The organism is Bacteroidota bacterium (genome assembly GCA_037133915.1).
Taxonomy (GTDB): Bacteria; Bacteroidota; Bacteroidia; order Bacteroidales; family CAIWKO01; genus JBAXND01.
In genome coordinates this window covers 1-57,671 of the sequence record JBAXND010000021.1, presented here as the reverse complement: position 1 = coordinate 57,671, position 57,671 = coordinate 1, and the positions used below count along the sequence as shown (strand labels likewise).

Genomic DNA, 57,671 nt, shown 5'->3' with positions numbered 1-57,671 from the left:
ATACGTTCTTTAACTTTTTCGAGCCCGTAATGATCTTCATCAAGAATATTTTGTGCACGTGACAGGTCAAAATTATCAACGGTGTATTCATTCCAGGGCAGCTCTACCAGGGTTTCCAGATAATTGCTCTGGACAGAGTATTCTGCAGCCGAAGGATTCATGCGCTGCAGTTTGGTAAGTTCTTTTTCAAAAAGGTCGGCAATTTCTTTCGACCATTTTTTATTGTTGCGTTTTTCTTTCAGCTCATTTATCTGCTGTTCCATCGGATTATCGCCGAGTTCCTGCTGAATCATTTTCATTTGCTGGTGAAGCAGATAATCGCGCTGTTGTTTGTCAAGGTCTGTTTTTACCTTATTCTGAATCTGATTTTTCAGTTCCAGCATCTGCAATTCTTTGGTAAGAAGGTTAAGCACCTGCCCTGCCCTTTCGTTCAGGTCGGCAATTTCAAGCAGTTTTTGTTTTTCGGCGATATCAACATTCAGATTGCTTGAAATAAAGTTCACCAGGAATGAATGGCTTTCTATATTCTTTATTGCAAACCCTGCATCAGAAGGTATGTTGGGCGATTGCTTCACTATTTGAAGCGATAAATCTTTTAATGAAGAGATGAGTGCCTGAAAACGGTTATCTGCCGGAGCTGCATCGTGGCTGCCGAACTGGCTCACACGCGCATAAAAATAGGGCTCTGTTGTGATAACTTCCTCAATTCTGATTCGTTTTTTACCCTGAATAATAACGGTCGTACTTCCGTCGGGCATGTGCAGCGTTTTCACGATTTTGGCAACGGTGCCTATTCTGTTCAGGTCATCGGGACCGGGATCTTCAACATTCACATCTTTCTGGGCCACGACCCCGATTATCTTTTTGTCTTTATACGATTCTTTAATAAGTTTTATGGATTTATCACGACCAACAGTAATGGGAATAACCATTCCCGGAAAAAGGACGGTGTTGCGTAAAGGAAGTATGGGAAGCGTTTCCGGAATTTCTTCCGCATTCATTGCTTCTTCGTCTTCAGAGGTAAAAAGTGGGATAAATTCCGTGTCGTTATCTATGATTTCCATAGATTTCATTTTATTCAAAAAGTCAAAAGTAAATTCCATATTCGGGTAATTGCGACAATTTGTCAGTTAGCATCAGTTTCTTGTATGCTCAGTTCGAATTATAAAGTGTTGAACGGCTGAAATTCAGCGATGCACGTTAAACCTTATACAAATATAAGAAAAAAGCGGGTTGGGAAGTCAATATTAGTGCCAAAAAAAACCGGCCATTACTGTGCCGGTTTTTAATCTTTCAGAATTTGACTTTCTTCCGATACGCAAATGTAAGGTTATAAACGCTCCTGTGGATTTCCGCATCAGCATCGGTAAATTCGAGGCCTCTGCGTTTATAGACAGATTTTGCCACATCAATTGCCTTTGTAATGTCATAAGTGCTGTAGCCGGTAACACTGCTTCCCCATGAGAATGAAGGAATAAAATTGCGCTGGAAACCGGAGCCGAAAATATTGGCGTTCGCACCAACTACGGTTCCTGTATTAAACATTGTGTTGATGCCGCATTTAGAATGGTCGCCCATGATGAGACCGCAGAACGTAAGCCCTGACGGAATGAACCGGTCTTGCGTATAATTCCACACCTTTATTTCGTCGTAAGTATTTTTAAGATTGGAATTATTGGTATCGGCGCCAAGATTGCACCATTCGGCAATCACCGAATTACCTAAGAATCCCTCGTGTGCTTTGTTGCTGAAACCAAAAATTACCGAATTATTTACTTCACCACCAATGCGGCATTCGGGGCCCACCGTGGTTGCGCCATAAATCTTCGTTCCCATTTTTAATACAGAATGCTCGCCTAATGAGAAGGGGCCGCGGATATTACAACCTTCCATAATTTCGGCATCTTTGCCAATATACACCGGACCTGCAGATGCATTTATTGTTGAGCATTCCACGATTGCACCTGCTTCAACAAAGATATTTTCGGCGCCTATGATGCGATTAGATTCGCTCATTGATTTTGATTTACGGCCATGTGTAATTAACTCAAAATCCTCTCTGATAGCCTGATCATTTTTTGAAAAAACATCCCACGGGAAATTAATCTTGATATGTGGTGCCTGGGTTGGAATTTCTTCGAGTCCTTCTACCTCATGCTTTTCCACTTCTTCGACTTTTGCAGAATCAACATTTTCGACGTCCTGCATATCCTTTTCAACAATGTGGAGAGCAATGATGTAATCTCCGCAAATAAGCGACTGGTCAGGTTTAAGAGCCATGACCTGCTTTGCAAGTTCTTTAGATGGGCAAACAGATCCGTTGATTAATATGTTATTTTCTTCCTTAATCATGGGGAATTTGGCGCTGAGATGCTTTTCCGTCAGTGTCGATGTTTTTACTTTAAGATATTTCTCCCATTTTTCGCGTATGGTTAAAATCCCTACCCGGATATCGGCAACAGGCCGCATAAATGTCAGCGGTAAAAGGTCAGTTCGGCTGGAGTCATCAAACAATATGAAATTCATAGTTTCTCCTTTTTTACTTAATGTTAGTAATGAAATACAATATTACGCTGACTGCAGCGATTTTTGAATTAATTGAATCTTTTTTTTTAACTAAAATTATTAACAATTATTTTGTAGGCAAAAAAAAAGTCCTGCGAGGCAGGACTTTTCAATGTTTTTTACCGGTAATTATTCAGCGGATTCTTGTTTTTCGCTGTCTAATCCGGCCCTGCTTACATGGTTTTTATACCTGTTGCGGAATTTATCAACACGACCTGCAGTATCGACAAACTTCATTTTACCGGTATAAAATGGGTGTGAAGTATGTGAAATTTCAAGTTTAATCAGTGGGTATTCTTTGCCGTCTTCCCAAACAATGGTCTCTTTGGTTTGTGCTGTAGAGCGGGTAATAAAAGTATAGTCGTTTGACGTATCTTTAAAAACCACGAGGCGGTAATCTTTCGGATGAATATCTTTTCTCATTTCAGTAAAAATTTAATTCGGGCTGCAAAAATAGATGTTTTTTGTAAAACTACAAAATGATTTATGATTATTTTTAAGATATTGAACAAATTCAGCTCCCCGAAGGTCCTGAAGGCGACTATTATCAGTCTTTTTATCGAGCAGCAGGTAATGAACGCTATTTTTTTTCTTCAAATTTATAACTCAGCAATTTATAAATAAGTTTTGCCGCTATATAATCGGATGTCCTGTCGCCCGGACGCGGACAGAGCTCTACCACATCGAATCCCACAACATTCGTGCTTGCTATAACTTTTTTAAGAAGCTTCATAACCTGATACCAGCCCATGCCGCCGGGTTCGGGCGTGCCCGTTGCCGGAAGCAGCGAGGGGTCGAATGCATCGAGATCGAAGGTGATGTATAAATTTTTAGTGAGCAACGAAATTACCTTGTCCATCCAATCGTCGTTTTCATGGATTTGGTGTGCGTAAAATACGCGGTCAGGCTCTGCATTTTCATATTCTACAATATCCACGCTGCGAATTCCGACATGTATAACCTTGCAATGCTCTTTTGCCCGCGCCATGATGCATGCATGGTTGTTGGCTGTGCCTTCGTATTCCGGCATTAAATCCAGATGTGCATCAAACTGTAGTACGGTAAGATCTTCGAATTTTTCGGCAAAGGCTTTGATGACACCAATGCTGATAGAATGCTCTCCTCCAAGTGTCACCAAAAATTTATTCTTTTCCAGAACATCATGGGTACGGCGGTATACTTCATCCACCATCAATTCAGGACTGCGGTTTTCAGTTACAGCATCTGCGGTATAAATACCTTTTTTATAAACTTCGGTTTCGGTTTCAATATCATAGTACCACATGGCCGATGATGCATCAATAATGGCTTCAGGCCCTTTGTCGGCGCCTTTAAGCCATGTGCTTGTTCCATCGTACGGGACGGGTAATATTACAATCTGCGCGTTTTCCTTTCCGGCATATTCATCGGGCACTTCTCCGAATCGTGGGTTCTCTTCTATCATAATTTACAGAATATTGGAGTACTTCAGTACCCCATAACGCCGCAAAAGTAGAAAAGATACCCGTAACAGCAAAACAATGTAAGATATTGGTTGATTTTTCTAAGAATCCTGATATCATGCATCAAATGGCATTTAAAAATATCTATCTTTGTATAACGAAACACAAGAAAACCGCCGTTATACAACGGCAATGAACATGACAAACGTTAATGAGATTGAAACCTGCTTTTCGCCTGCCCTTGTCCCCTATTATAAAACCGAAGGACGAATCATTGTTTTGGTGGATATTCTCCGGGCAACTTCGTCGATATGTGCAGCCTTCCATTATGGTGTGAAGGAAATCATCCCGGTGGCAAGCGTTGAAGAGGCACGCGATTATAAAAACAGAGGATTCATTGTTGCCGGAGAACGCGATGGTAAGGTGCTCGACTTTGCTGACTTTGGCAATTCGCCTTTCAATTTCATGAATGCAGAGATAAAAGGTAAGACGATTGCATATTGCACTACTAACGGAACAAAAGCAATCAGCTGGGCTGAAAACAGCGAATCACTGGTAATTGGGGCATACCTTAATTTTAGTGTCCTATCCGAATGGTTGGCGAAACAAAAAAAGGATGTATTAATATTGTGCTCGGGCTGGAAGAACAAATTCAATATTGAAGATACTCTTTTTGCAGGTGCACTGGCAGCTAAACTTCTTGAGGGTGGCGCCTTCGGCACCAACTGTGATTCTGTTACTGCCTCTGTTGACCTGTGGACATTAGCAAAAACCGATTTGATGAAATATATTGATAAAGCTGCTCATCGTACCCGCCTAAAAAATCTCGGACTTGATGACGTTATTGAATATTGTCATACCTTTGATGCCGCACCCGTTTTACCACTATTGAAAAATAACACTATTATTGCTTAAATAACGGACGCATGAACTGCTGTAGCAAATACGTACTAAGACTTACCCTGATTGTTGCAATGTTATGCTGCTTCAACAGTTCAGGCTATTCGTGGGGGTTTTGGGCGCATAAAAAAATCAACCACATGGCGGTGTTTGCACTTCCTGCCGAAATGATGGGATTCTTTAAAAAGCACATCGACTATATTACCGATCATGCTATTGACCCCGATAAACGCTCTCGCAGCGTGGAAGGCGAACAGATTAAACATTATATAGATATTGATCACTACGGGGATAAGCCATTCGATGTTATGCCGAAAACATGGAAAGATGCTTGTTCTAAATATACAAAAGACACCTTGGAATTGTATGGGATTAATCCCTGGTGGATGAGCAAAATGATTATGTCGCTTTCTCAGGCATTCCGCGATGAGGATCTCGATAAAATTCTCTGGACAGCAGCAAATTTGGGACATTATGTGGCCGATGCTACCGTTCCGCTGCATACATCGCAATATTACGATGGCCGTACCCTGGAGCAAAAAGGCATTCATGCATTTTGGGAATCCCGTGTACCGGAATTATTCGGAGACACCTACAATTATATGGTGGGTAAGGCAGAATATTTGGGCGATCCGCTTGAAACGGCCTGGTCGTTGGTGAAGGAAAGTCATTATGAAATTGATACGGTAATGAGTGTTCTGGAATATATGACCAAGAATTACCCTGACGACAAAAAGTATGTTTATGATGAAAGGGGGGCCGTAATTGCCAAGCAATTTTCGGCAGAATATACGGCAGAATTCTCCAAACGAATGAATAATATGGTTGAGCGTAAATTGCAGCGTGCCGTTAAAATGGTCGCCTCTGTTTGGTACACTGCATGGGTAAATGCCGGTCAGCCTGATCTTTCCCGACTGGATAACAAAGAAATCTCCAAGCAGCACAAAAAAGAGCTGCAGGAGACTGAAAAAATGTGGCGCACCGGAAAACCTGTTGGAAGGCAAAACCCCGAAGAAACCCAATAAGCGCACAAATCGTATTCCGTTTTCGTCGTTTTAACATCATTGTCCGCATGATAGTTGACCGTGTCGTTTTAATACGGCTTTAACTTTTCCATAATTTTAATATTATATGTTAGTGCATACGGAATTATTTATATTTTTGTATCATTACTAGTGATTATAAACCAAACCCTAAAACGTATGAAAAAAGTTCTATTATTGATGATTGCACTTTGCGTTAGCATGGCCGGATTCGCTCAGGTAAAAAGGGCACCGATTCCTGCACAGCTAAAGAACCTTAAGGCTACACGGTCGATGCACACTACAGACAATTCGATGAACTTGTCTAACAACGCAAGCCCCTATGTACAGCCACCGATGGCAAAAAGCGTTAACGAAACTCAGTTAGGTACTACACGTTATGATCTTCAGACAAATCAGTCAGTTCAAAACAGAATATATCTGCATCCTGATGGTACAATCGGTGCAATGTGGTCATTTGGTCAGGTTGATCCCAATTTCGCAGACAGAGGTGGTGCTCTCAACTATTTTGACGGCAGCAGCTGGGGCGCTTACCCAACAGCACGTATAGAAGGTACACGCGTTGGTTGGCCATCATACGCTCCTATGGGAACCGGCGAACTGGTTTGTGCTCATAACAGCAGCACCGGTCTTGTTATTTCACGCCGCGACCCCAAAGGTACAGGCGCATGGACAGACACCGTAATTCAGGGCCCGCTTACTTCCGACAACACAACAGCTCTGCTTTGGCCGAGAATGATAACTTCAGGTAACACTGTTCATATTATTGCGTGCACAGATCAGGCATTAACAGGTGATCCTGCAATTACATACCAAGGTCTTGAACTCGCATTGGTTTATATCCGCTCAACCGATGGCGGTCATACATGGGATGCCCCCATTATCCTTCCGGGAATGGATTCTGCATCTGTTGTAAGCCAAAATAATAAAGGATTTGGTGGCGACTCATATTCATGGGCAGCTCCCAAAGGCGATACCATTGCTTTTGTTGTTGGTGACAGCTGGAGCGATTTCTTTGTAATGAAATCATTTGACGGTGGCGATACCTGGACAAAAATCATGATTTATGATTTCCCCACACCCGCTACTGCTCCTACAACAATTATTCCTTCACTCGACGGTTCAAGTGCCATTGCAATTGATGATATGGGCAAAGTTCACGTAGTAGTTGGCAAAATGAGAGTTTCTGATGATACGTATACTGATGATCTTACCTCTTATTATCCTTACACCGATGGTTTAATTTACTGGAATGAAGATATTGGCCAGATTGACAGCAACGCTTTGTCATATACTTCAGACTCAATGCTCATCGCCGTTATGTATGATTTCAGCGGTAATGATACTATTGATTTCCCGACAGTAGGTAGCGGTCAGTGGCCATTTGGTAACTATTACCTCTCACTGACATCCATGCCTCAGATTATTATTGACGGATCGGATATCTATGTTACATTCTCATCAGTTAGAGAAGATAAATCTTCAACAGGTGCCAATCCTAACGAACAACTCTACAGACATGTGTTCGCCATGAAATCAAATGACCTCGGACAAACCTGGTCGAATTATAATGATGACCTTACACAGGACGTACTTCATGATTTCGACGAATGTGTATTTGCATCATTGTCATACACATCAGATAACATGCTTCACATAGTGTATCAGGCTGACGAAGAGCCCGGTCTTGCTGTTAGAGGCGACGAAGATCCTTATACTGATAACAGGATTTATTACATTGGCGTTGAAAAAGCACTGGTTGGTGTTAGCAACGTCGGCGAAGCAGCTTCTGCTATCAACAATGTTAAAATTTACCCGAATCCTGTTTCGGAAACTGCTAAAATTGACATCACACTTTCATCATCACAGAAAGTTGACATGACCATCAGCAATATCATGGGACAGCTTGTTACAAGCAAATCATTCGGTACAATTAACGCCGGTACAACTACCGTTTCTTTCGACGCTTCATCTCTGCAGTCAGGTATCTACTTCTGCACTGTGAATGCCGGCACCGGAAGAACCACAAGCAAAATCGTTGTAAAATAATTTTGTTTTCAGAATTAAGAAAAAGTCCCGGCAAACACCGGGACTTTTTTTGTTTATATTTGTCGTCAATACTAAGACTGCAAATAATGAAAATACAGATTCTGGGCGCTGCCCGCGAAGTTACCGGAAGTAAGCACCTTATCACAACCATTGAAGGAAAGAAAATCCTGCTTGATTGCGGGATGTATCAGGGCAAAGGACTTGAAACCGATGCGGCCAACCGTAAACTGGGATTCGAACCCAAAGAAATTGATACACTTGTGCTTTCTCATGCCCATATTGATCATTCAGGGCTTGTCCCCTATCTGGTAAAAGAGGGTTTTACAGGAAATATTATTTGTACACACGGCACCCGCGATCTTTGCGTAATTATGCTTGCCGACTGCGGTCGCATTCAGGAAAGCGACACCCGCACTCATAATAAAAGAAGAGTAAAAGAAGGTCTGCCCCCACTGGAGCCGCTGTATACCGCATCCGACGCGCAACAAAGTCTTCAGCAATTTGTAAGTATTTCATACAATCAGGATTTCAGACTCACAGACAGTGTAAAATTCCGTTTCACAAATACAGGTCACATATTAGGAAGCGCAGCCGTTAACCTGACTTTCAAAGAAAATGATAAAGAAATAAAACTGTGCTTTACCGCCGACATAGGTCGTCCGGGAAACAGTATTTTGCTTGAGCCCCAACCATTTCCCCAGGCCGATTACATTATTGCGGAATCAACCTATGGTGACCGCCTGCACGACAGCCGGCTGGATTCGGAAAAGAAATTGTTGGATGTTGTTGTTGAAACATGTACCAAGAAACGTGGTAAACTCATCATACCGTCTTTCAGTGTTGGACGCACACAGGAAATCGTTTACGCACTGCATAAGCTTTTTAACAAAGGCTGGCTTCCACGCATCAAAGTATATGTCGACAGTCCGCTGTCGTTCAATGCCACCAATATTATGCGTATCCATCCCGAAAGCTTTAATGCTGAAATTACCGAATTTATGCATACCGATGTAGATCCGTTCGGATTCGACAGCCTTACATACATTCAAACCGAAGAAGCGTCAAAGAAACTAAACAATTCTGAAGAACCTTGCATCATCATTTCAGCTTCCGGTATGGCTGAAGCTGGTCGTGTTAAGCACCACATTGCCAATAGCATCTCAAATCCCCGTAATACTATACTTTTTGTCGGTTATTGTGAGCCCAAAACCTTGGGTGCAAAAATCAAACGTGGCGAAAGCGAAGTATCTATTTTTGGTACGCCTTATAAGGTCAAGGCAGGCGTTGATTCAATTGAGGCGTTCAGCGCCCACGCTGACTATAGCGAAATGATTGTATGGCTCAGTTGTCAGGATAAATCCAAGATTAAGAAAATGTTGCTTGTGCACGGAGAATATGAAGCACAGCAGAAGTACAAACAAATACTTGAAGAGAACCGCTTCACCAATATCGAAATCCCTGAGTGGGGACAGGAATTTATTCTTGAATAAAATGTTTCGTTAGTGATTCTGCAGCAGACATACCGCTTGATACGAAAGGATTTTGCAATAGAGCTCAGGCAGCGCCATGCCCTTGGTGGAATTCTGTTATATGTTCTCAGCACGGTTTTCATCACTTATCTTGCCTTTGAAAAAATAATTGAGCCTGCAACGTGGAATGCCCTGTTTTGGGTAATTCTGCTGTTTGCATGTGTAAATGCCGTGTCCAAGAGTTTTGTACAGGAAAGCCATGCACGACTCATATATTATTATACCATTGCCGATCCGCGCGCCGTTATTCTTTCAAAAATGATCTATAACACAGCTCTTACATTTGCTATAGGTTTAATTTGCTCGGGCTGTTACATGCTGTTATACGGCAGTATGGTTATTCATATCGGCTTGTTTTTCGGAACGCTGTTTCTCGGATGTGTAGGATTATCGGGCATGCTCACGCTATCATCGGGTATTGCCTCTCGCTCGGGCGGAAATTTTACTATGACCGCGATTCTCAGTTTCCCGATATCGGTACCGCTGCTTATTACGTTAATCAGGCTTAGCAGTATATCATTAACTGCAGAACCGGCTTTTGAAGCATGGTCGTACCTGGCAATACTGGCTGTTCTGAATATTATTATTTTTATGCTTGCTTACGTGCTGTTCCCTTATATATGGAAAGAATAAAAAAGAATTTTTTTGCCCGAAACTGGTGGAAGATACTATGTGTGCTGCTTCTGGTTTATACGATAATTGGCGGTTTGCTTGTGAAAGTCCCCGATTTGCCTGTTATACATCAGAGTATCCGCGCAATTTTTTTTCATGTCGGAATGTGGTTTTCCATGATTGTACTGATGCTTATTTCGGCAACAGGAAGCGTGCTGTACCTGCGCAGCAATAATTTACGTTATGATACGCTTGCCAATGAAGCGGTAAATACCGGCATTTTTTTCGGGATACTGGGAATACTGACCGGATCTGTGTGGGCAAGGTATACCTGGGGTGTATGGTGGCTCAACGACCCTAAATTAAATGGCGCTGCCGTAAGTTTGCTTGCCTATTTTGCATACCGCGTGCTTCGCTCATCGCTTACCGATGCACAGAAAAAAGCCCGGCTTGCCGCGGTATATAACATCTTCGCATTTGTACTGATGATTGTATTTATGATGATACTTCCGCGCACGGCGGCAGATTCTATACATCCCGGCAAAAGCGGAAATCCGGCACTTACACCGGGCGAATTAGACAGCAACCTGAGGCTGGTATTTTATCCGGCAATGATAGGCTGGATTATGCTCGGCATCTGGATACTTAATTTCAGAATAAAGAGGAAGTCAATAATCAAACATTAGAAATCATTTATCCACCGAAAAGAAAATAAATCAAAAGCGTCCTTTTTTCACTAAAAATATTTTTCTTTGTTCCGGAATTCAACAGAATAATCAAACCAAACATAAACCATTTTTAAAAGATGAAAAAAATACATAATTTTAATGCAGGTCCTTCTATTCTTCCGCGGATAGCCATTGAGAACACTGCAAAAGCCATCCTTGACCTGAACGGAATTGGCTTGTCATTACTCGAAATTTCCCACCGTACTAAGGAATTCGAAGCCATCCTTAATGAAGCCATTGCACTGTTCAAAGAGCAATTAGGCATTCCTGAAAATTATAAAGTACTGTTTCTTGGCGGTGGCGCCAGCATGCAGTTCTGCATGATTCCTTTCAACCTGCTCAATAAAAAAGCCGCTTATCTTGAAACCGGCGTTTGGGCTAAGAAAGCCATCAAAGAAGCTAAAGGCTTTGGCGAAGTTAAAGTTGTTGCATCATCGGCTGACAAAAACTTTAACTACATTCCTAAAAACTACACCATTCCTGCTGATGCAGAATATTTCCACATCACTACCAACAATACCATCTACGGTTCAGAAATCCACACCGACATCGACTGCCCTATTCCTTTGGTTGCCGATATGTCGTCTGATATTTTCAGCCGCCCGGTTGATGTTTCTAAATACGCCATGATTTATGGCGGCGCGCAAAAGAACCTCGGACCTGCCGGTGTTACCTTTGTGATTATCCGCGAAGATATTCTCGGAAAAGTTGAACGTCACATCCCGTCAATGCTCGATTATCGCACACATATCGCCGAAGGCTCTATGTACAATACACCGCCATGTATGCCCATTTATACAGTGATGGAAACCCTCCGTTGGATCAAATCACTGGGTGGCGTAAAAGTGCTGCAACAAATGAATCAGGCAAAAGCAAAACTCCTGTATGATGCAATTGACAACAGCAAAATATTTGTCGGTACAGTTGAAAAAGAAGACCGCTCACTGATGAACATTTGCTTTGTTATGAAAGAAGAATATAAGAATCTGGAAGACGAATTCATGGCATTTGCAAAGGCTGCCGGAATGGTTGGCATTAAAGGACACCGTTCGGTTGGCGGATTCAGAGCTTCAACCTACAACGCACTTCCGATTGAAAGCGTTCAGGCTTTTGTTGATTGCATGAATGAATTTGAAAAATCAAAAGTGTAATAAATACTGAAAACGCACAAAAATAGGCCGTCTCGATTGTGAGCGGCCTTTTTTCTAAATAAATATTTTTTTTTCAAAATTTGCTTTGTGTTAATAATTTATTAAATTTGAACCATATTTAACCAACAAACCTAAAAACCGTACTCAACTATGACAAAAGTTTTAGTAGCAACTGAAAAACCGTTTGCACCTGTTGCAATGAATGGCATTAAAAAGATTTTTGATGAAGCCGGATACGAAACCGTATTACTCGAAAAATATACTGACAATGCCGATTTCCTGAAGGCTGTTGCCGACGTTGACGCACTTATTGTGCGCAGCGACAAAGCCACCAGAGAAGTAATTGATGCTGCAAAAAATCTGAAAATAATTGTCCGCGCAGGCGCAGGTTATGACAATGTCGACCTGGCTGCTGCCTCAGAGCGGAAAATGGTTGTTATGAATACTCCCGGACAAAATTCGAATGCCGTTGCCGAACTGGCACTGGGCATGATGGTTTTCATGGCACGCGGCTGTTTTAAAGGAATTTCAGGCAGCGAACTCAAAGGAAAAAAACTGGGTATTCACGCATACGGCGCTGTTGGAAAACACGTAGCTCGCATCGCCAAAGGCTTTGGAATGGATGTGTATGCTTTTGATCCGTTTATTGCAAAAGAAGCAATAGAAGCCGATGGAATCAAAGTAGTGGCAACTGTTGCCGACCTGTATACCACCTGCCAGTACATTTCACTGCATATTCCGGCGAATGCTGACACGAAAAAATCCATCAACTTCGACCTTCTATCAAAAATGCCAAAAGGCGGAACCGTTGTAAATACAGCACGCAAAGAAGTTATGGACGAAGAATCGCTGAAACGCATCCTTGAAGAAAGACCCGATTTTAAATATGTTTCGGATATCGCACCTGAGTGCCATGCCGACCTGTTAAAATATGAGCACAGATATTACAGCACGCCCAAAAAACAAGGCGCTGAAACATCAGAAGCGAATATCAATGCAGGACTCGCTGCGGCAAACCAAATTGTTGGCTATCTTGAAAAGAAAATTACAACGTTCCAGGTAAATAAATTCTAACCGTTTCACGAACCAAATTCAAAAGCAACTTAAATCAAATACTCATACTCATGGAACAGGATAAAAACAACGTATTCTTCTTTAGATTCGAAGATCTGAGAATTTACAACAAAGCGCTGGATTACGTTGGGCTGGTTCACGGATACACTAAATCGTTTCCCGAAAATGAGCGCCACGCCCTCTCTGCCAAGTTTATGCATGCTGCCGAATCCATTGCAATAAATATTGCTGAAGGTTCAGGCCGTAATAAAACGCAGTTTATTTATTACCTGAAAATGGCCAAAAGTTCAATACGCGAGTGCATCGTAATAACTACGATTGCTCAACGGCTGAAATTTATTTCAGAGAGCAGTATTGAAGAATCGCGGCAGCAGCTCATCGAGATGACAAAGATGGTCGGCGCGCTGATAGCATCGCTGCAGCGCACAGCCAAAGGTCCTGAGCTGGTTGAAGAAGATGATGATGATGAAATGTCTTTTAATAAATTTACAAGCTGATAAAAAAGACGTTTTGCGTATCCAATCCTGAGTAAAGCCTGCTAACGCGGGAAATCTGATAGCATCAGTATAAACCGCTTCCTTTTGGAAGCGGTTTTTTTAATATCCGCAAAGCCAAAATTATCACTTCTTCTTTCATGCTCTAATTGTTGGCTTTTATTATCTTTGCCGCACAATTCTATAAAAAATACCACTGATAAACATTCAACGATATGGCAATCTTAAAAGCATTTAAAGGACTCAGACCACCGGTAGAAATTGCCCGCAATCTGGCATCCAGACCGTATGATGTGCTGAACTCAGCCGAAGCACGCGAAGAAGCAAAAGGAAACGATTATTCACTGCTGCACATCATTAAACCGGAAATTGATTTTGAAGCTGGCATTGATGAACATGAACCCCGCGTTTATGAAAAAGCAAAAGAGAATTTTTTGAAATTCCAGAGCAATGGCTGGCTGGTTAAAGATACACAGGAATGTTTGTACATATATGCTCAAACCATGAACGGACGCACTCAGTATGGTCTTGTTGGCTGCGCCGCCGTTGATGACTATATGAATGGCATCATTAAAAAACATGAGCTGACTCGTAAAGATAAAGAAGAAGACCGCATGAAACATGTCCGCATTACCAATGCCAACATGGAACCGGTATTCTTTACCTACCCTGCCGTTAAAGAAATAGATGACATCATTGCACATATTGTAAAAACAGAAAAAGCGGCCTACGATTTCACCTCCGACGACGGATTTGGTCACCATTTCTGGGTAATCAGCGATGCTGCGGTTGTCAAAAAAATAATAGAATTGTTCGCAAAAGTTCCGGCAACTTATGTGGCCGACGGTCATCACCGCACTGCAGCTGCCGCACTGGTGGGCAACGAGAAAAAGAATAACAATCCCAATCACACCGGAAACGAAGAATATAATTTCTTTCTGGCCGTTCACTTTCCCGACAACCAGCTTACCATCATCGATTATAACCGTGTTGTAAAAGATTTAAATAACCTTACGGCAGAAGCTTTCATTGAAAAAGCCAAAGAAGTTTTCGACATTGCAGAAAAAGGTACAGAAATTTACAAACCCTGCTGCCTCCATAATTTCAGCATGTACCTCGAAGGTAAATGGTATTCCATGACTGCAAAACAAGGAACATTCAACGACAGCGATCCTATCGGAGTGCTTGATGTGACGGTTCTTTCAAAACTTGTGCTGGATAATATTCTGGGGATAAAAGACCTGCGCACCGACAAACGTATCGATTTTGTTGGCGGCATCCGTGGGCTCGGTGAACTTAAAAAACGCGTTGACAGCGGCGAAATGAAAGTGGCATTTGCCCTCTACCCTGTGTCAATGGAACAGCTTATCAACATTGCAGATACAGGCAATATTATGCCTCCGAAAACTACCTGGTTTGAACCAAAACTGAGAAGTGGTCTGGTGGTTCACTCACTTGATTAATATCACATCAATTCACTGATTCATAATTAACCGGTGAATTTTGTGAAAATAGGATGTTATAATAAGAGAGCCGCAGCTTAATAGCTGCGGCTCTCTTATTCTCTGCTGTTCTTGTAAAAGTCTACACCTCCCGATACTTCATGATTTCATCATAAGTGTAAATTTTATACGTATCAACCGGCACATCGCGTGCAGCAATCATCATGTTATAATCAAAATCATACAGGTCAAAAGTATAATCGATATTAATCCATTCGCCGGGAATATGAAGGTCTTCCACCATTTTAATTCCTTCCGTTGTAAAGAATGAACGCGTTTTTTCAAGACGGATAAGCGGGCAGCGATCGTCGAGAGTCACTTTCCAGCCATCGTTTTCCTTTTCAAAAATAATAGGATATATCAGGCACATAATGGGTTTGAACCCACGTGCACCGCACGAATTATCTGTTTCCAGAAAAGGGCAGCGAACCGAGCATTTAATAATGTCGATGACCTGACCTTCATAAATAAACCCGTCCAGATATTTATCACGAAATGCCTGCAATTCCATTCCGTGCTTCATTGCCATGAATTCAGCTTCGCCCGGAAGCAGCGAGCTTATCTTTTTATATTCACATATTCCGCCACATTCAAGACATACAGGAAAGGTATTTTCGGTGTCGCCTTTGAAGGTCTTTTGGAAATTCTCAAAAAAATCGAAATCGAATTTTTGCATGAGACTAATTTTTAAATGAGCGGGCAAAATTAAACAATCAGTTATTAAATCCGGGAAATATTCTTCAGGTTCATCAGAAAAGCCATGGTATCTACTCCGTCTGCATAGTCGGAAAGCGTCGGCTTTTGTGCATTACCGAAGGAAACCAGATCAGGGAATTTGATATTTTTTCCAACAACACACTGCAGCAATTCCTTCTGTAATTCCAATATAGCGACAATTTCTTCCGGCTTTTCATATTCTATGTAATGAAGCACTGATACCGGCGATGCCGGCGATTCATTCCTTCGAAGCAGCAGGAATCCATTATCCAGAAAGGGCTTGCTGTCCATCAGGTACAACGACATATTATAAGTGTAGTTGTTCATGTATTTATTGTGGTCCCTGACACGGGCAAACGGCAGCATTGCCTCATAAAAGGTGCTGATATCATAGCCTGTGGGTAACATCAGGAATGAAACCGAACGACAACCCATTCCGAAATACAGGAAAATATCCTCAGCAAGTCCGTTCAGTTCTTGCGGAGTTTCACTGCCGTTAATAATTGCAGCGCTGTTACGGTTATGTCGGATAATGTGCGGATAACCGCCAAAATACTGGTTAAAATACCGCGACGAATTGTTGCTGCCTGTCGCAATTACCGCGTCAAATCCTTTGAGCTGATTATCGGCAAAGGAAATAAAGCTGTTGAACCGCGGTTCAATCTCTGTCAGAATGGCTGCCAGAGCCGGCAATAGAAACTTATCGGATGAAGAGAGTTTCCCCAAAAAAATATTTCCGCTCATCAGCACGCACAGGAAATCGTGAAATCCGGCAAGCGGAATATTGCCCGCCATAATCACAGCAACGGTTACAGGGCTATTATGCCCGCCTGTCAATTGCGGATAACGGTCAACCCACGTCTTAAGCTGATCACGACGTATCATTACTCCCAGATTGTGAATTGCAGTCAACAAATTATCGCGTGTAAACCATCCGTTGTGAAATGAAGCCTCGCGCAGTGCTTTGTCGAGCGTACTGCTGTATGGGCGATTCTGAAGCTCTTCACCATTATAAGATACAAGCACTTCAGACAACTTCGCAAATGCTTCTAAACGTTCGTTAATATTCATTCAGCTAAAAATATTACTTTCGCAAAACTGCAAATCAAAAGCGTTTTGCGAAACAGAGCGCTAAAATAAACATTATTGCATCACCGTTATAACCCTAAGAGCATTTTACCGTATAAGCACTTATGATGCGCAAATTGATTTCAATTTTCCTCCTTTTTCAGCTGTTTTCACCGGCGTCTTTCGCCCAGAGCAAAGACGAACTGTTGAAATTGCAGGATTCATTGAAGGTGCTGGGGAATAAAATGCCCACGCTCAAGCCGGAATTTGCGCGCTATGAATGCAATGAGAAATTCAATAAAATGCTGGGTGGTTTACTCGAAAGTCAGGGCTCATTCGAACTGACCTGGGATTCCGTACGCTATATGTCTGTAATTACCCCTGCTGATGAGGCATTCCGGCTGTATACCTGGGCCGTACGAAAAGACAACGGGGATTATGAGTATTTCGGATATCTGCAACTGAACCCAAAAGCAGATGAAGGTGAGAAATTGTATGAGCTGAACGACAAATCGGATTATATAAGCTCCCCCGAAATGAAATTGCTTGCACCCGACAACTGGCTCGGAGCCGTGTATTATAAGGTTATACAAACAAAGTATAAAGGACATAAAAGCTATACATTACTGGGATGGAAAGGAAATTCATTGCTGACTACGAAGAAAGTAATTGAAGTAATTTCATTTAAAAGCTCCGGCAGTCCGGTTTTTGGTGCTGCGCTTTTCAGAAAATATAAGGAAAAAGAAAAACCTGTGCGCGTTGTATTTGAGTATTCGGCTAAGGCAAGCATGTCGCTTAAGTACGAAAAACAATTCATGCACGTTTTCAAGAAAAAGAAAAACAAAAAAAAGAAAGACGTGCTTAAACGCGAGAACATGATTGTGTTCGACCGCCTCGGTCCGCTCGATGCACGTGTTTCAGAATATTCAACCGACCTGGAAGGGCAATACCAGTTCTATGTCCCCGAAACAAATATTATTGATGCTTTTGTTTTCCGCAGCGGTCGTTGGGTGTACGTGAAAGATATTGATGCGCGCAACCCGCCGCCTCCAAAAAAGAAAAAAGCATTGCCTCCGCCTAAGCTGTAGAACACTAATTTTTCTTGTTTCTGTAGGAATTCATGAGTTGTTTTTCTATATTTGTAATAAATCAAATACAAGCCCGCCGTTGAAAAAAGGTATCAGGTATATTCTCATTTCACTTTTAGCAGCGCTGTTTTTCGGGCTGCTCTTTTACAGCGTACAATACACGTCAAACGAAGGTTTTAATCCAACCGACGAAGGTGTGATAATTGCGCAGTCATATCGTTTGCTGCAGGGCGAAATTCCGCATCGCGATTTTATTTCAATCCGTCCCGTATTCTCCGGTGTGTTGCATTCAATTCATTTTATTTCTCCCCTGCCTCTGGTCAACAGCGGACGATGGTTTGTAATCTTTGAATTTTTTCTGTTTTCGTTTCTTTGGGTTTTCATTCTGTTGAAAAACGGAGCCGGCAGCATAACACGAAAGCCGGACACACTGCTGTTCCTGTGTGCCGCCACCTGGTGCTTTCTGCTGAATATGAACACTTACAATCTCTACCCATGGACAACAATTGACGCCCTGTTCTTTTCAATCATTTCATTTGCATTTTTTTCGGCCTCGCTGAATTCAAAAGTTAAAGGACTGAATCTTGCTTTTCAGTTGACGGCATCCCTCTTTTTTATGGCGCTGGCCGCGCTTTGCCGTCAGAGTTTTATTTTGCCGTTTATATGGGTGGCGCTGCTTTCAGCTATTGTGCTGATGCGTCGCAGACGGTTTCTGCTGCTGTTTCCTGTACTCCTGGCAGGCACCTTGCCTCTCATTGCCTATGCTGTTTTTCTGGTTGATACCGGCGCCTGGGAAAGCTTCAAACATCAGATGACAGGACGCACCGAGCTTTTTGATACCGGCATTATTCGGTACATAAAATCTTTTCTGAAAGCCCGCATGCTGCCGCTGAATTTCATTCTTATCACCGTATATTTTATTCTCACCTTCATGAAACGCAGCAGTATCAGGGGGCTGCCATCGGCACTGCGACGCCAGTTAAATGGCAGGAACAAAGGAATGTGGCAGGTGTTCGTTATTACCTACAGTAGCACATTTCTGCTCTGCTCCTTCTTATTTTTTGCATTCAAAGAGTATAAAATAATTCCCTTTGAATTTTTCTGGATGTTTGTTTCATTGATGGTTCCCGCCATGTACCTGCGCCTGCTTGATGTCCCAACACGCATCACACTGTTGTTTGCATTATTGATTGCATGGACTTCCAGCATATCACTGGGCGACAATTTTCCTGTTTTCGCTGCAGGCATTCTTGCATCCGGTGTTGCTTACCTTTTATACGTCATCGTGAGCAAACTCGAACTGATCTCTTTTCCTTCGCTTGCCTGGAATAACAAACTTGAAACACTGGCACAATATGCCTGGCGCTTTCGTCTCAAGGAATTATTGCTGGTTATTGTTACACTGACCTTACTTGGTGTTTCAATCAACGGGCAGCGCAATTTCAATTATCGCGATCGTGCTTCCATCTACCTCACCAAAGATCTGGGCAGCCTTTTTCCCGCTTTCGGCGAAATAAAAACAAACCCAAATACCTTCGCTTATTTTGAAGATTTCCGGCACTTATACGACAGCCTTCCCGGAATAAAAGACCATTTCGCAATGCTTCCCAACAATGCGATGATTTATCCTGTTACGGGAAGCCGTAACCCGCTTCCGCTCGACTGGGTTCAGGGAAATGAATATGTGGGCGCGAAGCCGCAGTTCTACGGTTGTCTGAATGAAGCGCTCGCAAAAGACACCGTGTATTTCCTGCTTGACAAATACGAATCAAAAAATATGGCATGGGCACTCATCCCCATGAGCTGGCCCGATGACCTGTACGGTTATATTGACATCATTCGCAAGAAATGTGTAAAAATTTGTGAAAGCGCACACTTTGAAGTGTGGAAAACTAAAAACTGAGAGCATCAGGCATTGAATTGTTCTTTCTGCTCATCAGGCTCTGCAGGCTGCTCTTCAATCATCTCCGTGAAATCATCATCATCATCATCATCCCAGTGGTATTCCTCTTTCTGCATGCCTCTTTTTCGGTAGAAAACAGATAAGACAAAACCGGCGACTCCGCCCATCAGATGCGATTCCCAGGAGATATTCCTGTCGGGAAAAAAATTCGGAAATATTCCCCAGAGCAATCCACCATACAGAAAAATTACCAGCAGTGATACGGCCATCAGACGGGCGTTACGTCGAATAATTCCGCTGAAAAACAGGAAGGAAAGATATCCATAAACAATTCCGCTTGCGCCGATGTGAACGCCTCCGCGCGCAAACGACCATACCCAGATTCCGGTAATTACCCATATCAGAAAGAAGACCTTGAAAGCGATTTCTCGATAAAAATAGAAAATGATGGAGGCTGAAACGAAGAATGGGATTGAATTAGCCAGAATGTGAGGAAAATCAGCATGAAGCATGGGCGAGGTCACAATGCCAATAAGTCCGAAACCATCCAGTGGTTTGATGCCCAATGATGAAAAATCGAGATTAAAAAAATACTCTGTCAGTTTTACTATCCACATCAGCACAAGCATAAAAAGGGGGAATATCATGCTGCGCAGCAACCTTTTCTTATCTTCCATCAGCTAATCCACATAGTTTATTCAACTTAAATAATTCGGCGACCTTTCTCCTTCTTGGCAAAAGTCGAACCACGAACGCATTCATCGTATTTTAAACAATATCAAATGTAACAACTTATCAATTAAGGAATTGTTCTGCAAAATACGGATTTCATTTTATGACAAATTGTCCTGTTGCATTCCTTGCAGACCAAAAGTAATTAATAATTTAAGTATTTCACCGAACATTTCATCGACACTAATTAAGGTTATATAAAACATTATTTTGCTTTCAGCGGAACTTTTTTGAATTGTATGCGTTAAAAGACCTGTGTATTTGTCCGGGAATACTGAAAGCATTGTAAATAAAAGAGTTTCAAAAAGCCTTGCATTAATTTTTGATTAGAAACTCCGGAAAAAGTTTTCTTACACATTATATTAAACGGAAAAGAAAAAAGCATAATTTTGCAATCCCTAAAATGCAAAAAGGTTAATTAACAAATCAAGTGTATGGACAACATGAATCGAAAATTTACTTCCCCTCTAACCATACTTTTTGCTTGCGTATTTTTCAGTTTTTCTTCTGTAAGTATTGCACAGCGCCACGATCCAAAGGTGTCTGATCAGAAATTTTCAGCAGCTCTGCAAATTATCCGCATGGCTTATGTTGATACCGTGAACGAAGCAAAGCTCACAGAAGACGCCATTACTGCGATGCTCAAAAAACTTGATCCGCATTCCACCTACATTTCTAAGTCTGATGTTGAGAAAGCAAATGAGCCACTGGTAGGCAATTTTGAAGGAATCGGAATTCAGTTCAATTTGGTTCGCGATACAATCGTTGTTATTACGCCGGTTCCCGATGGGCCCTCAGAGAAACTCGGAATTCTTTCAGGAGATAAAATCGTAAAGATTGACGGTGAAAATGCTACCGGTTCTAAAATTAACGAAGACTTTGTTTTAAAACATTTGCGCGGTGCCAAAGGCACGCAGGTTACTATCAGCATTTATCGTAAAGGAAAAAAAGACCTTGCAGATTATGTTGTTACCCGCGATAAAATTCCCATCAACAGCATGGATGCCGCTTATATGGCAGCTCCGGAAATAGGCTATATCAAACTGAATAAGTTCGGCTCAACCACCATGGACGAGTTTCGTAAAGCATCAGCCGAGCTCAGAGAAAAAGGCATGAAGAACCTTATTCTCGATCTTCGCGATAATTCAGGCGGCTACCTGAATACAGCGATTGAATTGGCTGATGAATTTTTACCCGAAGGAAAACTCATCGTTTATACCGAAGGTTTTTACAGCCCGAAACAGGAAAGTTTTGCAACTTCAAAAGGTGATTTTGAAACCGGAAAATTGGTTGTGCTGATTAATGAAGGCTCAGCCAGTGCCAGCGAAATTGTTACCGGTGCCGTGCAGGACTGGGACCGCGCACTGATTATCGGTCGCAGGTCATTCGGAAAAGGTCTCGTTCAACGTCCGTACAATCTTCCTGATGGTTCGGTAATGCGGCTTACAACGGCACATTACTACACTCCTACCGGTCGTTGCGTGCAGAAACCATACAATGAAGGAACCGAAAAATATTATAAAGATCTTACCGACCGCTACAAACACGGCGAGTTAGTGAATCCCGACAGTATCAAGTTCCCCGATTCTCTTAAATATTCTACGCCCAATAAACGCATTGTTTATGGCGGCGGCGGCATTATGCCCGACCTTTTTATCCCGCTTGATACAACACGAATCACCGATTATTATTCGGATTTGCTGCGCAAAAATATTATAAACCTTTACGTGCTCCAATACCTCGAAACACGTCGTGACCAGATTAAGAAAACCTATCCTGATGTTGAAGACTATCTGAAAAAATTTGTGATTGACGAAGCCTTCATGAAAGACCTGACCGACTTTGCTGCGAAAGAAGGTGTGAAAAAGAATGAGGAACAATATAAGATTTCCGAGTTCTATATGAAAAATTTCGTCAAGGCATGGATTGCCCGCAACGTTTGGAACTACGGCGCATACTGGCGTGTATTCAACGAAAACGATGATGCCTTTAAAGATGCGGTTCAGGCCATTCAGGACAAAGGCAAATTCAAAGAGTATAAAATCAATTACTAGAGTTCCTGATTACTCAGGATAACCGACCGGCTGCGTAAGCTGCACTTTTTGATTGCCCTTCAATTTGAGTATCTCTGCCATTTTATCACGGTCAATGTATCCAAGCACTACCGTAGCCAGATCTTCTGAACTGCAGAACAGATAAACATTTTCGCTGATCAATCCTGTATCAACAGCCGAATAAAATGCCTTCTGGTCTTTGGTCATTACAACGCCCATTCTGGAATAGTCGGCTACATATACAATCACAACAGGCGCAACACCTACAAAATCCTGCTTCCCCATTTTTTCACGAACATCTCCCGCAAATACTGGATCCAGCGTGTTTTTCTCTGCATTATAAATATACACACCTTCTGAAAGGCACACATAAAGGTCAATTTCCTGATTGTTCATGGCCGATGGTGCCGTGCGCTTACCGTTGTCAGGTCTGTTTACGCCGAAAGCTGCCCACAGCAGGTCAGACAATAGCTGCAGCGGAAGTTTATCTTCTTTGAAAGAGCGATTCGTTTTACGGTCGTTTAGCGCTTTAAGCAACTGTTTTCCGCCATCTTTCCGGGGTGCAGGAAGTTCAACTTTCTTAAAATCCTGTGCGTTTACACTGAATATAAAGACAAACAGCATCATGGCAATCAGTAATTTCTTCATTATAGTTTAAGTTTTAATAATCGTTATAAGAATTTTATTCCAAACATTCAAGATACACTTTACTCATCCGTATTTTTTCTACACGGCAGCGTACGTAATTGCCTGCTGTAATATCCTTATTCCTGCAAGGCACCGGATAACTGTGTCCGATTTTATCTTTCAGCATCAGCACGTGATACACCTCGCCCAGATCGTGGCTGATTATACTGCGGCCTGTATTTTCAAATTCATACACTTCGCCTGCTTTGTAAAATGGATGAACAGGCTCAAGGTAATGCGTATAAGGAACAGTGGGTTCCACAACCTCACAATATACTTCAGATTGTGCGGGAAACGCATATGCCTCATAATAGCGGGTACGCAAATAATGGGTTTCGCCCATGCATTCCAGTTTATAATACTCCAGATGCCTTGCCAGCGTTACTATTCCTTTAATCTCAAAACGATATGTCTTACCCTGTTCAAGCTGCGATGGCGGTGTTTCGCCCTGATAATGCGACAGAAAAAGTAAGCCTTTTTTGATGCGTTCCACACGGCAGGAAAGGCGTGTTTGCTCGCCGCCGTCAGGCAACTCAGAGTAAGGAACAAAAATCTCATTGCCGGCAATATCGCTCACCACGGTCATTTTCTCAACATTTCCGACAGAATTTGTGATTGAAATAGTGCGTATCACATTAAAATCATAAACTCCGCCCGTTTTGTAATGCGGATGTTCGGGCTCCAGAAACATTTTACCGGAACAATTTACTTTGTCAACCTTGCACGTAATTTCCATGCCCGGCGAAATACCGTAAGCAGCGTAAAGATTTTTACTCAGAAGATGACGGCTGTTCTGCCGGCTCCGCAACACAAAAAATTCCTCATCGTCAGGAGGCATCTGTATCAATCCTGTGACAACAAAACTGTATGTCAGCCCTTCTTCAAATTTGAATTCCTGTTCTCCCAAAGCAGCGTACTGAATTACTTTTTGGATTTGGACACACCCTTTGATTTTGAAGCTGCAGCCTTCTTTGCAGGTGTTTTAGTTTTCGCAGGAGCTGCCTTTTTCGCAGCCACTGCTTTCTTTACAGGAGCAGTCTTTTTAACGGGCGCTTTCGCAGAAACCTTCACTTTCGGGGCAACAGCCTTTTTGGCCGCCACAACTTTTTTCGCAGCAACTGCCTTCTTTGCCGGAGCAACTTTTTTTACAGGCGCTTTCGCAGATGTTGCAGCTTTCGGTGCAGAAACTTTTTTCACAGGAACAGATTTCTTTACAGGAGCGGCCTTTACTTTCTTCGTTTTTAATTTTTCATTATTCATTGATAATTGTTCATTATTACCTGCTTCGTCAAGCCGAATCACAAAATCGGAAAGAATATTCATGAAGTTGATGTAAGCTTCATAGGGTGTGTTATACGGATTGAAGTATTTATGCACATCGCCATCACTGAACCACTTGGTACACATGTAATAGAAATGGTCACTGGTTTGCAGATAGCGCCAGTCACGCTGGATAAAATCATCAGTACAATGTTTCACTTTTTCTTCCAGCGCATACAATGCGTTGAAAGCATCGTCTTGCAGTTCATTGCCAAGCCATGCAGTGAGGTCGCGCTCCTCGTCGGCCCATGAAATAGGATCCGGAACATGAATGGCACCTACAGGTTGCATTCTTTCTGAAAGCTCTGCCGGCGTATTAAACGTGAAATTGGAATGCGAGAATACCCGTGCAGGTAAAGCTCTCATAAATTCGAAGATGCCAGTTTCTTTCCACTGGTGCTCACCAAAAGTTTCATAATCCATGAAAAGATTGACCGTTTCTTCTGATGGATTCACGGCGTTGAGCCAGTCAACATATTTTTCGGTTGTAAGCGGCCACTGATCCCACGATGTCTGTGAAAAGCGGAATGCAATATCGTCACTCATCTGAAAATTTTTCAGTAACAATTTCAGCTTCGGATTGATGGCATTGCAGTACATGAAATTCGGGCTTTTCCATCCCAGCACATGTTTGGCTCCTTCGGTAAGCATGGTTTTAAAACCTAATTCAGCAACCATTTCACCAATATAATCAGAATAGATAAGCTCAGTATTACGGAAGGTTGTAGGCTTTTGTCCAAAAAGTTTTTCAATCTTATTGCGCTGTTCGTTTACCTGCCTGAAAAACTCGTCTTTGCTTTTCAGTGCCGACAATGAGTGACTGTATGTTTCTGCCAGAAACTCAACGCAACCGGTATCCGCCAGCTTGCGAAAGCTTTCGATAACATCGGGCGTATATTGTTCAAACTGATCGAGTGCCGTGCCCGAAATTGAAAAACTCACCTTGAATCCTGTGCCGTATTCCCTGATAAGGTCAAGCAGCAGATTATTCATGGGCAGATAGCATTTATCGGCAATTCTGCGCAGAATGTACCTGTTACGGTAATCATCGAAATAATAGTGGTTTGCACCGATATCAAAAAAACGATAGGTATTGAGCCTGAAGGGCTGATGTACCTGAAAATAAAAACAAATTGACCTCATTATAGTATAAGTTAATTCTTTATTAGCACTTTTTCATACACTTTATTCACCTGTCCTGCGGCATTCTCCCATTTCAGATTGTCCACTTCGGTCCTGCCGTAGCGACGAAACATCACCGAAAGGGCATCATAATGAAGCAATCCGTAAATAGCGTCAGCCATGCTGTCGATATCCCAGAAATCTACTTTCAGCGCGTAATTCAGCACTTCGGCAACACCGCTCTGCTTGCTGATTACAACAGGAACATTGGAACGCATCGCCTCCAGGGGTGATATCCCGAAAGGTTCTGATACCGATGGCATCACATAAACATCACTCAGGTGAAACATTTTATCTACATCCTCACCTTTCAGAAATCCCGTAAAGTGAAAATGAGATGAAATCCGCAGTTCGGCAACCCGTCTTACCATGCGGTTGAGCATATCGCCCGAGCCGGCCATCACAAAACGAACATTACGGTCTTTTTGAAGCACTTTATAAGCCGCTTCCACAAAATAATCCGGTCCTTTCTGGAAGGTGATGCGCCCCAGAAAAGTTACAATTTTTTCTTTTACCGCCCGCTGCGATGCTTCATGCTCATGACTTTCAATAGGCTCAACGGCATTATGCACGGTTACCACCTTGGCGGGATCAATGCCGTAGCGGTTGATAACAATGTCGCGTGTCAGATTGCTCACGGTAATAACGGCATCGGCTTCTTCCATGCCTTTGCGCTCAATGTCGTATACGTTCTGATTGATATGCTCACCCGAACGGTCAAATTCGGTAGCATGCATATGCACTACCAGCGGTTTTCCGCTTACTTTCTTGGCGGCAATACCGGCCGGATACGTAAGCCAGTCGTGCGCATGAATTACATCAAACTGATTGGATGCGGCAATGGTGGAGGCTACCAGCGCATAACGCGATACCTCTTTCATCAGGTCGTGACCGTATTTTCCTGAAAAGGCAAAGCGGCTTGAGAACACAGACTCATTGGAATCTATGCCTTCCAGTTCATTGCGCTTTACAATATTCTCAAATTCTTCGGTGCCAACATAAGGAATCAGATTTGACCCAATCTCCATATAGGTTATCTGTTTCCAGAACTCACGATAAATGGAATTTTTAAAATCAATGCTTATATCGCTCGCGTTTACCAGCCTTACGGCCTCACGGTTTTCATCTCCAAAAGCCTTGGGAACCACAAAAATTACTTCGGTGCCGTGCTTCATCAAGCCTTTGGTAAGCCCGAAGCAAGCCGTGCCCAATCCTCCTGTTATATGCGGTGGAAATTCCCACCCGAACATCAAAACCTTCATTGTGTTTATTAAGGTTGAAAAATCATTTCGTTACTTTTTTGCCGTTCTCTTTGCTGTCGGCGTTTTTTTGGGTGTTTCGTACTGCTTGAGCAAATAATCAATCCTCAGCAATTCGGCCACACTCCAGGCCTGCGACGGTGCTCCTCCTGCCCTGTGCGGCGGATCCCCGTCATACACTTCCGAGATGGAACCCACACCATGTTCGGTCATCACATCTTCAAAACCCTCGTAAATCTTGCGGATGCACTGAATGCCGGAGTCGCCGTGTATCTTCAGGAATGCTTCAACATAATGTCCGAGCAGCCAGGGCCACACCGTTCCCTGATGATACGCATGGTCGCGTTGCTCCATAGTTCCGTAATAACATCCTTTATAGTCGGGATGTTTGGGTGTAAGCGTACGCAGCCCACGTGTAGTAAGCAGTTCACGGCCCACCGTATCAATTATCAGCTTGCGAATCTGTTCGCTCACGGGGCTGTACGGCAGGGATGCAGCAAAAATCATATTCGGACGAACCGCCCAGTCTTTATAAGTTCCGTTTACATAATCTGCCAGATAGCCTTTATCCTTGTCCCAGAACGTTTCTTTGAACGATACCCGAATGCGCATTGCAATCCCCGACCATTCATTGATAAAATCTTCGTCACCGGCCATGGAAGCGGTTTCCAAAGCAAACATAATGGCATTATACCACAGCGCATTAATCTCAACAGGCATTCCGATGCGCGGAGTAACGGGCTTGCCGTGAACAACGGCATCCATCCAGGTAAGTGCCTTTCCGGGCATTCCCGCCCAAATCAGTCCGTTTTCCTGCATCCTGATATTGAACTCTGTACCATTGCGGTAACCGTTGAGTATAAGCTTCATTTTATTGCCATACTCTTTCCATATTTTCTCACGGGTGCCTGTATATTCCGAATATTGCTGCAACGACCAGAAGAACCACAAGGGCGCATCAACAGAATTGTATGCTGCCGTTGAGCCGCTCCCGATATTGGGAAACAACGGTCCTTTCAAGTCGGCAATCATGGTGTCAATCACCTTTTTGCAGGTTTGATGATCGCCGGTTGTGAGGGTTAACCCGGGCAGAGAAATAAACGTATCGCGTCCCCAGCGGCCAAACCACGGAAAGCCTGCAATTACTTCTACCTTACGTCCGTTGAAAACCAGACACTGGTGAGCAGAATTTACCAGGCAGTTGCGATAACTATCGCGTGGAATGCGCTTGCCCACTTCAGCAGTAAATATTTTTTTCAGCGATGATGATGCGGTTTCTTTGGTTCCGGCTGCAAAAATGATGCTCTCGCCCTTCTTCATCGGAAGTTCAAAATAGCCGGGCACTAATAAATCCTCTATATAATCATAGCCCCGTTCTTTTTCCTGACTGTATTCTATATTGTAATTCCAGTTGGGAACATGCACGTATTCTGCCTGCTTGGAGAACTGAAGGTAAAGCGGTGTAAATCCGGGATACATTCTCATTTTGATGCCGTTCTCGGCCTGCTCATAATGGGTGTCGGCATCAACATTGGCTTTGGTTAAGCTATGTCTGTTGCGGAAGGCCAGAAAAGGTTTAAAGCGCAGTGTTGTAGCCGAATGTGCTTCAACAAGCGTATATTTTATCAGAATGCGGTCTTCTTCAATTGAAAACAGCATTTCTTTTGTAAGAATAACACCTCCAACGCGGTATGTAAGTTTTGGAATCGGCTCCGCAATAAATTCACGCAGGTATTTATGACCTTTTGGGAAAAATACACCGGGTGTATACTGGTGAATCCCAAGATTAAATTCTGCGTCATTCTGGATAACAGTCTCATCAATAGTTGAAAGCAACACATGGCATTCATTGTCAACATTTGGCTGAGGAACTATGAGCAAACCATGGTATTTACGTGTGTTACAGCCTGATATTGTAGTTGATGCAAAGGAGCCTGCCCTGTTAGACCGTATCAATTCCCTGCTTAAGGAATATTTAAGGTTAACAAGCTGTTCTTTAGTGAATTTTATATAACTCATGGGGTTGAAAGGCTTTAACGTTTAGTTAGGATATTGTAAAGCGGGTTTTTACGGGGTCAAAAGTGTAAAGATACTGTATTACAATATATTATAATTATGGCAACAAAATTACAAAAGATTGACCATTCAAACAAAAAAATCAGGCATAAAGTATAACTTTATATAGATTCAATAATAATCACATTATCTTAGTATTAGAACTGTTATTGATATTTATTCATATTAAGTTATCGTTAAGGAAGGAGACAAGTGGTGCTTATACACAGAAAATCATTTTCATAAATTAAACCTTTTACGGTCTAATTTTTACCCATGGCTGTTTCGAATTTATTGTATTTTTGTTTTTGCCTGATTTAATGATGCCGCAGACAATATTTTTACAATTCTGTCGTATTAATCAAGGCACAAAAACTCAAAAGAGGAGCATGAGAATTCTGAAATCGCGTAATTTACTGTTTATACTTATCATCATTGGTGTTTTCGCTTCCTGTAAAAAGAAAGATAATTTTAACACAAGCACTGATGTAAAACTCAGTTTTTCAACTGATAATATGTTGTTCGATACGGTATTTTCCACTATCGGATCCACCACCAAATATTTTGTGGTTAAAAACACCGACAGTAAAAAGATTAAGATTTCATCAATCAGCCTCGCAACAGGCAATGCGTCAAATTTCAGGATGAATATTGACGGCACACCTGCCGTATCGCTGAACGATGTTGAAATTGCAGGAAACGACAGTATCTATATTTTCGTGAAGGTAACGGTTGACCCTCAGAACAGTAACTCGCCCATGGTAGTTAAGGACTCTATCATTTTTCAGATAAACGGAAATGAACAGGATGTTAAACTCACGGCCTGGGGTCAGGATGCGCATTACATTGTAGCAGACAAAGTATACGGAAGCAGTTTGAAATACAAAATTGTTGCCGGCGAAAATGAAAATATAACCTGGCCCAACGACAAGCCATATTTGATTTACGGATATGCCGTGGTGGACTCAACCGCCACTCTGAATATTGATGCAGGCGCACGAATCCATTTTTACAACGCTTCGGGTATGTGGATTTATAAAGGAGGCAACATTAAAGTGAATGGCACCATGGCCGACCCTGTCACCTTTCAGGGAAGCAGGCTGGACGCCGATTATAAAGAACTGCCCGGACAGTGGGACCGCATCTGGATCAATGAAGGCAGTAAGGATAATGTGTTCAATTATGCGATTATCAAAAACGGCTTTATAGGCATTCAGGCCGAAACCATGCAGCAAAGTATGGGCAACCAGCTTACGCTTACCAATACCATTATTGAAAACATGAGCGGCATGGGGGTTTTCACGAAATTCTATAAGATTCAGGCGGGCAACTGTGTGATAGGCAACTGCGGCGTTTACGCTGTGTGTCTGACTACCGGTGGTGATTATGACTTCAGACACTGCAGCATCGGCAATAACTGGAGTTACAGCACCCGCAATACGCCTTCTCTGGTGATTGCGAATTATTACGATGACTATTACAGCGGGGTGACTTACACAGGCGATCTCGACAAAGCCTATTTCGGAAACTGCATCGTCTGGGGTATGCAGTCTGAAGAGGTTCTGCCCGACAGCCTTGCAGGAGCAGGACTGTTCAATTATAAATTTGAGAATTGCATTCTGAAAACAGAATTGAGTTTAACCGACCCGGCACATTTTGTCAACTGCCACGTAAATGACCCCTTGTTCAAAGATGCGTCAAACAACGACTACAGGCTGTCACCCGGTTCTTATGCTATTGATATAGGCACTATGAGCGTCATCAACACTTCCACACTGAGTCTTATTACCGACATTCTCGGAAACAACCGCGCAGTCAATCCGCCACCCGACCTCGGAGCATACGATTACGTGCCTTAGTCAGATAGTCGTGAGTCGTGAGTCGTGAGCTGGAGCGAAGCGGAAGTCCGCCACCGGCGGAACTAATTTTCAAATTGCCGAATTATCTAATTTTCAAATTAACTAGTTGCCAAATTATCTAATTAATAAAGCACGCAAAGACGCGAAGATGCAAAGGTTCATTTTCAAATTGACTAATTGCCGAATTAACTAATTAATTGAAATATGAAATTATTACTGATCAGCAATTCGACCAACGCGGGAGAAGCCTATCTGGGATGGCCGCGCGAATATATAAGCGAGTTTCTTACAGGCAGCGGAATTAAAAAAATACTGTTCGTCCCCTATGCCGGAATAACGGTGTCGTGGGATGATTATGAAAAGCGGGTTGCTGAGGTATATGCTGAACTTGGTTTCGAAATTCAGTCTGTTCATCGGTTTGCTGACCCCGTTAACGCAGTAATGGAGGCAGAAGCTATTGCCGTAGGCGGTGGAAACACCTTTAATCTGGTTGCCATGCTTCACAAAGAACATCTCATAGAACCTATCCGCAATCGTGTTCTTGCCGGAATGCCATATATGGGCTGGAGTGCAGGTGCCAACGTGGCATGTCCCACTCTCAGAACCACCAACGATATGCCCATTACGGAACCCGCAAGTTTCAACTGTTTCAACCTTGTCCCCTTCCAGATTAATCCGCATTACCTGGATGCGAATCCCGAAGGGCACGGTGGCGAAACACGGCAGCAGCGCATTGAAGAATTTATCGCGCTCAACCGCGACATTACAGTTGTTGGTCTGCGCGAAGCCACGCTGCTGCAGCTTGAAGGCGATGTTCTCAGCCTTAAAGGCAAACGTCCCATGCGGCACTTTTTATATGGGCAGGAACCCAAAGAATTTGAGCCCGGCGCAGATATCAGCTTTCTGGTGTAACGTGGAAAAAAAAGCACCTTCTTTTTAAAGAATGTTCGTAGGATTGATTGCTTTGTCAAAACGGAAATATTATCTTTGATAAAAAATTGAATGTCATGCAGTATTCCTACAAAATTCTTATGCACAAGGAGCCCGAAGGTGGCTTCACTGTGACGGTACCTGCCCTGCCCGGCTGTATAACCTATGGAACAGACATAGAACATGGGCTCAGTATGGCGAAAGAAGCGATAACACTGTATATCGAAGAATTAAAAGAACGCGGAGAAACTATTCCTGACGACAGCGATACCATTGAATACAATCTCAATGTGGTTACAGCATGAACCTGTCGCCGTTTTACCTGATTAAAATTCTTGAAAAAAACGGATTCTTTTATAAGAGAACTAAAGGATCACATCAGCTTTATTATAATCCCATCAATAATAAAACTGTTATAGTTCCCGTGCATGGCGGTAAAGACATGGCTAAAGGAACCTTTTTTGCTATATTGCGGCAGGCTGGGATTGATAAAAATGGAACTGTTTAAGCACGCAAAGGCGCGAATACGCAAAATTGACTAATTTTCAAATTGCCGAATTAACTAATTGTCAAATTGAAACCGTCATCCCTTCCTCTGCCAGTATTGTATTTCTGAACACCGACTGCGCCTCGTCCAGCAGGGGCTCCAGCTCATCGTAGCGGGCTGAAAAATGTCCGATTAGTAATCGTTTGGCTTCTGCCTTCAACGCTATCGTTGCTGCCTGCATGGCTGTTGAATGCTGCTTTTCGTCTGCGTTTGCAATCATGTCCTGCATAAAGGTTGCTTCATGATAGAGAAGATCCGCACCTTTTATGAATTTGGTAATTCCGAGGTGGAATCCTGTATCTGAACAATACGCAAAGCTCCGGCATCGGGGCGGTTCGTGTGTGAGCGATGCGTTGGAATGCACCTTCCCGTTCGCATCCGTAAAGTCGGCGCCGGCTTTTATATTGTTGAACTCCGTAAAAGGAATGTCCAGATTCCGGATAGCTTCATGATGAATGCCGCGCGGCTGCCTTACTTCACGGAACATGAAGCCATGCGTCGGCACGCGGTGTTTCAGCGGAAAACTCTGTACGCTTACTTTAGCATCTTCAAAAAGTGTTTCCGAAGCGCCCGGCTGAAGCGCATGAAATACGAAAGGATACTGCAGTTTGGTACCCGAAGCTTCCAGCTGCAGGTCCAGAATCTCTTTCAAAGCCTCATTCGCATAAATATGCAAAGCTTCGGTTCTCCCGAAAAGATGCCATGAAAACATCAGTCCGGCAAGACCGAGATAATGGTCGCCGTGCAGATGCGATATGAATACGTGGTTGATGCGCCTTCCCTTGATTCCGTATTTGCGGATCTGCATCTGGGTTCCTTCGCCGCAGTCTATCAAAAACAAGCGCTCATGTACATTCAGTACCTGAGCGCTCGGGTTTCGTTCACGAATGGGCGCCGATGCTGCCGTGCCCAGTATAGTCAGCTGAAAAATCATTTGCCTGCTATCATCATCCTTCTGACGACGGTTTTGGAACCGTTGCTTACCTTATACAGATAGATGCCGGGGCTGAGGTTGCCGGGAGTAAATCCAATGGGGTTATATCCTTTACCGGAAACAAATTCGCGGGAAGCAACGCGTGCGCCAAGAATATCATACAGTTCGAACGTAATTTTTTCGTGACCTTTGCTCAGTACACCAATCTCGGTGGCTGTTGTTACGGGGTTCGGTTTGTTCTGCATCACGTTGAAGCCATACTGTCCTTCAACAGGGTCAACGCCCATGTAGGCTGAATCAATGACGACTATGCTGTAGCCTTTCAGTGCAAAGAACATGGTTGAATCGCCCAGAATGGTGGAGTGACCGGTCATGAACACATCCATGGTAAGGTTCCACAGGCCGGTATCGGCAAGAGCCGCTGTACCTGTTATCTGAATACAGCCGCGTGTTCCGCCATAGATAACACAGGAATCGCTGTTACAGCTGTACGTAAAATTGGGAGGCATGTTCAGAATATTGTCCAGCCTGATAGAATCGATGGTCACCGGAAAAATGTAGATGGTGGTGTCTGTCGGGACTTTCACCTGCAGTACCTGCACGTAAGGAACACCGGTAAAAGCAGGCGCAAAATCCTGCAGGGTGTCGGGACTCAGGAAGCTGGTATTGTTGATGTCGGGGGTGCATATCTGTGCTTTAGCAATGGGTGCAGCAAACAGACTGACGAGTGCAAAAAGTAAAAATATTTTTTTCATGATTCTGATTATTATTTTATACTTCAAAAATATCAATAATTCCGATATAAAAGTGAAGTAATCTGTAAATGTATGTGGAACGTAAAAAAAAAGCCGCCCTTGCGGGGCAGCTTTCTTTTCATGTGTGAACGAAATTATTCTTCGTCTTTAGCTTCCGGTTCAGGTGCAGCTTCGGCTTCGGGAGCTTCGGCAGTATCGATAGCTTCGGGAGCATCGGGAGTAACATCAGCGGCTATTTTAGCCTGTTTGTCGCGCTCTTTGGCTTCCAGTTTATCTTTTACTTCCTGATCCATTTCTTCTTTCAGTGCTGCAAGAACGCTGATATCGCCGAGTGTGGTTTTTTCAAGGTTGTCCTTGAGTTTTTTCACCACTTTCTTGGTTTTATTATCAATGGCTTTCTTGTCGTTCATCTCTTTGGTCTTCTCTGCTGAAACAGCATCCTGGAAGATTTTTGAGTGAGAAACGATGATTTTCTTATTCTCTTTCGAGAACTCAATCACTTTGAAATCCAGTGTTTCGTCAATGCGGATGTTGGTGTTGTCTTCTTTTATAAGATGACGTGCAGGTGCGAATCCTTCAACTCCGTAAGGAAGAGCCACGATGGCGCCTTTATCGGAAATTGAAACCACGGTACCTTTATGAATAGAATCAATCAGGAAGATGCTTTCAAACACATCCCAGGGATTTTCTTCAAGTTGTTTGTGGCCGAGGCTGAGGCGTCTGTTTTCGCTGTCCACTTCAAGAACAACTACTTCAATCTTCTCGCCTATTTTGGTGAATTCGGCAGGATGTTTGATTTTTTTCGACCAGCTTAAATCGCTGATGTGAATCAAACCGTCAACGCCTTCTTCCATTTCAACAAAGATGCCGAAATTGGTGAAGTTGCGAACAATAGCTGTATGTTTTGAGTTCACCGGGTAGCGGTCGCCAATGTTCGTCCATGGATCGGGAATAAGCTGTTTGATGCCCAGTGACATTTTGCGCTCTTCGCGGTCTAAGGTAAGGATAACGGCTTCTACTTCGTCGCCTACTTTCAGGAAATCCTGTGCAGTGCGGAGATGCTGTGACCATGACATTTCTGAAACATGGATGAGACCTTCAACACCTTTGGTGATTTCGATGAATGCGCCGTAATCGGCAATAACAACCACTTTGCCTTTAACTTTATCGCCCACTTTCAGTTCCTGATCAAGGGAATCCCATGGGTGAGATGTAAGCTGTTTGAGGCCGAGAGCGATACGTTTCTTTGCTTCATCAAAGTCAAGAATAACAACCTGAATTTTCTGATCCAGTTTAACGATTTCTTCGGGATGGTTGATACGTCCCCATGAAAGGTCGGTAATGTGGATAAGACCGTCAACACCGCCAAGGTCAACAAATACACCGTATGATGTAATGTTTTTAACGGTTCCTTCCAGAACCTGTCCTTTTTCAAGTTTGGCAATGATCTGAGCTTTCTGCTGTTCGAGTTCGTCTTCAATAAGAGCTTTATGCGAAACAACCACATTTTTATACTCGTTGTTAACTTTAACCACTTTGAATTCCATGGTTTTGCCAACAAAGATATCGTAGTCACGGATGGGTTTAACGTCGATCTGTGAACCGGGCAGGAAGGCCTCGATTCCGAATACGTCAACAATAAGACCGCCTTTGGTTCTGCATTTCACAAAACCGTTGATGATCTCGTCTTTTTCAAGAGCTTCGTTCACGCGATCCCATGCGCGGAGTAATTTTGCTTTTTTGTGTGAAAGGATAAGCTGGCCGGTGTTGTTTTCCTGGCTTTCAACATATACTTCAACTTTGTCGCCGAGTTTGAGTTCGGCATTGTAGCGGAATTCCGAAAGAGAAATAACGCCGTCTGATTTAAAGCCGATGTTAATCACCACCTCGCGGCTGTTCATGGCAACAACAGTTCCGTCAACCACCTGCTGTTCAACAATTGAACTGAGGGTTTTATCGTAAATGTCTTCCAGGTTTTTGCGTTCCGAATCGGTATACAATTCCTGATTTTTACCAAGCATATCCCAGTTAAAATCTTCCAGGGATACTTCTTTGCGTGTTGATTTCTTTTCCTTTGCGGGTTTTGCAACTTCTTCTGCAACAGGTGCTGCTACTACTTCAGGAGCAACTTCTTCTGCAGTGTTTTGTTCTTCATTGTTCATCTCAACTTCGTTGAGTTCTTGATCTTCACTCATTAGGCATGCTTTGTTTTTGTATGTCTGCCTTCGTGGCAGACAGGGGTTAGTACTCTGTAAACTATTTAATTCGGGGTGCAAAAGTAGGGATTATTTCTTAATAATAAAATGATTATGAGAAATAATATTCAGGGGACAGGGAACAGTGAATAGGGAACAATTACTAATTAGTAATTAATAATTATTAATTTGTAATTGAGGTCTTTAATCATTTATGTCAAAAATAATTCTGATATTTTCTCTCACTTCTTGAGATAGTTCTTCAGGCAGATCTCCAATTTTCCGGACGAGACGCCTGTTGTCAGCAGAACTAATCAACGGCGATTCATTAAACCGGAGATTCTATCAGACAGGCGGGGCGTCGAGCCTCGCCCGCCTGAAGCAGAACAATCTTCCGACTCATCAATACCCGGTGATTATTTTCTGTCAACTCTATTCAGGATTAATCAAAATACTGTCAACTTTTTTTAGGACGAGTCATACTGTGCAAAATAGTGATTCTGTTTTCTATTTTAGACAGGAGATAAAAAAATAGCACACCAGGCTTTCATCATCAGTCACCCTATCCCCGAGCCGGGGATAGGGCCGGGGTCAGGGGCAGACAGCTTGGGTGTCAAATTACAACGACCGTCTGTCCAGCCTTTGAAATGCCCCGATGTTATATCAGTTGGTAATTACCAATCTTTCGGTCGCGATGACCTTGTCGTCCTGTGTCAGCCGAATGAAATACATTCCGCACGGTATATTGTCACGATGCAAAGTAATTTTCTGCGCGGAAATATTTTTCATTTGTTTTACTTGCTGCCCATAAAGATTATAAATGATTAAGTCGGAGTTGGCATCAGCACTGTTCAGTTGTATTGTTGTAAAAGTACTGAATGGATTGGGATAAATAAGCATTCCATTTCCTACGGTCAGATCATCCTGAGTGGAAGCCGCATTATTTTCCATGATACTTTTTAATTGATAAAAAACATCTTTGGTAATTTTATAATGACAATAATTGCTGCTAAAACTGGCTACTCCCATAGAAAAATATTCGCTGTTGTCAGTGTAAAATAACGAACTTCCACTTTGTCCCGGAATTCCCCGGGCTTGCGGACTGTTTATTCCCAACTGGGTATTCAGATTATTAATATATCCGTAATTGTAATAAAGTGTATCTCCATTGTAATGTTTTGAAGTATCGAACGGACTTGTTACACCCGGATAGCTGAGTTTGTGAAACACTTTGCCGTTAATAAAACTTGTGTCTGAATTAAAAGCCATACCTATCCATCCAATTTGCTGTCCGATGGGCTGTCGTAATTGAAGCAAAGCAATATCGTCAAAAAACTTTTTATCATAAAACGTTTTGAACAGGTAAACTTTTTCAACCACAGATGTAGGTAATGACGGCTGAATTGATGCATTGTCGTATGCCGGAGCTATTAAAATGCTGTCATATCCAAAAATCTGGTCCGTGTAGTTATACGCGCAATGTCCGGCTGTAAGAACAAAATTTTCCCCGACCATCATTCCTGAACAACAGCCTGACAAGACACCATTTTTGTAATAGAATAACCGGGTGGCTGTCCTGATGGGATAATCGGTTACGTTGAAAAAAAGTTCTGCTCTGGCAAGGTCGCTGAATGAAGAATTACTAAAAAGGTTTGTTGTTGGAGGCGATAAATCCAGAGAAACCTGGTTCCCCAAAGATCCAATAGCTGATTCCGTCTTGTTGAATGTTAGTGTGGGATTAACCCATACAGGTAAAACCGTGTCGATGGTTACGGTGTTTATGTTATAAACGATTATGGTATCCGGTTGAGCAAATGCTTGATCAACGGCCAAAGTCAACAGCAAAGCTGTCAGGATTAATGAATGTTTTTTCATAGATTTTTTTTTGAATGTGCCGTCTAAAAACTGAGAAAGAACCTGTCAGTAAATGAACAGCTTATAAAATGTTGTTTGTTTATTTATCCTAATAAAATGTTAAAACGGCACTTGCTTCAAAATATTGTAAAGGCGAAATCTTTTTTTTGAATTGTGGCGAGGGTACTCAGTTCTACTGAATTGCCTGGGAATTGTTGCATCTGATGGAATGCTGCCGCCAAAATATCACCCGCTATTCTCATCCTCCTTAAACATATACGTTATTCAAATACCAAATAAAAATTTTAGATTGTAAATGTTAAATTTTAAATTAATAAAAAAAGAAATTAATTTATTTATTCCAGAACGCACAAAGGTTTGAACAATTTAAAATGAAAAATTTACAATTAGTGCTTTAAGCTGAAAAAGAAAATTGCAGTGTGCAAACTTTGCCAAATCAGTCACCCTATCACAGAGAGGTCAGTGGCTGACAACCTGCCCCTATCCCTAAGTCCTCCCGATAAATCGGGAGGACTTGATATGGTGCAAAACAATAATTCTGTTTTCTATTGTTTCATTGAAAAAGAAAAATTATACATGCACCAGGCTTTCATAATCAGTCACCCTATCCCCGGACCGGGGATAGGGCCGGGGTCAGGGGCAGACAGCCTCCAAATCTACACAGCCTCTCTTCAACTCCACACAGCCTCTCTTCAAACAAAACCTGACAGGGTAAAAACAAAACCTGACAAGGTAAAAGTAAAACCTGACAAGGTAAAAACAAAACCTGACAGGGTACAAACCTACACTGCCTCTCTTCAACTCCACACAGCCTTTCTTCAAACAAAACCTGACAGGGTAAAAGTAAAACCTGACAGGGTAAAAACAAAACCTGACAGGGTACAAACCAAACTATGCTTACTTCAAACCTACACAGCCTTGCTTCAAACCCGCAATGACGATATTCATATTTTTAAATTTAAAATCTATAATTTATCATTTAAAATTCTTTTACAAACCAGAAGTTTGGGAATCATGCCTATGTCGCTACTATACAAATTATTGATTATTTTTGTACCAATCAATAATTGTACAGCCATGCTACGTAAGTTATTCTGCATCGTATTTGTATTTACTTCACTCCTTTCATTCGGTCAGGGTGTCGGAATCAATAATAACGGTTTACCTGCAACACCCTCTGCCCTGCTCGACGTGAGCGATACCACACGCGGAGTGCTTGTTCCGCGCATGACAAACGCCCAGAGAAACAACATCGTTAATCCGGCAAACGGACTATTAATTTTCAATACCAACACCTATTGTTTCAACTTTTTCAGGAACGGAAACTGGTACGAACTCTGCGGAAACTGCATAGGACCGTCAACGCCCACCGCCGGAAGCAACAGTCCCATCTGTGCCGGAAACACCCTTAACCTCACTGCCACCACCATCCCCAACGCTACGTATTCGTGGAGCGGTCCGCAGGGATTCACATCCACGGCACAAAATCCTGTCATCGCCAACGCTCAGGCATCGCAGTCGGGAACCTACTCGGTAACCGCCACCATTAACGGTTGCATGTCGGCAGCAGGTACGGTAACGGTAACGGTCAACAGCGTGCCCTCGGCAACCTTCACGTTTACACCTTCCAGTCCCAATATTGGTGCGCAGGTAACCTTTACGCCCACACTCAGCGGCGCCACCTACTCATGGACGTTCGCAAGCGGAACACCGGCTACCAGTACTGCCCAAAACCCTGTTGTTACATGGGCTTCTGCCGGCACCTATGCGGTTGGCCTGACGGTAACTTCCGGCGGCTGCAGCGCATCATCTTCTTCAAATATTGTTGTTTCATCAGCACCTGTCAATGTGCGTGCATTCATTACCAGCACAAAATACGATGGCAACTTAGGCGGACTCACGGGTGCCGATGCCAAATGCCAGGCAAGAGCTGTGGCTGCCGGCCTCACCGGAACATGGAAAGCCTGGCTCAGCGATGGCTCCACCAGCGCCGCCTCCAGACTCACCCATCCTACAGGACAAATAACCACCGTTAACGGGATTGTAATTGCCAACGACTGGGCAAGCCTGCTTGCACTGGTTGTTCATAATTTAAATTACAATGAATTCGGAGCCTTTGTCGGGCCTGAATCGGGTGGCAGCGCACACAGCTGCAGCTGGGCAGGCGGCTACTTCCTGTTTGCATGGACCAATACCAGCACCGCCAGCGGAACAGTTGGCAACATCTGGGGAACAAACCACTGCAATAACTGGTCGTCCAATTCTTCCGGATTATTCGGAGCTACCGATTACATATATAATGTAACATCCAACTTCACTTACAATTTCGGCGAAACCTGCTGGGACTGCTATATGATGAACCGCCTCGAATGCTTTGAGCAGTAAGAGTTATTAATCAGCATTTATCACGTAATAATTGAATGGAGAAGGTTCCGGCGGCGCAGCAGTTCAAGCTGCATATCATCGTATTTATTCTTGGTTTTACCGCTATCCTTGGTAAGCTGATTCACATACCTGCCATTCAGCTGGTGTGGTATCGTACGTTTATTGCCTGTTGTGCATTGTTCATTATACTCCTTGCCGGGAAGGTAAAATTGCGTCTTCCGATTGTTGACCTTGCAAAGTTAGCCGGCATCGGGCTCATTGTAGCAACCCACTGGATCTGTTTTTTTCATGCCATCAAAGTGTCGAATGTATCGGTTACGCTGGGAATTTTATCTACCACCACCCTGTTCACCAGTTTTCTTGAACCGCTGATAAGCAAAAAGAAGATTTCTCTTATTGAAGTATTTATCGGCTTGCTCATTATAGCGGGCATCTATATTATTTTCCGTTTCGAGACGCGCTATGTGGCAGGAATTATTTTCAGTTTACTTGCAGCCTTTTTCGCTAGTCTGTTCAGCGTTCTCAACAAGAGCATCGCACTCAAATACGACACCAACAATACCGCCTTCTGGGAAATGCTGGCAGGCTTTGCAGGCATTACAATTTTCATGTTCGCTTCGGGCGAAATGGAAGTGGCAAAACTTACGCTTTCGCTGAGTGATATTCTGTTCCTGCTCATTCTTGGCGTGGTATGCACAGCCTTTGCTTTTGCCGCCACCATCAGACTCATGCAAAAGCTTTCGGCCTACTATATAGTACTTGCCATTAACCTTGAACCAATCTACGGCATTCTGCTTGCCTGGTTCATCTTTGGCGAATCGGAACACATGACTGCCGGATTCTATACCGGAGCCGCCATCATTCTCTTATCGGTGTTCTTCTATCCCATCCTTAAACGAAGAATCACCCGCGCTAATAATGTTAATTAATTAATTGCTTGACGCGCCTCATAAAAATTTCTTACATAAAACAAGGGAATCATTAATACCTATTTCCGAAGGAAAGCCATTTTCCGGCAGCGTTAGAGGAAAAGGTTGCAAGGAAGAATTGCCCGTATCAACAATCAATATAAAAAAAAGAGGCTGCCCGAACAGGACAGCCTCTTTTAAATCTTGCAGAACAATTCCTAATTCACCACAATCTTCTTCAGCATCCTCTTTCCCCCATTACTTACTTCCACAAAATAAATTCCGTTGGAATAAGTGTTCAGGTTCAGTGAATATTTCTGTGCTGTGGTCACATCGGTAAAAACAAGCTGACCGCTGTTGTTGTATAATTTTATCAGGTTGAATGTTCCGTCGAGGTCAATATTCATAATGTCGTTCACCGGATTCGGATAGGCGTTCAACACGTCCATGCTTATTTCACCGATATCGCTGCCTGTTTCCATTGTTACATCATCAACATACAATGTAGTTCCGAGCTGGGGAGCTTTACCGGCAGAGGAGAACATAACGATATTGATGGTGTCGGGAGTTCCGGGAAGTGAATACGTAATGGGAACTTCGAACAGTGTCCAGGCCGGAGTTGCCGTAGTAGTTGTAAATGTACCTAAACCAATGGTATCGTGTGCAAGATAGCAGCAAGCGCTGATAGACATGGTATCGTTTACATTGTTCTCATACTTGAAATAGCCCTTTACTTTGGCCGGTTTCATGGAAATGGGAACACCGCCGGTGAAGAAAGGTGTCATGGTGCTGATATTGAATCCGGGAACACCGTAATTGCAGAAACCGGTTGTGGGTACGCTCACAATGGGTGCGGGCTGTGTTGTCATTTTCCCTGCAAATCCTGAGTGACCGATAGCCTCTTTATATAATGTATAGAAAGTAATCGGAGGCATGGTCATGGTAATGGTACCGGTCCAGCTCACTGCGGTGGAGTCATTGGTCCAGTTCTCGAAATCTCCGTTGGGAAGCATCTGTGCAAATGCAGCAGAGGTAAACAGGCAAAACGCGCCGATAAGGGTTAACAGATTTTTTTTCATATCAATTTAATGTTAGTGGTTTTAAATTATTGTGTCTGCAAAAGTATCAAAAATAATCTCATAAAAACAAAAGAGCCGCCATATGTATGATGGCAGCTCTCGTAGTCAATCAACAGTAGTTATTTCAGCAACGTTACGTGACCTATTTCTTTATACCTTTTGCCGTCGGCAGCGGTAAAATAAATCAGCCATACGTAAACATCTTCCTGGCAATATTTCCCGAGGTGGTTTCCATCCCAGCCTTTCGAAAGGTCTGATGTTTCATAGATTTGTTTGCCCCAGCGGTCATAAATACGCATGATATAGCTGTCGGGCTCAATGCCTGAAATAAAGGGCGTGAAAACATCATTGAGTCTGTTGCCGTTCGGTGTAAACGCATTGGGAACAAAAATGATTAATTCAGGATATACAACAATTGTATGCTTTACTGTATCTGAGCATCCCATCGGGCTCGTAACAATGAGTATTACCTCATAGGTTCCGGGCTCTGAATATATATGAACGGGGTTCTGCATTTCGGATGAGCTGTCCCACTGTGATACCGGGTCACCAAAGTTCCATTCCCAGGCAACAGCATTGGTTGACTCATCGGTAAACTGCACTGACGGGTCATTCATATAAACCTGTTTCGGATTCGCATCGAACTCCGCATGCGGCCATGGATAAGAAGTAATCTGCATGGTGCCTGTTCCTTTACAGCCATTGGTAAGATCAACGCTGAGCAAAACATCATACGTACCTTGCTGGTTGAATGTATGAATCGGATTCAGTGAATCGGCTACATTATAATTACCGGACTGTATGTCGTCAAAATTCCATACCCATGATGAATCAACCACATCAGAACCGGGAACATAATTGAACTGCACTTCAAGCGGCGTGCATCCTTCAAGTGGTTCGGCGGTGAAGCCTATGCCTGAGTTGCCTGCCACCGTTACGGTAATTGTTCCGCTTGCGGTGCAATTGGCACCCGTACTGGCACTCACGGTATAAGTGGTAGTGGCTGCAGGCGATGCAGTAACAAGTGCACCGGTAGTAGCCGATAATCCCGTAGGAGGATCCCATACATAGGAGGCAGCACCTGTAGCCGTGAGCTGCACCGATTCGCCGGTACATATCGACGGGTTGGTGGGTCCCAGCACAAGACTGGCATTACTGGCAACAGTAACGGTAACAGTGGTGGAACCGGTACAACCGCTTCCGTTGTCACCATTCACAGAGTATGTTGTTGTAACGGCAGGATTCGCTGTAACAACAGCGCCGGTTGTAGCAGATAATCCGGTTGCAGGCGACCATGTATAATTGGCAGCCCCTGAAGCCGTGAGGTCAACCGAATCGCCTATACAAATCACAGGACTCGACGGGTTGACCGCGAGCGTGAGATTTGCCGCAACACTAACCGTAACGTTGGCAGTTCCGGTGCAGCCGAAGCTGGTTCCGGTAACAGTGTAGGTTGTTGTGGTGGCAGGTTGAACAGTTACAGGGTTGGTAGTACCAAGGCCATTGCTCCATAAATATGTATTTGCTCCGCCGGCAGTAAGCGTCGACGAACCACCTGTGCACAGTGATGCAGGATTTGCGGAAGCAGTAACGGTTGGTACCGGATGCACAACTACGGTATGTGTAACTGTTGTCGTACAGGGAACATTGCTGATAATAACAAGAGTTACATTATAAGAACCGGGAGCGGCATAGGTGTGAGTAGGATTCACACTGGTGCTTGTTCCTCCATCGCCGAAAGACCAACCCCAGTTTGTAATCTGACCTGAAACCGAGGTCGAACTGTCGTGAAAAACCATGGGTGAACCAATACAAACGTCGGTCCAGCCAAACTCAGGAATATCGCTTTGCGGAGTAATGGGCGACATATTGTCCATCAGCAGGTACTGCCCATCGGTACAACCAAGGCTGTGAATGAGGAATAAGATATGATTCCAGTTCTGAGTCGGTGTAAACGTAAGGTTGTATGTTTGCCAGTTAAAGTTAGTAACACTGGCTGATGACCACAGAAGCTCGGACATATCGCATCCGCTGTTAACACCCGACATGCCGCCCCATAGGTCAAGCTGAACACAGTTGGGTGGAATCAGGATTCCGGTTGCAGGGTCGGCCGAAGCGGGAACTGCCAGGTCGATGGTGAAATTGTAGGTAGTACCTGCAATCATCGGTGAACTCAGCGTCTGCCCTGCTCCTTCAATCCAGTTAATACTAGGTGCACTGACCAGACCTATATACGAACTTCCGTTCGAAGGAGGCAGTGTTATTCCCCAGGAGCCGGGTTGCGTATCGGGTGTAACCCCGGGCATACATATATCCCACGATGGTGGTGTAACGTGAGGTGCAGGAGTTCCTTCGAACGAAGGATTGGCAACGGTGAGTACCGTGCCACCGCACTGGGCAAACAGCTGCCCCAGAAAAACGGCCTGCAATACGATTAATGCAAAAACTCTCCTCATTATGTTATTTATTATGTTGATTTTACTCAATTATCTTATTAAAGTTACAGTTCCATTTAATTTATATACCACACCATCAAGACCGGTAGCTTCAATTATGTAGTAATATACTCCGTCTGCGGCATCACCACCGCTTTTTTCAACTCCGTTCCAGCCTTCAGCAGGATTGGTACCTTCATACACTAATTTTCCCCAGCGGTTATAGATAACACAGGAATAGGTACCAATGGCAACAGATTCCGGTTTAAAAAGGTCATTGTGGCTATCGCCATTGGGTGTAAACACATTCGGTACTACCAGCGAAGAGGGCAGAATTGCGATGATATCAACAAAGAAGGTGTCGACACAGAAATCAGGTGCACCGCTGCTGATTATTAATTTAACGGTGTAAGTTCCGATGTTAGGATAAACATGAACCGGATTTTGAATTGTTGAAGTACCGCCGTCGCCAAATGTCCATGAAAACTGCGATGCACCGGTTCCTAAAAACGTGAAGTTAACGCTCAGCGGAATGCTGCCGGTTATTGGGCTTGCGCCAAAAGTTGCGTCAACCAATGTACTGGTACCAACATGTGAAGTACTGTTGAGTGCGCAGTTATTTGCATCTGTAACGGTCACACTATAACTTCCATCGCAAAGTGAAGTAGCCGCAGGTGTCGTTTGCAGGTTGTTCCAATGGTATGTATAAGGAGGCACACCACCATATACATCAGCTTCAACTTTACCGTTGCAACTGTATACACAACTCTCATCAGTCGGATTCAGAAGCAGTGAAAGCGCTGTTGGCTCAGTAATAGTCACGGTATCGAGTGCAGTGCAGTTATTTCCATCAGTAACGGTAATAATATAGGTACCGGCGGCAAGCCCATTGGCAGTTGATCCGCTTCCTCCGTAAGGAATCCAGTTATAGGAATAAGGTGCAGTACCTCCTGCGGCAGTTATCACTGCACTTCCGGTACTGTCGCCGTTGCAGAGCACATTTACACTGTTGGTAATCGCCGCAGTTAACAGCGTTGGTTCTGTAATGGTGAGTGTATCAACAACCACACAACCTGCAGAATCTGTTACTGTAACTGTATAGGTTCCTGCGTCAAGGCTGCTGATATTGGCACCGCTTCCGCCACCCGACCAATTATATGTATATGGAGAAAGACCATTGAGTGCTGTAACCGTTCCGCTCCCATCGGCGCCACCAAAACAGCTTACATTATCAATAACTGTTGCATTGGCCTGTAGCTGGGATATTGTAATAGGTGCCGTGAAGGTTGCTGAATGGCAGCTATCTGATGATACTACCGTTAGCGTAACATTATATTGACCGGGATTATAATAGGTATGCGCCGGGTTTTGTGCAGTACTGCTTCCTCCGTCACCAAAGGTCCAGTGCCAATTACTGACTGTACCGCCGTTGCCGTTCGAGCCATCCGTAAAGCTCACCGACGAACCGACACAACCAACGGGAGGTGTGAAATTCGCGACGGGAATCGGATAAACATGAACCAAATGTGTAACTGAAGTGGTACAAGGAACATCGCTGTAGATTTCGAGCGTAACGCTGTAAGTTCCGGGTGCTGCATACGTATGATTCGGATCCTGAGAAACGCTTGAATCGCCATCACCAAAATGCCAGTTCCAGTTTGTAATAATTCCCGACGGAGAAGCAGAGGAATCGGTAAATTGCACTAAATCGCCATTGCATACATTATTAAAACCGAATTCAGGAATATCAGTCATTGGGACCAGTGGTGTCATATTATCAACCATGATATAAGGTCCATCGGTACAACCCAGACTTTGAATCCGAAATAAAATATGGTTCCAGTTCTGAGTCGGAGTAAAGGTAATGGGGAATGTAACCCATGTAAGATTGGTTACATTGCCCGACTGCCATAAAAGTTCGGCAGCATCGCACCCGCCGTTAATCCCGGCAGTACCTCCAAAAAGTTGCAGTTCCACGCAGCCGGGAATAATTCCGTATCCATATACGTTGGTGGTAGCCAGATCTATCGTGAAATTATAAGTTGTACCGGCAATCATGGGTGAACTGAGTGTTTGCCCGGCACCTTCCTGCCAGTTTGAGCTTGACTGATGAACCAGACCAAGGTATGAATTACCGTTTGAGGGTGGTAATGTAATTCCCCATGAACCCGGCTGAGTATCGGGGGTAACACCGGGCATGCATATATCCCAGCCCGGAGGGGTAATATGGGGAGCCTGGGGTCCTTCAAATGACGGATTGTTCACAGTAAGAACGGTCCCTCCACACTGCGCCATTGCCATGTTCGCAGATAAAAATACGCAGGTAGATAAGCAAAATAATCTATAAAAAAAGACACTAATTTTCACGTCGGGAGCTATTTGCAACAATAAGCGAAAGACTATTTATTATTTTTCCGGTTCAGACAGTACTTTGGTATCACCATCAATTAGAATGGTGGAATATCCCAAATTAATAAGAGCCTGTTTGAAATCTTTGACTTTTGCCTCGGGGACAAGAGTAACGGTTGCCTGAAAATCGGCAGCAACGGTAGCAATTACATTCACTAACCTGACGCTGGGCTGTTTGGCAAGATTTGCTTTGAAAGCATCTATTTCGGTTCCGTTTTGAACGCCCGAAATGCTGAATTCAAAAACCTTTTCATTCATGGCATCCAACTTAAAGAGTTTCCCCTCTGTCTTCTGAAATGAAAGTGTAAGCAAATGATTATTGGTTTGTGCTGAAAGGCTTCCTGCAAATGCGAATATCATACAGGCAATGATAGCTCCGGCGAATCTGGTTTTAAGAAAGGTATTCATCATTTTATCGTTAATTGTTTTATTAATATTAATAGAAAGAAACGCTCAATTTAATAAATTACATATTCACTTTTTTCAGACGTGTCAATTGTGGTATTGGTTGCCTCTGGGGTGCTAATTCTTTTATTTAATTACTAACAGCAGTTGGTTTACAAGTATGAAAACAAAATCAAACATTTTTATTCTAAAAAAGAAACCGTCGTGAATCAGACGGCTTCCGGTTCAGGTGAGGTTGCCCTCTCCTATTTCTTTTCAAGTTTTTCCAGTCGTTCGTTTAATGCGGCATTCGATTTACTAAGCTCATCAATCAAAGTTTTGAGGTTTGCAACTTCTTTGTCTTTTTCAAGCAACATTTGTTGATGTTTCTGAACTTCTTTAAGAAGCAGGATTGAGAGTGCGGGGTACTTCACCGCATCGGGAATCAGGGCATCGGAAGTACTGCCTTTCACAACATCTTTTTCGTGAGCCCATTCAACCAATTCAGGAATTACCAATGCCACTTCTTCAGCAATCAGGCCAAAGAATCTGCCCTTTTCACCATTAGAGTTATATGAAACAGGCCTCAGCTTATATATATTCTCTGTGTTGATTTCAAGGTCGGTAATATTATTTTTGTAGCGTGCCGAAGAGGCAGACCTCATAATACGGCCGGCGGCGTCAACATAAAGATTTGCAGGATTGGCGGTAATGGCATTGAAAGCGCCCATACAATAAAAGAAGGTAATGGTATTATCGCCCAAACGCACCTCATTGCTATTCATGGCTTTTGCGTTTGAACCGATTACTGAAACATTGCTCAGACTGCTGTCATTCACATTTGCATTATAGCCAATAGCGGTATTGTCATGTCCGTACACCACACCAAAAAGTGCGTTGTAGCCGGCTGCGGTATTATTATATCCGGTGGTGTTATTCTTCAACGCCGAACCCCCGGTTGCGGTATTCTTAGAGCCTGTGGTATTGAAATAGAGTGATAAAGCTCCAACGCCGGTATTATTACTAGCCGTTGTATTCTCGTAAAGAGAATTATGACCTACCGCTGTATTAAGTGAGCCGGTGGTTGTGCGATACAGTGTCCAGGTTCCCATACCGGTATTCTGCATACCGGTCGTATTATGGTATAAGGATGCACTTCCCGTACCTGTGTTTTCAGTACCTGTTGTATTTGAATAAAGTGTCCATGCACCCAAAGCGGTATTTACATAACCGGTAGTATTGACATAAAGGGCACCATAGCCAGCCGCAGTGTTCTGGTTTCCCGTAGTATTATAATAAAGTGTATTATAGCCCTGCGCTGTGTTGGAGCCGCCGGTGGTATTTGTATAGAGCGAATAGGCACCAAAGGCTGCATTATTATTTCCTGATGTGTTCGAATACATTGCCTTGGTTCCGGTAGCAGTATTATTGTAGCCTATATTATTCGAATACATGGCATTTGCACCTGTTGCAGTATTGTTTGAGCCGGTTGTATTTGCAAACATTGCAGCCTTGCCTACCGCGGTTCCAAAGGAGCCGGTAGTATTATTCCAGTAAGCGGCATCGTCGCCGACAAAAAGATTATTGCTTCCTTTAATGGTAAGAACGCAATGATTATTTATCATGTAAACGCTGTCGTTTGCAACATTAATATTTCCGGTAACATCAAGCCTTTGACTGGGGCTGGTATTGCCAATTCCTACTTTTCCGAAGTTAGTTTCAAATACCGGTGCAACAGTACATGTTCCTGTTGTGCCGTTGGATTTAAAAAGATAATTTACGCTGGCGCAACCAACGGGACCTGAAGGACCGGTTACACCGGCGGGACCTGTTGTTCCATTAACACCGGCTGTTCCGGCGGGACCTGTAACACCTGTAGCACCTTTCAATCCGGTTGGGCCTGTTATCCCTGCGGCTCCGGCAACACCGGCAGCACCGGTCGGGCCGGTCGGACCGGGAAGACCAGCTCCTGTGGGACCTGTTACACCTATTGCACCATTTGCTCCGGCAGGGCCGGCAGGGCCTGTCGGACCCGGAAGACCTGCACCTGTAGGTCCGGTTACACCATTAGCGCCGCTTGCGCCGGCAGGACCGGCAGGGCCTGTTGGACCCGGAAGACCTGCACCGGTGGGACCGGTAGGACCTTGTGCTCCATTCGTTCCATTAGTACCATTAGCGCCATTAGCTCCATTAGCTCCGTTTGCACCGGCAGGTCCCTGAGGACCCATCGGACCCTGGGGTCCCTGAGGACCGGTTGGTCCCGTGACTCCGCTACCGCCACTACCGCCTGTACACATGGATACCCATGACGGAATGGTTGCATCATAAAAAAAGACACATTTATTGTCCGTATCATATACCATTAATCCGTTAGCCGGTAACGGAATGCTCAAGCGTTGTACAGAGGTCATTCTTGGGATAAGCAGCCCTTTTGATTTCGAATCAATATCAAGAGCGGAGGATGGATCGGGCAGTGCACCGGTTGCATTAATACCTACATTTTGCTGAGCATTAGCTGAATGAGGTATAATAGCTTGCACTGAGACAATAAATATAATCAGTGCTGTTAGTTTATAAAGTGTTCTAAACATGACTAAAGTGTTTGATTTTTTTGTATTTAATTTTAATTGCAACGCAAATATAGGCATTTCATTTATCAGGTAAAGCACCCGAATAATAATATAATTAACAAGATTAGTAACATAAAGGTTGCCGCTACGAAATAATTTTTATTCACATTTAAATTGTCAACGGCTCCAAAGATTGTCAATATTGTCGGTGATGTAAGTGTACGACAGCACCCTAAGCCAGAGCTCAAGTTGAGTAAGTTCCGCGTCCGTGGCGGCTTTTGAAAAGTTTACCGGGCAATTGAGGCTTGCCCCCGAAGGTGTTGTCACAAGCAGAGGCGTATTTTTATCGTCATAAGAAAAATTAAAATTGCGGGATTCAACGGTAATAGTTTTCAACAGATTATCCGTAATAATAACGTCGGCGCAGCGTCCGGAAATTTCGCATATTTTTAGCAAGTTGCCTTTAATATCATAGCTATACTTGTAGATTTCTTTATTTTTAAACAACGTATCAATCCGGTGGTGTGCTTCATTAAAGATTTGAATGCATGAATCCTTATCATTAATTATCAGCGACAGCCGCCATACCCAGGACGTTCCAATGGCATCTGTTTTCAAACTGTACCAGCGTGATTCTTTACTTGTAATGCTATCTTTTTTGTTTCGCTGAATGACCACAGAGCCATATTCGGTATCCGATACGCTGGGATATTGATATTCGGTACTGGTGCTGTCGCGGTAAATTACTTTGGTGGCAAAGCCCGATTTATTGTATTCTATTGCCATGCGCTGACCGTCCGTATATATAATCGAGGTCATGTTGCTGTTACCGTCGTACTCATATCTATAAATGTGGGCTCCGATATCGCAGCTGTAAGTAAGATTATTTTTCTGGTCATATTCATATTTTGCGACCCTGTTTTTCTGATCAGCAACCTGAATAATCCTTCCGTTTTTATTGACATCAATTAGAAGAAAGTTGCCGCTGTTGTCACTTATTTTTTTAATAAAAAGTGAATCGCTGAATTCAAAGTTCAAGCTGTTCCCCTTGGCATCTTCAATTTTTATCAGTTTCCCCGCAAGGTTAAAAAACTCTGTGTTCCCGTTGGAATTTGACCGGTTGAATCCTTCGGCAGTAGCAACAATATATTCAAAACCGCCACAACCGCAGCTTGAATACAGCTTTGTACCGGGTGCAATCACACGATTTCTGACCATTCCCTTGTTCAGATATTTTTTCCAGTACGTGTGACGCACCTCCTGGTCATTGAGCAGCCTGGATTTCATTTTTAAAATCTCATCGGGAGTAGTTAACCTGCCTTCTGTTTTCATAGCTGTTACCAATTCATCAATGGCAACAGAGATATCCTGCATATCCCATTCTTTGGGCTTTTGCACATCCCGTTTTCCGCTGCCGTTGTTAAACATAAGCACGCCGCCACCCGGCAGGGTTATAAGGTAAGTTTCGTAATCGCTCCCCCATCCTACTCCAAACCAGCCTATATCAGCAATCTTTGAATTATAGGTTCTGGAAATTTGAAGCTTCATTGGGGAATTGCTGAACACAAAATCCATATAGCCGACATAGAAATTTCCGTTTTTAGGATTTACAGCGGCAAAGCAAAACACATTGAACAATAGAAATAATGGCAGAATTAATATTAGCAGTTTACGTTTCATACCACACTATTTATTGCATAATTGTGACAGGGATTCAATCAATTTCAATGTTTTGGGACTGTACATAGTTTTAAGCCACGTTTGATTCAGGTATTGAGGGTTTTCAATTTTTTCTTTCTTAAACAACAGGATTGCAGCGTCAGTATTTCCTTGCTGATACAGCGCCAGTGCCTTACCAAGATACGACGGAAAAGGGTCATTCGCCATCAGTACGTCATAAATATTAATTGCCTCGGCAGGCTTATTTAAATCAAGAAGAATTCGGGCATACAGAGCATTTACAGATTCCTTAATGAGCAAAGACAAGGTTCCCGATGATTGCAGCGGTTCAATATATTTCATTGCATCTTCAGGTTTATCGGTTAGATAATAAACATGCGCAATGCCAATGGCAGTGTTCACATTGCCGGGGTCCAGCTCTAATGCAGTATTATAGGCATTCACAACAGTTTTAAGTTTCTGTTTTCCCGAAGCAGTTTGATCACTCAGGGCGTCGAGAGCCAGCGAATCGGCGCGGCTTTTTAAAAGGTAAGCAAACTCGACTGACTTGTGCTTGTAAGGATTGAGTTGTTGTGCTTCCAAAAAATATTGTTTTGCCGATTGGAAATTCCCCTGTTTCAGAAAAATATAGGCAAGTGAAGAATAGCCGTATGAATAGAACGAATCGACCTCAATACTTTTCCGGTACCAACGAATGGCAGAATCAGTGGTATTTTGTCTAAAGTAGAAATTGGCAAGACGATAATACAGCAAAGGCGAATCGGGAAAAATAAAAGCGGCATCACGATAGAGTTTTTCCGCGTCAGCCGGGCGATTCAGCTGTTCATAGAATTCACCGAGTTTAAGATAACTGCTGAGAAAAAGCGGGTCTTTTTCTATGGAAGTTTTGAAGATTTTTTCAGCGCCGGTATATTCTTTTCGGTTCCAGGAATTAATGCCCATCAGATACAACGACCTGGCAGAGCCTTTGCATTTTGACATACACTGCTTCATTATTTTCTCTGAAGCAGCAATATCGCCGGTGCTCAAATAATAACTGCTTAAATTATAATAGGCATCTTCATTGTACGGATCAAGCTCAATGGCTTTTCTGAAAAGGGCCTCAGACAAATGATAAACAGGCAGGGTGACATCGAAACCTTTGTAGAAATTTCCCAATGAATTATAGTATTCTGCAAAAAACGGTTCCAGTGAAATGGCTTTTAAATAATAATTTTCGGCGACTTTAAGTGAATCGATGAATGTGCTGTAATAGTCACCTAATTTGATATTGACATCAGCATACAGCGTATCCATGATCTTTGCTTCCATAAAATATTTTTTGGCATCGGCCAACCGCCCCTGATCTTTGGCGAGTGTACCCAGATTCATAACAGGTACAGGGTCGCCGGGTTGCAGGCGAATTGCTTTTTGCCACAGCAAGCGGCAGTTCTCGTATTTCCCCTGATCAAAATACAGACAGCCGAGGTTATTGTAGCCCCACGAAAAAGTACTGTCGGAAAGTACAAGACCACGAAAAATATTTTCCGACTGCGCCCACATTCTTCTGCTGCTATATACCAAACCCAGATTGCTCTTTGGATAAGTCCACCGGGGAGCGCGCTCAATAGCTTTTTTAAGACTTGTTTCAGCAACAGCATAATGACCGTTGAGCAGATAGAGTTTTCCTAATGCATTGTATGAATACGCAGCATTTTTATCCAGTTTATTCGATTTTTTCAGTTTCTTTTCTGCCGTTTTGTATTCTGGCCTGTTTTCGGCACGAATTATAGCCATGGCTTCGAGGAAGAGCTTTTTGGGAAGCATTGTTTTTATAAGCGCCGTTTTGGTGATGAATAATTCGCGGGCAACTCCAATTTCCCGTGCGGCTTTCTCGAATTGTGCTGCCGGCGGCATATTCCCGCTACCGCTGAGATAAATATCAAGAACTTTTTGCGCACTATTATCCAAAGCCACAAAGAGACTTCCTTTCGCTTTGCGTATGGTCTTTTTATCGGCCTGAGAATTTTGCAAGTCTTTATAGTAAGAATAGGCGCATGCATCAGCCGGTTCAAGCAAACGGTCTGAATGCAGGCATGACATAAATGCAAGAATAATTTTATTCACAGCCGTATCTGCCGAAAATACAGGATTGCCAGTAGCACGCGAAGCCAGTAATGATTCGACGTTCATTTGCTTATCAAATTTCTCGCCGCTGACGGATGAAATTTCCGTGTTGGCATCTCCCAGAAACACCGGATTTTGTTTCTTGGCCGTTGCCATGCGTACCGATTTTTTTACATAGAATTCCAGCTCAGAGAAGTCAACCAGGCTGTCGCCCATTTCGTCGGCGGCACCTGCCATTCCATCAATAAGAAAATAAGTAAAAGCGCCATGGCCGCCTCCCCATTGCGGATCTTCATAGGATGACTCGTTGGCCTGGCATGATGCGATGCGTGAAATTTTGTCCCATTTTTCAGACAGTACGCGGGCAGTAGCATATGCACCGGTTTGTGAAGTAGCATATTTTCCCGAACGGCAGGCATCGGTTACTAAAAGAACCGAAATATTTTTTTCAAGACCTGAAGCTATCAGTTTATGTAAATCCATCATGCTGACGGCATCTGAGATTGAATAATCGGCATCTGTAGAAGCGCCGTGACAAAGCAGGAATGCATCGTCAATGCGTTTCGCCGAATCGCTGAACACATCGCCATGACCGGCAAAATAAATAATCAGGCGGTCGCCGCCGGACGATTCATCTATAAGTTCTGAAATAGTTTCTTTGATTTGCACCGCGCTTGCTTCGGCATTCAGGATAAGACGGATATTTTCGTTGTCTTTTGCCGGATACAGACGTTTAAGAAGGGCATAAAATAGCAGTGCATCATCGTCGGCAAATTGCAGCTGGCGGTTTTCAGGAAGATTCGGATATTCGGAAACACCGACCACAACGGCGCGTGTAAAACCAGACTTTTCCTTATCCTTATTAACAATAATGCCTCTTCCTGTTTGAGCAACGAGCATCAACGGCATAAACGCAATCAGGCAAAAGATGAAAACGACGATTTTGCTAAAAGACGTTCTGCCCCCGAACTGTTGCATAAAAACACTATTAGTTTGTGCTTTATAAAGGTAATAAGTAAAAAGTAATTCCCCGAAACTCATCAGGACTTCAAAATTATTAAAAAAAGCCAACAATAGCTACAATAAGAAAAGGTTGCCCTTTTGAGACAACCTTTCCTTAAATCATTATACAATATATTTTTCTGTTGCCGGGGTCATAACGCCCGGGCAGCCTGTTACAGCTGGCTCAACAGTTCGGTTGCTTTTTCTCCGTCGTAGGGGTTAGATTTAGCAATAGTTGTAAGTATATCCTTGGCATCAGTTTCTTCGCCTACCTTAAGATAACACAATGCAAGGAACCATTGTGCATCAGCAGCGAGGTTGGTCTGACCGGCATTAGCTACAGCCGTGAAATCAGCAATAGCGTTCATGTGGTCGTTGGTTTGCATGTAAGCAAGGCCTCTGTAAAAAATAGAAGCGGTGTAGTTCTGGTCGCCGGCCTGCACATTGCTGAGCGCTGAAATAGCTCCACCGAAATCTTTAGCGGTAAAGAGGTCCATCCCGTTCGCAAAGGATGTATTCTCTACCACACCGTCTCTCTGTGTCATGTCGGCCTGATAACCTGTGTTGTACTTTTCATACAACTGATCGTTCTTGGGCATTCTGTTACCGTTCAGCACCATAATTGCTGATGCAACGATTAACAGCGCAAGAGTGGCAAACATTGCCAGCTTAACCTTGCCCGAGCGTGGTGCAGGTCTCCCCCTGTCACGCATTGCTGTTTTAGTTTTCATTTTAGTTGAATTTAGTTAGTAAACGTTTAAATTATTTAGTGATTTGCTTATTTTCTGATTTCAAATCAAGCGGTGTTACGCAGAATTTCACACAAAGTTACATATTTCGTCGACAAACACTAATAATTAGTCGATGAAATTATTAAGGACTGATTAGGAATTTTCGGATTAGGAAATATAATAACTCTAATTTACAGCTACTTAGAAGTATAATTATGGGCTATTATCAGCAAAAAAGTTATTAACATAGGATTAGAATATTAACTAATCATGAATAATTAATAATTAAAAATGGATTAATTATGGACGGTTTCGAGTAGAAAAAAGATGATTTCCTGGCCTATTGCCTTTACAATTTTGCACTAAATACCTTGCTTTGCTTATTCATAAACGGGAAATATTTTTTTCACTTTGACCAATTCCTGAATAAAAAAAGATATTTTTATAGGATAATAACCAACTATAATTATTCCTTATGAGAAAAGCCTTACTCCTCTTTATTTTGGCAATTGTTTTCTTTTGCAGCGAAACTCAGGCATTGTGGACCAATAAAACCATGATGTTTGGCGGTATCTCAAGAAGCTACCGGGTATATCAATCGGTGAACTACAACGCATCTGTACCGGCCTCACTAATCATAGCGCTGCACGGACTGGGTGATGACATGAACAATTTTTCGGGCATCGGGCTGAACTACATTGCTGACACGGCAAATATCATCTGCATATTCCCTCAGGCAATTGTAGATCCTTTACTCGGGAGCTCTGCATGGAATTCGGGTGCAGGATATATGGGTTACACCCTCAACGCAGGTATCAATGATATCGGGTTTATAAATGCATTGATTGATACTGCTATTGCAAAATACGCCATTGATATCCATCGCGTGTATCTGTGCGGTTTCTCGATGGGCGGTTTCATGACGGAGCGTATGGCGCTGCAGTCCAATACAAGAATAGCGGCCTTTGGTTCCATGTCGGGCACCATCGGAAATATGCTTACTAATTTAAACCCGGGAAGGCATGTTCCCATCATTCATTTTCATGGCACATCTGATTCTACAGTTTATTATTCAGGTAACTTGTACGGAATGGATGCTGAAGCCCTGATAAGTTTCTGGGTGGGGAATAATGCCTGTGATACTACGCCTGTAACATTCAGTTTCCCGAATACGGCTAATGACAGTATAACCGTGGAACGCTATCAGTATTCGAGCGGCACTCTTGAATCGGAAGTATGGTTCTATAAAATGATTGGCGCAAGTCATACACTGCTCTTTCAACCTACGAATGATATCACTGAGGTGATGGAAATGTGGCAGTTCTTCAGGAGGCATACGCTGGCTACGGCCGGTATCCCGGTTCAGGCGAATCCTGAAACAGACGTGCAGATATATCCTAATCCGGCGAGTACTTTTGTAAATGTGAATCTTCCTGAAGGAAGCAATGAGCACTTCACTCTTGATATATATAATGTACAAGGTGTGAAAGTGTCATCGGAGCAGATGACCGGCACTTCCAATATTATTAATGTGAGCGACCAAGGATTTGCAAGCGGCATGTATTTTTTCAGGATATCGGGCAATGGTATGAACTGTGCTCAAAAGGTACTGATTAAAAAATAATTTCAAAAAAACATCTACTAACTAAACACATATAAAATGAAAAAACGTTTATTATTATTCACTGTTGTCCGGTAAAAGTTTGAAAGAAGCCGAAGCATAAGCCCGGCTT

44 protein-coding genes (1 of these 44 running past the window's edge) are annotated in these 57,671 nt (G+C 43.1%); 20 read left to right on the top strand and 24 right to left on the bottom strand.

Annotation, left to right across the window (positions count from 1 at the left end):
* The 4 genes from lon to speB all read right to left on the bottom strand — a co-directional run.
* Positions 1-1,064, bottom strand: partial view of an endopeptidase La gene (lon, locus tag WCM76_09055; GenBank protein MEI6765776.1) — the start only. The gene continues 1,363 nt to the left of window position 1, outside the view; the window shows 1,064 of its 2,427 coding nt (coding positions 1-1,064); the start codon lies at positions 1,062-1,064; its stop codon lies beyond the left edge, outside the window.
* Between the two features lie 229 nt (positions 1,065-1,293).
* On the bottom strand, positions 1,294-2,526 hold the full coding sequence (locus WCM76_09050) for a GlmU family protein (GenBank protein ID MEI6765775.1): 1,233 nt from the start codon (positions 2,524-2,526) through the stop codon (positions 1,294-1,296).
* A gap of 168 nt (positions 2,527-2,694) precedes the next feature.
* Complete coding sequence (locus tag WCM76_09045) at positions 2,695-2,988, bottom strand: type B 50S ribosomal protein L31 (GenBank protein MEI6765774.1); 294 nt, start codon at positions 2,986-2,988, stop codon at positions 2,695-2,697.
* 157 nt (positions 2,989-3,145) lie between these two features.
* Positions 3,146-4,009, bottom strand: coding sequence for an agmatinase (speB, locus tag WCM76_09040; protein MEI6765773.1), 864 nt, complete (start codon positions 4,007-4,009; stop codon positions 3,146-3,148).
* Positions 4,010-4,157: 148 nt separating this feature from the next.
* On the opposite strand from speB, the gene WCM76_09035 reads away from it, so the two are divergent.
* The 10 genes from WCM76_09035 (at position 4,158) to WCM76_08990 (ending at position 15,050) form a co-directional block, all read left to right on the top strand.
* Positions 4,158-4,922, top strand: a complete 765-nt coding sequence (locus WCM76_09035; GenBank protein MEI6765772.1) for a 2-phosphosulfolactate phosphatase — start codon at positions 4,158-4,160, stop codon at positions 4,920-4,922.
* Positions 4,923-4,933: 11 nt separating this feature from the next.
* Positions 4,934-5,932: a zinc dependent phospholipase C family protein gene (locus WCM76_09030; protein MEI6765771.1), complete on the top strand. Its 999-nt coding sequence runs from the start codon at positions 4,934-4,936 to the stop codon at positions 5,930-5,932.
* Between the two features lie 177 nt (positions 5,933-6,109).
* Positions 6,110-7,999 carry a T9SS type A sorting domain-containing protein gene (locus tag WCM76_09025; GenBank protein MEI6765770.1) on the top strand — a complete coding sequence of 630 codons (1,890 nt, stop codon included), beginning with the start codon at positions 6,110-6,112 and terminating at the stop codon, positions 7,997-7,999.
* An 86-nt stretch (positions 8,000-8,085) separates the two neighbouring features.
* On the top strand, positions 8,086-9,489 hold the full coding sequence (locus tag WCM76_09020; protein MEI6765769.1) for an MBL fold metallo-hydrolase: 1,404 nt from the start codon (positions 8,086-8,088) through the stop codon (positions 9,487-9,489).
* A 12-nt stretch (positions 9,490-9,501) separates the two neighbouring features.
* Positions 9,502-10,161 carry a heme exporter protein CcmB gene (locus tag WCM76_09015; protein ID MEI6765768.1) on the top strand — a complete coding sequence of 220 codons (660 nt, stop codon included), beginning with the start codon at positions 9,502-9,504 and terminating at the stop codon, positions 10,159-10,161.
* The gene (gene ccsA / locus WCM76_09010) at positions 10,149-10,826 is read left to right on the top strand and encodes a cytochrome c biogenesis protein CcsA (GenBank protein ID MEI6765767.1); all 678 of its coding nucleotides are present in this window, start codon (positions 10,149-10,151) and stop codon (positions 10,824-10,826) included. The genes WCM76_09015 and ccsA overlap by 13 nt, the downstream gene beginning before the upstream one ends.
* 119 nt (positions 10,827-10,945) lie before the next feature.
* The gene (serC, locus tag WCM76_09005) at positions 10,946-12,019 is read left to right on the top strand and encodes a 3-phosphoserine/phosphohydroxythreonine transaminase (protein ID MEI6765766.1); all 1,074 of its coding nucleotides are present in this window, start codon (positions 10,946-10,948) and stop codon (positions 12,017-12,019) included.
* A gap of 150 nt (positions 12,020-12,169) precedes the next feature.
* Complete coding sequence (locus tag WCM76_09000) at positions 12,170-13,093, top strand: 3-phosphoglycerate dehydrogenase (protein ID MEI6765765.1); 924 nt, start codon at positions 12,170-12,172, stop codon at positions 13,091-13,093.
* A 50-nt stretch (positions 13,094-13,143) separates the two neighbouring features.
* Positions 13,144-13,590, top strand: a complete 447-nt coding sequence (locus WCM76_08995; GenBank protein ID MEI6765764.1) for a four helix bundle protein — start codon at positions 13,144-13,146, stop codon at positions 13,588-13,590.
* A 212-nt stretch (positions 13,591-13,802) separates the two neighbouring features.
* The gene (locus WCM76_08990) at positions 13,803-15,050 is read left to right on the top strand and encodes a DUF1015 family protein (protein ID MEI6765763.1); all 1,248 of its coding nucleotides are present in this window, start codon (positions 13,803-13,805) and stop codon (positions 15,048-15,050) included.
* A 121-nt stretch (positions 15,051-15,171) separates the two neighbouring features.
* On the opposite strand, the gene WCM76_08985 is transcribed toward WCM76_08990, so the two are convergent.
* Both WCM76_08985 and WCM76_08980 read right to left on the bottom strand, forming a co-directional pair.
* Positions 15,172-15,765: a YkgJ family cysteine cluster protein gene (locus tag WCM76_08985; GenBank protein ID MEI6765762.1), complete on the bottom strand. Its 594-nt coding sequence runs from the start codon at positions 15,763-15,765 to the stop codon at positions 15,172-15,174.
* A 44-nt stretch (positions 15,766-15,809) separates the two neighbouring features.
* Positions 15,810-16,877 carry an acyl-CoA reductase gene (locus WCM76_08980; GenBank protein ID MEI6765761.1) on the bottom strand — a complete coding sequence of 356 codons (1,068 nt, stop codon included), beginning with the start codon at positions 16,875-16,877 and terminating at the stop codon, positions 15,810-15,812.
* Between the two features lie 122 nt (positions 16,878-16,999).
* Between WCM76_08980 and WCM76_08975 the strand changes: the two genes are divergently transcribed.
* Together WCM76_08975 and WCM76_08970 are read left to right on the top strand one after the other, a co-directional pair.
* Complete coding sequence (locus WCM76_08975) at positions 17,000-17,962, top strand: hypothetical protein (protein ID MEI6765760.1); 963 nt, start codon at positions 17,000-17,002, stop codon at positions 17,960-17,962.
* 79 nt (positions 17,963-18,041) lie between these two features.
* Complete coding sequence (locus tag WCM76_08970; GenBank protein MEI6765759.1) at positions 18,042-19,865, top strand: hypothetical protein; 1,824 nt, start codon at positions 18,042-18,044, stop codon at positions 19,863-19,865.
* A 5-nt stretch (positions 19,866-19,870) separates the two neighbouring features.
* On the opposite strand, the gene WCM76_08965 is transcribed toward WCM76_08970, so the two are convergent.
* Positions 19,871-20,542, bottom strand: a complete 672-nt coding sequence (locus WCM76_08965) for a rhomboid family intramembrane serine protease (GenBank protein MEI6765758.1) — start codon at positions 20,540-20,542, stop codon at positions 19,871-19,873.
* A 498-nt stretch (positions 20,543-21,040) separates the two neighbouring features.
* Between WCM76_08965 and WCM76_08960 the strand changes: the two genes are divergently transcribed.
* Positions 21,041-22,651: a S41 family peptidase gene (locus WCM76_08960; protein ID MEI6765757.1), complete on the top strand. Its 1,611-nt coding sequence runs from the start codon at positions 21,041-21,043 to the stop codon at positions 22,649-22,651.
* A 9-nt stretch (positions 22,652-22,660) separates the two neighbouring features.
* Here the strand turns inward: WCM76_08960 and WCM76_08955 are convergent, their stop codons facing one another.
* The 5 genes from WCM76_08955 to WCM76_08935 are packed head-to-tail and all read right to left on the bottom strand — an operon-like array spanning position 22,661 to position 29,118.
* Positions 22,661-23,299 (bottom strand): SagB/ThcOx family dehydrogenase, encoded by a 639-nt coding sequence (locus tag WCM76_08955; protein MEI6765756.1) that lies wholly within the window; start codon positions 23,297-23,299, stop codon positions 22,661-22,663.
* A 34-nt stretch (positions 23,300-23,333) separates the two neighbouring features.
* Positions 23,334-24,245 (bottom strand): hypothetical protein, encoded by a 912-nt coding sequence (locus WCM76_08950; GenBank protein MEI6765755.1) that lies wholly within the window; start codon positions 24,243-24,245, stop codon positions 23,334-23,336.
* A gap of 14 nt (positions 24,246-24,259) precedes the next feature.
* Positions 24,260-25,801, bottom strand: coding sequence for a glycoside hydrolase family 57 protein (locus WCM76_08945; protein ID MEI6765754.1), 1,542 nt, complete (start codon positions 25,799-25,801; stop codon positions 24,260-24,262).
* Between the two features lie 11 nt (positions 25,802-25,812).
* Positions 25,813-27,102 (bottom strand): glycosyltransferase family 4 protein, encoded by a 1,290-nt coding sequence (locus tag WCM76_08940; GenBank protein ID MEI6765753.1) that lies wholly within the window; start codon positions 27,100-27,102, stop codon positions 25,813-25,815.
* Between the two features lie 30 nt (positions 27,103-27,132).
* A complete protein-coding gene (locus WCM76_08935) occupies positions 27,133-29,118 on the bottom strand; it encodes an amylo-alpha-1,6-glucosidase (GenBank protein MEI6765752.1) in 1,986 nt (661 codons plus the stop codon).
* A 425-nt stretch (positions 29,119-29,543) separates the two neighbouring features.
* On the opposite strand from WCM76_08935, the gene WCM76_08930 reads away from it, so the two are divergent.
* From WCM76_08930 to WCM76_08915, 4 genes are all read left to right on the top strand, one after another.
* Positions 29,544-31,013, top strand: coding sequence for a hypothetical protein (locus WCM76_08930; GenBank protein MEI6765751.1), 1,470 nt, complete (start codon positions 29,544-29,546; stop codon positions 31,011-31,013).
* A gap of 204 nt (positions 31,014-31,217) precedes the next feature.
* On the top strand, positions 31,218-31,925 hold the full coding sequence (gene pepE, locus WCM76_08925; protein ID MEI6765750.1) for a dipeptidase PepE: 708 nt from the start codon (positions 31,218-31,220) through the stop codon (positions 31,923-31,925).
* A 95-nt stretch (positions 31,926-32,020) separates the two neighbouring features.
* The gene (locus WCM76_08920; GenBank protein ID MEI6765749.1) at positions 32,021-32,248 is read left to right on the top strand and encodes a type II toxin-antitoxin system HicB family antitoxin; all 228 of its coding nucleotides are present in this window, start codon (positions 32,021-32,023) and stop codon (positions 32,246-32,248) included.
* Positions 32,245-32,451 (top strand): type II toxin-antitoxin system HicA family toxin, encoded by a 207-nt coding sequence (locus WCM76_08915; protein MEI6765748.1) that lies wholly within the window; start codon positions 32,245-32,247, stop codon positions 32,449-32,451. Before WCM76_08920 ends, WCM76_08915 begins: the two co-directional genes overlap by 4 nt.
* 61 nt (positions 32,452-32,512) lie before the next feature.
* On the opposite strand, the gene WCM76_08910 is transcribed toward WCM76_08915, so the two are convergent.
* From WCM76_08910 to WCM76_08895, 4 genes are all read right to left on the bottom strand, one after another.
* A complete protein-coding gene (locus WCM76_08910) occupies positions 32,513-33,424 on the bottom strand; it encodes a ribonuclease Z (protein ID MEI6765747.1) in 912 nt (303 codons plus the stop codon).
* Positions 33,421-34,179: a T9SS type A sorting domain-containing protein gene (locus WCM76_08905; GenBank protein MEI6765746.1), complete on the bottom strand. Its 759-nt coding sequence runs from the start codon at positions 34,177-34,179 to the stop codon at positions 33,421-33,423. Before WCM76_08905 ends, WCM76_08910 begins: the two co-directional genes overlap by 4 nt.
* Before the next feature lie 134 nt (positions 34,180-34,313).
* On the bottom strand, positions 34,314-36,374 hold the full coding sequence (gene rpsA, locus WCM76_08900) for a 30S ribosomal protein S1 (protein ID MEI6765745.1): 2,061 nt from the start codon (positions 36,372-36,374) through the stop codon (positions 34,314-34,316).
* 663 nt (positions 36,375-37,037) lie between these two features.
* The gene (locus WCM76_08895) at positions 37,038-38,249 is read right to left on the bottom strand and encodes a T9SS type A sorting domain-containing protein (protein MEI6765744.1); all 1,212 of its coding nucleotides are present in this window, start codon (positions 38,247-38,249) and stop codon (positions 37,038-37,040) included.
* 462 nt (positions 38,250-38,711) lie between these two features.
* Between WCM76_08895 and WCM76_08890 the strand changes: the two genes are divergently transcribed.
* Together WCM76_08890 and WCM76_08885 are read left to right on the top strand one after the other, a co-directional pair.
* Positions 38,712-40,634 (top strand): PKD domain-containing protein, encoded by a 1,923-nt coding sequence (locus WCM76_08890; GenBank protein MEI6765743.1) that lies wholly within the window; start codon positions 38,712-38,714, stop codon positions 40,632-40,634.
* 35 nt (positions 40,635-40,669) lie between these two features.
* Positions 40,670-41,563 carry a DMT family transporter gene (locus WCM76_08885; protein ID MEI6765742.1) on the top strand — a complete coding sequence of 298 codons (894 nt, stop codon included), beginning with the start codon at positions 40,670-40,672 and terminating at the stop codon, positions 41,561-41,563.
* Between the two features lie 197 nt (positions 41,564-41,760).
* Here WCM76_08885 and WCM76_08880 read toward each other — a convergent pair whose 3' ends face one another.
* The 8 genes from WCM76_08880 to WCM76_08845 form a co-directional block, all read right to left on the bottom strand.
* On the bottom strand, positions 41,761-42,621 hold the full coding sequence (locus WCM76_08880; protein ID MEI6765741.1) for a T9SS type A sorting domain-containing protein: 861 nt from the start codon (positions 42,619-42,621) through the stop codon (positions 41,761-41,763).
* 119 nt (positions 42,622-42,740) lie between these two features.
* Entirely contained in the window at positions 42,741-45,077 is a 2,337-nt protein-coding gene (locus WCM76_08875) for a PKD domain-containing protein (GenBank protein ID MEI6765740.1), read from the bottom strand.
* A 30-nt stretch (positions 45,078-45,107) separates the two neighbouring features.
* Positions 45,108-47,357: a PKD domain-containing protein gene (locus WCM76_08870; protein MEI6765739.1), complete on the bottom strand. Its 2,250-nt coding sequence runs from the start codon at positions 47,355-47,357 to the stop codon at positions 45,108-45,110.
* A 105-nt stretch (positions 47,358-47,462) separates the two neighbouring features.
* Positions 47,463-47,876: a hypothetical protein gene (locus WCM76_08865; GenBank protein MEI6765738.1), complete on the bottom strand. Its 414-nt coding sequence runs from the start codon at positions 47,874-47,876 to the stop codon at positions 47,463-47,465.
* A 239-nt stretch (positions 47,877-48,115) separates the two neighbouring features.
* Positions 48,116-50,440: a tail fiber domain-containing protein gene (locus tag WCM76_08860; GenBank protein MEI6765737.1), complete on the bottom strand. Its 2,325-nt coding sequence runs from the start codon at positions 50,438-50,440 to the stop codon at positions 48,116-48,118.
* A 156-nt stretch (positions 50,441-50,596) separates the two neighbouring features.
* The gene (locus WCM76_08855; protein MEI6765736.1) at positions 50,597-52,099 is read right to left on the bottom strand and encodes a DUF6531 domain-containing protein; all 1,503 of its coding nucleotides are present in this window, start codon (positions 52,097-52,099) and stop codon (positions 50,597-50,599) included.
* A 6-nt stretch (positions 52,100-52,105) separates the two neighbouring features.
* Positions 52,106-55,183 carry a tetratricopeptide repeat protein gene (locus WCM76_08850; protein MEI6765735.1) on the bottom strand — a complete coding sequence of 1,026 codons (3,078 nt, stop codon included), beginning with the start codon at positions 55,181-55,183 and terminating at the stop codon, positions 52,106-52,108.
* Between the two features lie 197 nt (positions 55,184-55,380).
* Positions 55,381-55,938: a hypothetical protein gene (locus tag WCM76_08845; protein ID MEI6765734.1), complete on the bottom strand. Its 558-nt coding sequence runs from the start codon at positions 55,936-55,938 to the stop codon at positions 55,381-55,383.
* A 475-nt stretch (positions 55,939-56,413) separates the two neighbouring features.
* On the opposite strand from WCM76_08845, the gene WCM76_08840 reads away from it, so the two are divergent.
* The gene (locus WCM76_08840) at positions 56,414-57,562 is read left to right on the top strand and encodes a T9SS type A sorting domain-containing protein (protein ID MEI6765733.1); all 1,149 of its coding nucleotides are present in this window, start codon (positions 56,414-56,416) and stop codon (positions 57,560-57,562) included.
* The last annotated feature ends 109 nt before the right edge of the window (positions 57,563-57,671 follow it).

Excerpts from the sequence above, each read along its gene's own strand:
- WCM76_09050 (MEI6765775.1), bottom strand. The coding sequence starts at position 2,526 with ATGAATTTCATATTGTTTGATGACTCCAGCCGAACTGACCTTTTACCG.
- WCM76_09045 (MEI6765774.1), bottom strand. The coding sequence starts at position 2,988 with ATGAGAAAAGATATTCATCCGAAAGATTACCGCCTCGTGGTTTTTAAA.
- speB (MEI6765773.1), bottom strand. The coding sequence starts at position 4,009 with ATGATAGAAGAGAACCCACGATTCGGAGAAGTGCCCGATGAATATGCC.
- WCM76_09030 (MEI6765771.1), top strand. The coding sequence starts at position 4,934 with ATGAACTGCTGTAGCAAATACGTACTAAGACTTACCCTGATTGTTGCA.
- WCM76_09025 (MEI6765770.1), top strand. The coding sequence starts at position 6,110 with ATGAAAAAAGTTCTATTATTGATGATTGCACTTTGCGTTAGCATGGCC.
- WCM76_09020 (MEI6765769.1), top strand. The coding sequence starts at position 8,086 with ATGAAAATACAGATTCTGGGCGCTGCCCGCGAAGTTACCGGAAGTAAG.
- ccsA (MEI6765767.1), top strand. The coding sequence starts at position 10,149 with ATGGAAAGAATAAAAAAGAATTTTTTTGCCCGAAACTGGTGGAAGATA.
- serC (MEI6765766.1), top strand. The coding sequence starts at position 10,946 with ATGAAAAAAATACATAATTTTAATGCAGGTCCTTCTATTCTTCCGCGG.
- WCM76_09000 (MEI6765765.1), top strand. The coding sequence starts at position 12,170 with ATGACAAAAGTTTTAGTAGCAACTGAAAAACCGTTTGCACCTGTTGCA.
- WCM76_08995 (MEI6765764.1), top strand. The coding sequence starts at position 13,144 with ATGGAACAGGATAAAAACAACGTATTCTTCTTTAGATTCGAAGATCTG.
- WCM76_08990 (MEI6765763.1), top strand. The coding sequence starts at position 13,803 with ATGGCAATCTTAAAAGCATTTAAAGGACTCAGACCACCGGTAGAAATT.
- WCM76_08985 (MEI6765762.1), bottom strand. The coding sequence starts at position 15,765 with ATGCAAAAATTCGATTTCGATTTTTTTGAGAATTTCCAAAAGACCTTC.
- WCM76_08980 (MEI6765761.1), bottom strand. The coding sequence starts at position 16,877 with ATGAATATTAACGAACGTTTAGAAGCATTTGCGAAGTTGTCTGAAGTG.
- WCM76_08975 (MEI6765760.1), top strand. The coding sequence starts at position 17,000 with ATGATGCGCAAATTGATTTCAATTTTCCTCCTTTTTCAGCTGTTTTCA.
- WCM76_08965 (MEI6765758.1), bottom strand. The coding sequence starts at position 20,542 with ATGGAAGATAAGAAAAGGTTGCTGCGCAGCATGATATTCCCCCTTTTT.
- WCM76_08960 (MEI6765757.1), top strand. The coding sequence starts at position 21,041 with ATGAATCGAAAATTTACTTCCCCTCTAACCATACTTTTTGCTTGCGTA.
- WCM76_08955 (MEI6765756.1), bottom strand. The coding sequence starts at position 23,299 with ATGAAGAAATTACTGATTGCCATGATGCTGTTTGTCTTTATATTCAGT.
- WCM76_08945 (MEI6765754.1), bottom strand. The coding sequence starts at position 25,801 with ATGAGGTCAATTTGTTTTTATTTTCAGGTACATCAGCCCTTCAGGCTC.
- WCM76_08940 (MEI6765753.1), bottom strand. The coding sequence starts at position 27,102 with ATGAAGGTTTTGATGTTCGGGTGGGAATTTCCACCGCATATAACAGGA.
- WCM76_08935 (MEI6765752.1), bottom strand. The coding sequence starts at position 29,118 with ATGAGTTATATAAAATTCACTAAAGAACAGCTTGTTAACCTTAAATAT.
- WCM76_08930 (MEI6765751.1), top strand. The coding sequence starts at position 29,544 with ATGAGAATTCTGAAATCGCGTAATTTACTGTTTATACTTATCATCATT.
- pepE (MEI6765750.1), top strand. The coding sequence starts at position 31,218 with ATGAAATTATTACTGATCAGCAATTCGACCAACGCGGGAGAAGCCTAT.
- WCM76_08920 (MEI6765749.1), top strand. The coding sequence starts at position 32,021 with ATGCAGTATTCCTACAAAATTCTTATGCACAAGGAGCCCGAAGGTGGC.
- WCM76_08915 (MEI6765748.1), top strand. The coding sequence starts at position 32,245 with ATGAACCTGTCGCCGTTTTACCTGATTAAAATTCTTGAAAAAAACGGA.
- WCM76_08910 (MEI6765747.1), bottom strand. The coding sequence starts at position 33,424 with ATGATTTTTCAGCTGACTATACTGGGCACGGCAGCATCGGCGCCCATT.
- WCM76_08905 (MEI6765746.1), bottom strand. The coding sequence starts at position 34,179 with ATGAAAAAAATATTTTTACTTTTTGCACTCGTCAGTCTGTTTGCTGCA.
- rpsA (MEI6765745.1), bottom strand. The coding sequence starts at position 36,374 with ATGAGTGAAGATCAAGAACTCAACGAAGTTGAGATGAACAATGAAGAA.
- WCM76_08895 (MEI6765744.1), bottom strand. The coding sequence starts at position 38,249 with ATGAAAAAACATTCATTAATCCTGACAGCTTTGCTGTTGACTTTGGCC.
- WCM76_08885 (MEI6765742.1), top strand. The coding sequence starts at position 40,670 with ATGGAGAAGGTTCCGGCGGCGCAGCAGTTCAAGCTGCATATCATCGTA.
- WCM76_08880 (MEI6765741.1), bottom strand. The coding sequence starts at position 42,621 with ATGAAAAAAAATCTGTTAACCCTTATCGGCGCGTTTTGCCTGTTTACC.
- WCM76_08875 (MEI6765740.1), bottom strand. The coding sequence starts at position 45,077 with ATGAGGAGAGTTTTTGCATTAATCGTATTGCAGGCCGTTTTTCTGGGG.
- WCM76_08870 (MEI6765739.1), bottom strand. The coding sequence starts at position 47,357 with ATGGCAATGGCGCAGTGTGGAGGGACCGTTCTTACTGTGAACAATCCG.
- WCM76_08865 (MEI6765738.1), bottom strand. The coding sequence starts at position 47,876 with ATGATGAATACCTTTCTTAAAACCAGATTCGCCGGAGCTATCATTGCC.
- WCM76_08860 (MEI6765737.1), bottom strand. The coding sequence starts at position 50,440 with ATGTTTAGAACACTTTATAAACTAACAGCACTGATTATATTTATTGTC.
- WCM76_08855 (MEI6765736.1), bottom strand. The coding sequence starts at position 52,099 with ATGAAACGTAAACTGCTAATATTAATTCTGCCATTATTTCTATTGTTC.
- WCM76_08850 (MEI6765735.1), bottom strand. The coding sequence starts at position 55,183 with ATGCAACAGTTCGGGGGCAGAACGTCTTTTAGCAAAATCGTCGTTTTC.
- WCM76_08845 (MEI6765734.1), bottom strand. The coding sequence starts at position 55,938 with ATGAAAACTAAAACAGCAATGCGTGACAGGGGGAGACCTGCACCACGC.
- WCM76_08840 (MEI6765733.1), top strand. The coding sequence starts at position 56,414 with ATGAGAAAAGCCTTACTCCTCTTTATTTTGGCAATTGTTTTCTTTTGC.